The 57,671-nt window shown below is 68.3% G+C and carries 44 protein-coding genes (1 of these 44 running past the window's edge); 28 read left to right on the plus strand and 16 right to left on the minus strand.

Annotated elements, in window-relative coordinates:
• Positions 1-54 precede the first annotated feature (54 nt).
• Positions 55-1,323 (plus strand): phosphatidylserine/phosphatidylglycerophosphate/cardiolipin synthase family protein, encoded by a 1,269-nt coding sequence (locus D7V77_RS01735; RefSeq protein ID WP_120574530.1) that lies wholly within the window; start codon positions 55-57, stop codon positions 1,321-1,323.
• Positions 1,324-1,326: 3 nt separating this feature from the next.
• Here the strand turns inward: D7V77_RS01735 and nth are convergent, their stop codons facing one another.
• The 5 genes from nth to D7V77_RS01755 all read right to left on the minus strand — a co-directional run bounded on the left by nth (position 1,327) and on the right by D7V77_RS01755 (position 6,768).
• Positions 1,327-2,091 carry an endonuclease III gene (gene nth / locus D7V77_RS01740; protein ID WP_233596589.1) on the minus strand — a complete coding sequence of 255 codons (765 nt, stop codon included), beginning with the start codon at positions 2,089-2,091 and terminating at the stop codon, positions 1,327-1,329.
• A 171-nt stretch (positions 2,092-2,262) separates the two neighbouring features.
• Positions 2,263-3,846 (minus strand): DUF262 domain-containing protein, encoded by a 1,584-nt coding sequence (locus tag D7V77_RS01745; RefSeq protein ID WP_120574531.1) that lies wholly within the window; start codon positions 3,844-3,846, stop codon positions 2,263-2,265.
• Positions 3,847-3,848: 2 nt separating this feature from the next.
• Positions 3,849-4,952, minus strand: coding sequence for a hypothetical protein (locus D7V77_RS43145; protein ID WP_147451955.1), 1,104 nt, complete (start codon positions 4,950-4,952; stop codon positions 3,849-3,851).
• A gap of 21 nt (positions 4,953-4,973) precedes the next feature.
• Entirely contained in the window at positions 4,974-6,221 is a 1,248-nt protein-coding gene (locus tag D7V77_RS01750) for an AAA family ATPase (protein ID WP_120574532.1), read from the minus strand.
• Positions 6,222-6,267: 46 nt separating this feature from the next.
• Entirely contained in the window at positions 6,268-6,768 is a 501-nt protein-coding gene (locus tag D7V77_RS01755) for a GNAT family N-acetyltransferase (protein ID WP_120574533.1), read from the minus strand.
• Positions 6,769-6,934: 166 nt separating this feature from the next.
• Here D7V77_RS01755 and D7V77_RS01760 point away from each other — a divergent pair, with 166 nt between their 5' ends.
• From D7V77_RS01760 to D7V77_RS01770, 3 genes are all read left to right on the plus strand, one after another.
• The gene (locus D7V77_RS01760) at positions 6,935-12,616 is read left to right on the plus strand and encodes a hypothetical protein (protein ID WP_120574534.1); all 5,682 of its coding nucleotides are present in this window, start codon (positions 6,935-6,937) and stop codon (positions 12,614-12,616) included.
• A 33-nt stretch (positions 12,617-12,649) separates the two neighbouring features.
• The gene (locus D7V77_RS01765; RefSeq protein WP_233596590.1) at positions 12,650-13,576 is read left to right on the plus strand and encodes a CHAP domain-containing protein; all 927 of its coding nucleotides are present in this window, start codon (positions 12,650-12,652) and stop codon (positions 13,574-13,576) included.
• 72 nt (positions 13,577-13,648) lie between these two features.
• A complete protein-coding gene (locus D7V77_RS01770) occupies positions 13,649-14,047 on the plus strand; it encodes a hypothetical protein (RefSeq protein ID WP_233596591.1) in 399 nt (132 codons plus the stop codon).
• A gap of 13 nt (positions 14,048-14,060) precedes the next feature.
• On the opposite strand, the gene bla is transcribed toward D7V77_RS01770, so the two are convergent.
• Both bla and D7V77_RS01780 read right to left on the minus strand, forming a co-directional pair.
• Complete coding sequence (gene bla, locus D7V77_RS01775) at positions 14,061-14,798, minus strand: subclass B1 metallo-beta-lactamase (RefSeq protein WP_233596593.1); 738 nt, start codon at positions 14,796-14,798, stop codon at positions 14,061-14,063.
• Positions 14,799-14,918: 120 nt separating this feature from the next.
• The gene (locus tag D7V77_RS01780) at positions 14,919-17,369 is read right to left on the minus strand and encodes a protein kinase (protein WP_199733718.1); all 2,451 of its coding nucleotides are present in this window, start codon (positions 17,367-17,369) and stop codon (positions 14,919-14,921) included.
• A 168-nt stretch (positions 17,370-17,537) separates the two neighbouring features.
• Between D7V77_RS01780 and D7V77_RS01785 the strand changes: the two genes are divergently transcribed.
• The 13 genes from D7V77_RS01785 to D7V77_RS01845 all read left to right on the plus strand — a co-directional run bounded on the left by D7V77_RS01785 (position 17,538) and on the right by D7V77_RS01845 (position 39,330).
• A complete protein-coding gene (locus D7V77_RS01785; protein ID WP_120574536.1) occupies positions 17,538-27,077 on the plus strand; it encodes a flagellar hook-length control protein FliK in 9,540 nt (3,179 codons plus the stop codon).
• Between the two features lie 13 nt (positions 27,078-27,090).
• Positions 27,091-27,699 carry a hypothetical protein gene (locus tag D7V77_RS01790; RefSeq protein ID WP_120574537.1) on the plus strand — a complete coding sequence of 203 codons (609 nt, stop codon included), beginning with the start codon at positions 27,091-27,093 and terminating at the stop codon, positions 27,697-27,699.
• Between the two features lie 57 nt (positions 27,700-27,756).
• Positions 27,757-28,452 (plus strand): 7-cyano-7-deazaguanine synthase QueC, encoded by a 696-nt coding sequence (gene queC / locus D7V77_RS01795; protein WP_120574538.1) that lies wholly within the window; start codon positions 27,757-27,759, stop codon positions 28,450-28,452.
• Positions 28,452-29,105: a D-alanyl-D-alanine dipeptidase gene (gene ddpX, locus D7V77_RS01800; RefSeq protein ID WP_120574539.1), complete on the plus strand. Its 654-nt coding sequence runs from the start codon at positions 28,452-28,454 to the stop codon at positions 29,103-29,105. The genes queC and ddpX overlap by 1 nt, the downstream gene beginning before the upstream one ends.
• 98 nt (positions 29,106-29,203) lie before the next feature.
• Positions 29,204-30,442: a serine/threonine-protein kinase gene (locus tag D7V77_RS01805; RefSeq protein WP_120574540.1), complete on the plus strand. Its 1,239-nt coding sequence runs from the start codon at positions 29,204-29,206 to the stop codon at positions 30,440-30,442.
• Between the two features lie 59 nt (positions 30,443-30,501).
• Complete coding sequence (locus D7V77_RS01810) at positions 30,502-31,314, plus strand: alpha/beta hydrolase (RefSeq protein ID WP_120574541.1); 813 nt, start codon at positions 30,502-30,504, stop codon at positions 31,312-31,314.
• Between the two features lie 124 nt (positions 31,315-31,438).
• Complete coding sequence (locus tag D7V77_RS01815) at positions 31,439-32,068, plus strand: methylthioribulose 1-phosphate dehydratase (protein ID WP_120561323.1); 630 nt, start codon at positions 31,439-31,441, stop codon at positions 32,066-32,068.
• Complete coding sequence (locus D7V77_RS01820) at positions 32,065-32,610, plus strand: acireductone dioxygenase (protein WP_120574542.1); 546 nt, start codon at positions 32,065-32,067, stop codon at positions 32,608-32,610. The genes D7V77_RS01815 and D7V77_RS01820 overlap by 4 nt, the downstream gene beginning before the upstream one ends.
• Positions 32,607-33,308 carry an acireductone synthase gene (mtnC, locus tag D7V77_RS01825; protein ID WP_120574543.1) on the plus strand — a complete coding sequence of 234 codons (702 nt, stop codon included), beginning with the start codon at positions 32,607-32,609 and terminating at the stop codon, positions 33,306-33,308. The genes D7V77_RS01820 and mtnC overlap by 4 nt, the downstream gene beginning before the upstream one ends.
• A 43-nt stretch (positions 33,309-33,351) precedes the next feature.
• Entirely contained in the window at positions 33,352-34,236 is an 885-nt protein-coding gene (locus D7V77_RS01830; RefSeq protein WP_120574544.1) for an S-methyl-5'-thioadenosine phosphorylase, read from the plus strand.
• A 25-nt stretch (positions 34,237-34,261) separates the two neighbouring features.
• The gene (gene mtnA / locus D7V77_RS01835; protein ID WP_120574545.1) at positions 34,262-35,377 is read left to right on the plus strand and encodes an S-methyl-5-thioribose-1-phosphate isomerase; all 1,116 of its coding nucleotides are present in this window, start codon (positions 34,262-34,264) and stop codon (positions 35,375-35,377) included.
• On the plus strand, positions 35,374-36,018 hold the full coding sequence (locus tag D7V77_RS01840; RefSeq protein WP_120574546.1) for a class II aldolase/adducin family protein: 645 nt from the start codon (positions 35,374-35,376) through the stop codon (positions 36,016-36,018). The genes mtnA and D7V77_RS01840 overlap by 4 nt, the downstream gene beginning before the upstream one ends.
• A 105-nt stretch (positions 36,019-36,123) precedes the next feature.
• A complete protein-coding gene (locus tag D7V77_RS01845) occupies positions 36,124-39,330 on the plus strand; it encodes a tetratricopeptide repeat protein (protein ID WP_120574547.1) in 3,207 nt (1,068 codons plus the stop codon).
• Positions 39,331-39,338: 8 nt separating this feature from the next.
• Here the strand turns inward: D7V77_RS01845 and D7V77_RS01850 are convergent, their stop codons facing one another.
• Entirely contained in the window at positions 39,339-40,511 is a 1,173-nt protein-coding gene (locus D7V77_RS01850) for a metallophosphoesterase (protein WP_120574548.1), read from the minus strand.
• A 123-nt stretch (positions 40,512-40,634) separates the two neighbouring features.
• On the opposite strand from D7V77_RS01850, the gene D7V77_RS01855 reads away from it, so the two are divergent.
• The 6 genes from D7V77_RS01855 (at position 40,635) to D7V77_RS01880 (ending at position 45,136) form a co-directional block, all read left to right on the plus strand.
• On the plus strand, positions 40,635-41,336 hold the full coding sequence (locus tag D7V77_RS01855) for a TIGR02269 family lipoprotein (protein ID WP_120574549.1): 702 nt from the start codon (positions 40,635-40,637) through the stop codon (positions 41,334-41,336).
• Between the two features lie 3 nt (positions 41,337-41,339).
• The gene (locus D7V77_RS01860; RefSeq protein WP_120574550.1) at positions 41,340-42,056 is read left to right on the plus strand and encodes a double-CXXCG motif protein; all 717 of its coding nucleotides are present in this window, start codon (positions 41,340-41,342) and stop codon (positions 42,054-42,056) included.
• A 129-nt stretch (positions 42,057-42,185) separates the two neighbouring features.
• Positions 42,186-42,869 carry a TIGR02269 family lipoprotein gene (locus tag D7V77_RS01865; protein ID WP_120574551.1) on the plus strand — a complete coding sequence of 228 codons (684 nt, stop codon included), beginning with the start codon at positions 42,186-42,188 and terminating at the stop codon, positions 42,867-42,869.
• A gap of 3 nt (positions 42,870-42,872) precedes the next feature.
• On the plus strand, positions 42,873-43,589 hold the full coding sequence (locus D7V77_RS01870; RefSeq protein WP_120574552.1) for a double-CXXCG motif protein: 717 nt from the start codon (positions 42,873-42,875) through the stop codon (positions 43,587-43,589).
• 131 nt (positions 43,590-43,720) lie between these two features.
• Positions 43,721-44,416: a TIGR02269 family lipoprotein gene (locus D7V77_RS01875; RefSeq protein WP_120574553.1), complete on the plus strand. Its 696-nt coding sequence runs from the start codon at positions 43,721-43,723 to the stop codon at positions 44,414-44,416.
• A 3-nt stretch (positions 44,417-44,419) separates the two neighbouring features.
• Complete coding sequence (locus tag D7V77_RS01880; RefSeq protein ID WP_120574554.1) at positions 44,420-45,136, plus strand: double-CXXCG motif protein; 717 nt, start codon at positions 44,420-44,422, stop codon at positions 45,134-45,136.
• Here the strand turns inward: D7V77_RS01880 and D7V77_RS01885 are convergent, their stop codons facing one another.
• From D7V77_RS01885 to D7V77_RS01915, 5 genes are all read right to left on the minus strand, one after another.
• Positions 45,137-45,673 carry an FHA domain-containing protein gene (locus D7V77_RS01885; protein ID WP_120574555.1) on the minus strand — a complete coding sequence of 179 codons (537 nt, stop codon included), beginning with the start codon at positions 45,671-45,673 and terminating at the stop codon, positions 45,137-45,139.
• Between the two features lie 351 nt (positions 45,674-46,024).
• Complete coding sequence (locus tag D7V77_RS43150) at positions 46,025-46,882, minus strand: hypothetical protein (RefSeq protein ID WP_147451956.1); 858 nt, start codon at positions 46,880-46,882, stop codon at positions 46,025-46,027.
• A gap of 167 nt (positions 46,883-47,049) precedes the next feature.
• Positions 47,050-48,909, minus strand: a complete 1,860-nt coding sequence (locus D7V77_RS43155) for a DUF3696 domain-containing protein (protein WP_147451957.1) — start codon at positions 48,907-48,909, stop codon at positions 47,050-47,052.
• 20 nt (positions 48,910-48,929) lie between these two features.
• On the minus strand, positions 48,930-50,567 hold the full coding sequence (locus D7V77_RS01910) for a long-chain fatty acid--CoA ligase (protein ID WP_120574591.1): 1,638 nt from the start codon (positions 50,565-50,567) through the stop codon (positions 48,930-48,932).
• A gap of 104 nt (positions 50,568-50,671) precedes the next feature.
• Positions 50,672-51,709, minus strand: a complete 1,038-nt coding sequence (locus D7V77_RS01915) for a 6-phosphofructokinase (protein ID WP_120574557.1) — start codon at positions 51,707-51,709, stop codon at positions 50,672-50,674.
• Positions 51,710-51,938: 229 nt separating this feature from the next.
• Here D7V77_RS01915 and D7V77_RS01920 point away from each other — a divergent pair, with 229 nt between their 5' ends.
• The 3 genes from D7V77_RS01920 (at position 51,939) to D7V77_RS01930 (ending at position 54,409) form a co-directional block, all read left to right on the plus strand.
• Positions 51,939-52,697 carry a glucosamine-6-phosphate deaminase gene (locus D7V77_RS01920; protein WP_120574558.1) on the plus strand — a complete coding sequence of 253 codons (759 nt, stop codon included), beginning with the start codon at positions 51,939-51,941 and terminating at the stop codon, positions 52,695-52,697.
• Positions 52,698-52,772: 75 nt separating this feature from the next.
• Positions 52,773-53,891, plus strand: coding sequence for an NAD(P)-dependent alcohol dehydrogenase (locus D7V77_RS01925; RefSeq protein WP_120574559.1), 1,119 nt, complete (start codon positions 52,773-52,775; stop codon positions 53,889-53,891).
• On the plus strand, positions 53,888-54,409 hold the full coding sequence (locus D7V77_RS01930; protein WP_120574560.1) for a DUF4334 domain-containing protein: 522 nt from the start codon (positions 53,888-53,890) through the stop codon (positions 54,407-54,409). The genes D7V77_RS01925 and D7V77_RS01930 overlap by 4 nt, the downstream gene beginning before the upstream one ends.
• Here D7V77_RS01930 and D7V77_RS01935 read toward each other — a convergent pair.
• The 3 genes from D7V77_RS01935 to D7V77_RS01945 all read right to left on the minus strand — a co-directional run bounded on the left by D7V77_RS01935 (position 54,406) and on the right by D7V77_RS01945 (position 56,462).
• The gene (locus tag D7V77_RS01935) at positions 54,406-55,200 is read right to left on the minus strand and encodes a lytic transglycosylase domain-containing protein (protein ID WP_120574561.1); all 795 of its coding nucleotides are present in this window, start codon (positions 55,198-55,200) and stop codon (positions 54,406-54,408) included. The two genes, D7V77_RS01930 and D7V77_RS01935, sit on opposite strands and share 4 nt — an antisense overlap.
• 92 nt (positions 55,201-55,292) lie before the next feature.
• Positions 55,293-55,844, minus strand: a complete 552-nt coding sequence (locus D7V77_RS01940) for a hypothetical protein (RefSeq protein ID WP_120574562.1) — start codon at positions 55,842-55,844, stop codon at positions 55,293-55,295.
• Between the two features lie 18 nt (positions 55,845-55,862).
• Positions 55,863-56,462 carry a hypothetical protein gene (locus D7V77_RS01945; protein WP_233596595.1) on the minus strand — a complete coding sequence of 200 codons (600 nt, stop codon included), beginning with the start codon at positions 56,460-56,462 and terminating at the stop codon, positions 55,863-55,865.
• A gap of 325 nt (positions 56,463-56,787) precedes the next feature.
• On the opposite strand from D7V77_RS01945, the gene D7V77_RS01950 reads away from it, so the two are divergent.
• Together D7V77_RS01950 and D7V77_RS01955 are read left to right on the plus strand one after the other, a co-directional pair.
• Complete coding sequence (locus D7V77_RS01950; RefSeq protein ID WP_120574564.1) at positions 56,788-57,465, plus strand: carboxypeptidase-like regulatory domain-containing protein; 678 nt, start codon at positions 56,788-56,790, stop codon at positions 57,463-57,465.
• 2 nt (positions 57,466-57,467) lie between these two features.
• Positions 57,468-57,671, plus strand: partial view of a hypothetical protein gene (locus D7V77_RS01955; protein WP_120574565.1) — the beginning only. Its footprint extends 522 nt past the window's final position; the window shows 204 of its 726 coding nt (coding positions 1-204); it begins with the start codon at positions 57,468-57,470; its stop codon lies off the right edge, out of view.

Consider the following 57,671-nt stretch of genomic DNA (forward strand, 5'->3'; position numbering starts at 1 on the left):
GGAGGTGGGCGGTGACTCCCGGGGGAGGGCAGGCGTCCCTACGTTGCCGGGACCATGAGCGAGCTGATGGACGAGTTGCTGCCCCAGCCGGGGGCGCATGGGTTCGACGGCGGCGACGAGACGCGCAAGCACGAGATGCAGGGCCCGTTCGAATTGCCACCGGGACCGGAGGGCTTCTCGTTCGCGCTCTATCAGTGCACGGGCGTGGGGCTGTCACCGGGGCACCGGATGCACCTGCTGGAGAACAGCCAGGTCTTCGGCCGGATGTTGGAGGACATCCGCGCGGCGAAGCACAGCGTGCACATGCTCGTCTACATCTGGCGGCCGTGCGAGCTGTCGGACCGGTTCGTGGAGGCGTTGATTGAACGCTCGCGCGCGGGTGTGCAGTGCCGCGTGGTGGTGGATCCGGTGGGCAGCGAGGAGACCACTGGGGACAAGGACTTCGATCAGCAGATCGAGAAGCGCCTGACGGACGCGGGCGTGGAGGTGCACTACTACCGGCTGCTGGCGGGAAAGGTGCTGGGGCGGCTGTTGAGCCGGTCGCACCAGAAGATCGTCGTGGTGGACGGGCGCGTCGCGTACACGGGCGGCTTCGGCATCTGGAAGGTGTGGGAGGGGGACGGGCTGAAGGAGGACAACTGGCGCGACACGCACATCCGGGTGGAGGGGCCGGAGGTGCGGCGCATCCAGGTGACGTTCTCCAAGCACTGGATTGAGTCGGGCGGAGGGTTCCTGCCGCGCGAGTGCTTTCCGGAGTTGAAGGAGGACGGAGGCGGATGCGCGGCGTTCATCGACAGCGCCGGGCGGTTGGGCATCACCGAGGCGGAGCGGATGGTGCGGTTGGTGGTGGCCGCGGCGACGAAGCGGCTGTGGATCGCCAACGCGTACTTCACGCCGCCCAACGACATCCTGGAGCAACTGGAGGTGAAGGTCCGGCAGGGCGTGGACGTGCGGGTGATGGGCCCGGGGCCGAAGCACGACGTGCCGGTGGTGAGAGCGTCGCAGCGGTCCACGTATGAGCGGCTGTTGGCTGCGGGGGTGCGCATCTGGGAGTACCAGCCGGCGATGCTGCACTCGAAGACGATGCTGGTGGATGACTGGCTGTGCGTCGTGGGCTCCACGAATCTGGATTCGCTGTCGCTCAACAAGTTGAGCGAAGGGTCGCTGGTGTTCGACGACCGGGAGATCGCCGCGAAGTTGGAGGCGTGCTGGGAGAAGGACGTGCGGCACTCGAAGGAGATTTCGCTGGAGAACGGCGGCCGGACGAACCCCTGGCGGAGGTTCGCGCGGAGGGCGACGCAGTGGGCGGGGCACGACCGGTAGTCGTCAGCGGTGGGAGGTGACGCCTTCCTGCCGGCAGTAGGGGAGCACGGGGCAGGTGGAGCACTTCGGGCGGGAGCCGGTGCACACGTGTTTGCCGAAGGGGACGAGGAGCCGGTTGAGCTCCACCCAGTAGGGGCGAGGGAGCACGGCTTCGAGCGCGGCGAGGGTGCGTTCCGGAGTGGAGGCCTTCACGTAGCCCCAGCGGTTGGTGACGCGGTGGACGTGGATGTCCACGCTGATGACCTCGTGGCCGCAAGCGATGCCGAGCGCCAGGTGCGCGCACTTGGGGCCCACGCCCTTGAAGGACTGGAGCACGTCCGGATCCGCGGGGAGCTGGCCCTGGAACTCGTCACGCGTGCGCACGGCGATGGCGTGGACCTGGTGGGCCTTGCCCTCGTGGAAGGTGACGGGGCGGATGAGGGCGTCGATTTCCGCCGGGGTGAGGCGCGAGAGGGCTTCGGGCGTGTGCGCGCGGCCGAGGAGCCGGAGGGACGCGGGGAGGCTGACTTCATCGAGCGTGCGGATGGAGAGGATGCACGCGATGAGCTGTTCGAAGAGGGAGCCGTGGCCTTTCGCGGCGAGCTCGAACATGGCGGCGTCCGCGAAGGTGCGGACCTCGTGGCGCACGCGGCGGAGGACCTCTTCGATGTCGAACGGGAGCTTGTCCGTGTCTGACGGAGCGGCGTGCGCGGTGCGGGCGCTCTGGGTGCGCGGTGCCAGCCGTGGACCTGCCGTCGTCGTGGACCGGGACTGCTTCTTGACCGCCATGCGGGCCTCCTGACCTGGGAAGTTGGGTCAGAGGGGCCGGGGCGGCAAAGGAACCAATCTGGCTGCTTGCTGAGCGAAGGGACGGCTACCGGTCGCTCTGAGAAGACGGGCGCATAGTCTTCCATTGCTGGACGGGAGACAGACGAGGCGTGAATCAAAACATGAGATGCATTAGAAATCAGGCTCAAGACCCAGGCTTTCGATAAAGCGCGACTCCAGTGAACTCAGCATGAGCCTTCTTTGATCAAGCACATGATTGATGCTCTGAACTGGAAACAACGAAACCAAGTCAGTGGGTACACTGTAACGCGCAAGTAACTTGGCTTTACCCGCAGACATGGGGACAGGCCGCTCGACAGCCTTCCGTAGGCGGCCCAACTCTTCGGGTGTAGCAACCACTCGGTTGGCAGGGTCATCGCTGGAGCCATCCGAAAAGAGGCGCTCCACTGCCGAGGAACCAGCAAGTCCCAGTAATCGCTGTGTCCGCAATCGAAGAGTCTTTTCCTTGATTTGATTGACGAGGATTAAGGCAAAGGCTTTGCTGCGAGTCGCGTTGAAGTTGAACTGCTTTAGTGGTTGGATTTGTCGCGGCAAATCTTCCGGAATTGGGCTTCGGTTTTTTAAAATTATTGAGGATAGTTCGTCGATGGAGTCCTGGATCCTGTTCGATGTCATGCCCGTGAAATATCCCGCATAGGTTGTGGCCCAAAACCAAGTATGCAGCGAGTTTTTGTGGTGTGCGTCGAGCGGGTGCTCTACTCTTCTTAGTGATTCAATGAGCGCAACTAGTTGATAGGCGTATGGCAATGAACGAGGTCCGCCAACCCCGCATTCTGACAGGAAGTCAACCGCCCGCTTAGTGCTCTTTTCCAATTCTTTGAATACTTCCTCATGATCATATCTTGATAGATGATCGTTGAGTTCTCGAGGCCCCGCTTTGTATATGTCCAATCCCCAGCGGGCTTTGAGTGCATTGACAAAAACTTGGTCTTCCAAGTCGGACCAGCCCAGGGGGGCCAAGCGTTGCCTTATTTGATCTAAGCGATCCTTGAGATCTATTTTTGAGTAGAGTAATGCGCGAGCCATGTGCGTTTCTTGCATGGGCTTGCCTTGGTTGTTTACCCGAACGAAGCTATCCGTGACGACGTCGAGATCTTCGCTTACCAAGGGGACGATGGGGATCTGGTAGTCTTTGAAGGCGTTGGCTAGCGCCTCTGCTTTGTCGGCTTCAGAAAAGAAGCCTTTGTCCATCAGTCCCTTTTGGAAGTCGTACAGCTTCTTGGGCGATAGGAATACTGACAGTGGTGCCCAGGTCGGGGGGGGCGTCAACCGGCCTCGTCGTAGAGTAAAGGCATGCTCGCCTTTCTGCGCTGATAGGTCGTAATAGATAGGCCACCGGACCCCTTGTGTACCAGGAGGTAACGTTGTTTCTGTAAGGGCCGCGAACAGTGTAGTTAGTCGCTGATGCCCATCAAGAAGGTAGGATCGGATTTCACCCTCGGCGGGCTCTTTGAAGAGTTCGAATGGGCCGATGTTCTTATATGATTTAAGCCTATTCTTCCGCGTGCGCCATACGAGGAAACTGCCTATCGGCATTCCTTTGCTTACGCTATCTAGCAAAAGCAGCCTGCGATCATCATCCCACTCGAAAGGTCGCTGGAAGTCCGGAATCAATAGGTTTCCGCTGCGCACTTCGTCAAGGACGGTGAGAAGCCGAGGAACTGTTGGATTGTCAAAAAGGCTTTGGTTTGGCATCGTTACATTCTTGAAAAGAGCGAGAAGAGTAGAGCTGGCCTTGCTGGTTGGTGAGCAGGTCCCTGCTGATACTCTAAATCGAAAGACGTTTCCCAGGAACTTATATGGTGCAGGTATAGACTGGCTATATCTTTTCCGAAGCCTTCCGCGAGCGAGGTTCGCTCCTGCTCGGTGAGCCCTGTGAATAAGGGATCTAGGTCGGTGTCCCTGAGTGATCTGCCTTGCTGTTCAATCTCTTTCACTTGTTCCTTGCGCAAATCCCCAAGAAGTCCAGATTTCATATTGTATTGCCATCGAGCTTGAGGATTCTTCTTACTGAGCGACGCTAAGGCTTCTACTTTCCTTCGCCGCTCAGTATGCGTTGAGCCAGAGGCCTCGTTCTGCCAATATCTTAGTGCTTCAATGGGGATGTAGTTTTCAATGCTCCTGCGCCCCAGTTGGCAAAACTGAAGTGGCCAAGGCTTCTGGTTTGCTATTTCGCTGCAAAGACCCAAGACTTCCTCTGATGCTTTTGAGGGCTTGCTGCGGTCTGCTTGCTCGCTATCCCTGTCGAACATAACCCAGAGTCGAAGCTTGTGGATGAGTGCTGAGATTTCAGCATTTGGGGCGGTGTGTAGGTCGAGCAGGATGTTTTTCATCTCGCCAAGGCCGCCCGCCTGTTCCGTCTCAATCCAGCCCTTCTTGATGGCGTCTTTAAGGTCTTGTCTGTCTGTCGGAGAGGCGAGTCGAAGTAAGAAGTTGAAGTCGTTTCGACTGTTTTCGAGTAGTAGTTTTAATGGGGTCCGCATCAGGCGAACCGCGTCTCTTATATTGATTGTTGCTGTAGCCCAGTCGCTCTGGGCGGTGACGACCCTGATTCTGGATGTCGTTCTGGGGCGACGGAGTGTTAAGGGGATGCTTTGATCTAGTACTTGTACTGCTTCTTTCCTTAGCCCGTCTGTCAGGGTGGTTAACCAAGTGTTGACGGGTTGTTCGGCGGCAGGGTCGAATGGCGGGTTTGTAAGGATGGCGTGCCGCTCGTCCCAGCCTAATGCGAATATCTCGAATAGGGAAAGCGAGTGGATTGGATTGCTTTGAAATATACTATTGTCGAGGATGACGTTCACTTGTTGGACCTCTTGAATAACCTATTCCTTGGCAGCTAGTTGAAGTGCCAATAGCTCTCGAGCCAACTTCTGGTCTTCCGAGAAAGCGCTGGCGGGCCAATTTATGAGCCCACCTGCCTTATCAAACTCAATCTTCGTCACGACGCTACGCCCATCTTCTTCTTGATCCACCCAGTAGGCACATGCCTTGTTAGGGGGCAATGCTCCACTGGCGATCGCCAATTGCACTCCGAGCATAAGCATTCTTGAGTGCGTTTCTATGACGATAGTAGGGGCGTCGGACTCTGATGCGATGCTGGAGAAGTATGTCGCCAACGCCTTCTGTGCATTGGCATGTAGATGCGACTCGGGTTCCTCTACGGCAAGGAATGCAGCGCTTCCCTCTTTTCGGGCCATTGCCGTCGCTACGAGCACAGGGAAAACCTGCACCATTCCTTCGCCAGTATCTGCGATGTCAATGTCTCGGCAGGATCCTTCTGATGGGTTAAGGAAAATTCTGCGCATTGAGCCCGATACATCGGAAATTTCGAGACGTCTTCTGGTTTCACTGCCAGAGTACCATGTCTGTAGTTCGTTTAGAATGTACGGAGACGCCAAGATTGCTTCTGCTGCCCTTCGTCCGTTAGGACTTAGTGTTCGTGGAGTTCCTCCGGTCTTCCGCACGATGCGATCAGGCCCTGTTCTAATTGATTCAAGCCACTGAACGTGGTGCCGCAATGTCCTTAAGCGCTCAGTAAGGTCATGGAATGTGCTGAATTTAGTTGTGGATGTCGGAATCAGGCCGATGAAGTTTACTTCCGCTTCTTGTGGTTGTCCGGACTCGTCTTTGATTGTGTATTTATTGTCTTCGCCAAAGGCAACGGCGTCTGCTTCGAACTCTGTTTTCTCGATGCCTAGGGTTGATTTCTTGTAGCTGCGGACATAGGTGCCGATCTTGTCTGAGTAGTCTAGTGTGTATGTGTCTATTGTTGTCTTGGTTTTTGATTCATCTGACCAATGGAGTTCCAGTGTGAGCTTGCGGCTTGCTGGGATCTGTCCACGCCACAGAATGTCGAGAAAACTTGCTCCTCGCCCTGCAGGGCCGGATAGGTCGAGCGGGGCTTCAGCTCGTTCAGAGACAGAGTCTGCGAGTATTGGAAGAAGCCGGAGTAGTGCGCTTTTGCCTGCATTATTGCGACCGTATATGAGCGTTAAGGGACGTAGTTCGAGAGTTGTTTTGGTTGCGAATGATCGGTATCCAGAGAATTGTATGGTGTGTAGTTTTTCCATTTGCGTGTCCCTGTGTTGAAAAGATAGTGGTGGGTGGTTTGTGGAATTATGTGGGATGGATGAGTGATAGCGCGTACCAGCGGTCGCAGCCGAAGTGGCCGGTGCCGCCCATGGGGGCGCTCAGCGGTTCGAAGCCGACCTTGCGGTAGAGCTTCTGGGCTTGCTCCATGCCCGCCAGCGTCTCCAGGTAGCACTGCCGGAAGCCGGCGCTTCGCGCGAACTCCAGACAGTGTCTCATCAGGCGCTCGCCCATGCCGTGGCCCCGGGCCTTGGGCAGGAAGTACATCTTTCGCAGCTCGCAGACGTCCGGTGCTCCTCCGTCCAGCGGCGCGATGCCCGCGCCTCCCACCACCTGGCCCCCATGCTCCACCACGAGATACACGTGCCGGGGACGGCTGTAGGCTGCGGTCATCGCGTCCACTTCCGGGTCGTGGATCGCGAACCCCGGGCCGTCCGCTCCGAACTCCGGCATCACCGCTCGGATGACCGCCGCCACTGCCGTGTCGTCCCGGGCCTCGATGGGCCTCAACGTCAGTTCCGTGCTCATGACCTCCACGGTCCCATGACTCACGACCGCCGGCCAGCGGCGACGGGTGTGCACCTGTGCAGCGCCCTGCACAACCGCCACGCGCCCGACGCACCCCGGTGGATTTCAATCCTGCGCCTTTCCAGGGCATTCTCCGTGGCACGGTCGTTGTAGAGGGGGAAGTTCCATGTACTGTCCTGCCTGCCGGCAAGAACGCCTGGGAAGCGCGTCCCAGTGCGTCGTCTGTGGCAATCGTCTCGCCGCCCGCGCTCGCTCCGCCATCGAGGCCGAGCTCGCGCATGTCCACTTCCTCCTGGACGAGGTGCGCCGCTGGGATGTCCACGACGTGCCGCCCATGGTCGGCCGCCGCCTCACCGAGCGCTACGAGCGCCAGGCCCGCGTCCTCCTCTCAGTCCTCACCGAGACGCCTATCGACGCGCTGACGTCCGCGCCCGTCGAGCTTCGCAACGAGGCCGTGACGCCTCCGACGATGGGAGAGGGCGCTGTCGCCCTCGGTCCCGTGACGCTTCCTACCGTGGAGGCGGCCGCAGATGAGATCCCCGTCGCGCAGGCCGCGAGCGCGGACTCCCAGGTGGCCGCCACCGCGAATGTCGTCGCGGATGACTCCGCTTCCGTTGTTCACGCTGCTGTCGTCGATGCCTCCGTCGCTCACGTTGCTGCTTCTGATGCCGCTGTCTCTGACACCGCCACTGCTTCTGACGCTGTCCCCGATGCCTCCGCGACTCCGGGTTCCACGGGCGCTTCGTTCCACTTCAACTCGCTCGACCTCATCGCGTGCCTGGGCATCGCCTCCCTGTCGGATGCCTCCGCGGCTCGCCGGTTGAACTCGGGCCGTACCTCCGCCGAGTCCCGCGCGCGGGCCGTCAACGAACAGCGGACTGCTCGCCAGTTGCCTCCGAACCCGGGCGAACCCTTCGTGGATCCGCCCGCTCCGAACAGCCGCACCGCCCGCATCGTCGAGGAGACCTCGACGTGGAGCCGCGTGTGGCGGCCGTTCCTCTACGAGAGCATCGCGTGGTTCATCGGCGCGTTCCTCATCCTCTCCGGCACGCTCTACTTCGTCTTCGAGTCCTGGGACGGGATGACGTCCGTCACCCGCTCGCTCACCGTCTTCCTCATGACCGTGGGCTACTCCGTCGGCTTCTCCGTGTGGGGCGGCTACCTCGCCCGCCGCGAGTCCCTGCGCAAGCCGGGCCGCATCCTCGGCCTCATCGGCTCCGCCGTGGCTCCGCTGGGTGGCGTCGCGCTGGGGCCCCTGGGCTTCGGTGAAGCGCTCCACCTCGACGGCGTGCGCCCCTTGCTGCTCGTGCCGCTCCTCTTCGCCTGGTCCGGCGTCGCCGCGTGGCTCGCCCGCAAGCCCATCGAGTCCTTCGACGCTCCCTCGCGCCCGTTCATCCAACTGGGCCTCGTGGGCGCCACGCTCATCATGGGGCTGGCCCCCGTGGCCGCGCGCGTGGGCGTCCCGGCGGTGTGGCTCAACACCCTGCCGTGCATCCTCTTCTTCCTGCTGTCGAGCAAGGCCACCGAGACCCCTCGCAAGGGCGGTGCGCTCACGTTCGCGCTCGCCGCGCCCCTGTTCCTCACCGCGATGTTCGCCATCCGGTTGCACCTGGCCCTGGGCGTCGCCGGGACCTCCGTTCCTCCTGGCACCTACGCGCCCTTCGCGGCGTTCCTGCTCGCCACCTGCCTGCGCTTCCGCACGCTCGATGAGAAGCGCGCCGCGGATCCGCTCGCGGTCGTCACCATCGCGCTCCAGGTGGCGTGCCTCGCGGGTGCCATCGTCGGCACCAAGCCCGCCTTCTTCTTCACCGCGGCCATCTTCACCGGCACGCTCGTGTCGCTGTCGCGCGGCCCCCTGAACCGCCTGCCGTGGCTCTACCCGGCGTACGCGGGCGCCTACTTCAGCTATGCGTCCAGCGCGCAGTTGATCCCGCACGCGCTCACGCTCCTCATCAATGCCATCAAGACGCGCATGGGCTACCCGCCCGCGGCGCCGCTGCCCATCCAATATGGCGCGCTGACGGCCGTGCCCTTCGTGCTCGCGGGCCTGGTGCTCGCGTTCTTCGCCCAGAGGCGCGGCGAGCGCACCGGTGACGCTCGCTCCCTGGGACTCGCGGACGTGCTCCTGCGCTGCACCACCTGGGCCGCGCCCGCGTTCGTCATCTACTCCCACCTGGGTCCCGACTCGCGGCCCTCCTTCTTCGCCACGCTCGCCCTGGCCGCGATGTCCCTGGGCGCGGGCCTGCTGTTCAAGCGCTTCCCGCTGACCGCCGTGGGCGCGGTGCTCTTCGGCCTGCTGCCCTTCAGCGCCTTCCGCGTCTACGGCGCGGCCCCCGCGGCCGTCGTGTCCGGCGTCCTCGCCCTGGGCCTCGCGGGCCTCACGTGGCGGCTCACGGACGAGCGCACGCGGCGCTTCATCTCCGCCGTGGCCGGTGTCATCGCGACGTGCGGGTTCGCCATCGCGCTGGGCATCACTCCCGTCGCCGCGCCCGTCGTGGGCATGACGCTGGGGGCCGCGGGCGTCCTGCTGGCCGCGTACCGGCTGCGCGACGAGAACTTCCTGGCCTACGGCGCCTTCCTCGCGGGCGCCATCCTGCCGAAGCTGGCCGCGGCCCACTCCACGCAGGCGCTGGTCGCCGCGATGGTGGGCGGCGCGCTGGTGCTGGCGCTCCTGGGCGAGCGCGGCGGCCTGCTCAAGCGGTTCGGCGTGCCGGGCCTCCTGTACGCGGGGCTCGCGGTGGTGTGGGGCCTGACCGAGCAGGTCTTCATGGGCCCCGTGCTCCTCACCGCCGCCGCGACGGTGGCGGTGGCCTCCCGCTCCTTCCCCGGCGTCCGTCCGTTCGCGGTCGTGCTCGTGGGCTTCGCGCTCCTGCCGGACGTGCCGCACGCCTACACCGCGTGGGGGCTGTCGCCGGGGCTCTCGCTGGTGCTGCTCGTCACCGGATCGCTCGTGGGCTCCATCGTCGCCGCGCGCAAGGGCAAGAGCGCGAGCACCACCACCGCGGGCATCCTCGCGCTCATCCTGCCGCTGTTGCCGGTGGCCCTGGGCCGCTCCAGTGATCAGTCCCTGTTCCTGATGGGCGCTGCGCTGGCGGCGCTCTTCACCGCCCGCACGCTGCCCGTGACGTTGGGGCTGATGCTGGCCTCCATCGAGGCCGTCTTCGCGCTGCACTCGTCCGGCCCGCTGGCCCTGTTGGGGCTCGCCACTTTCCTCAGCGTCCTGGCCCTCCTGGAGGACGTGCCCGCGGTGCGGCGCATCGCCGCGGGTGGCGAGTCCTTCCGCATCGTCGCCACACTGGGCGCGATGGTGGTGCTGGCGGACGCCTCCTTGTCGTGGGACGGGCACGCGCTGTCGCAGATGCGCGGCGCCACGCAGCTCGCGCTCATGGGTCCGGCGCTGCTGCCGCTGTTGTGGACGCGCTCGCTGCACCGGCCCTTCGCCGCGGCGCTGATGGTGCCCTACGGTGTGGTGACCCTGATGGCCTGGCACCCTCCCTTCGCGTGGACCGCGCTGCTGCCGCTGTTCCCGCTGCTGGTGGTGCGCGTCGTGGAGCACGTGCCGGCCGTCTCCTCGCTGCTCCTGCGCTCGCGGGAAGAGGGCCCGCGCCACGAGCTGTCGATGTGCATGCAGGTGGCGCTCGCGTGCCTGGGCGGACTGGCGCTGCTGGTTCCGGAACAGGAAATGAGCCAGCGCACGGCCCTCTTCTGCGCCATCGCGCTGGTGCCCATGACGGGCCCGCTGCCTTCTGTCCGCGTCATCGCCGCGTCCCTGCTGCTGATGTTCATTCCGGAGGCGCGGCCCTGGGCCACGGGCCTGCTGTTGGCCCTGGCGCTGGCGGACCACCACGCGCCCCAGGCCCTGGTCTCCTTCTTCCGCGTCCCGCGTGACACGGCGCTGCGTGCTTCCGCCACGGGCTCGGCCCTGGCGATCGCGGCGATGTCCACGCTGGTGTCGCCGACCCCTGGCTCTCTGTCGGTGCTGGGGGCGGTGGTGCTGCTGTCCGCGTTCCTGCTGTCGCAGCGCTGGTTGCTCACGGCGGCGGTGGCGGTGTTCGCGCTCGCGCCGCTGGGCCAGACGGACGTCTTCTCGCTGGGCCAGTGGCGTCCGGAAGGCGGCCTGCTCGTCGCGGCCGTGGGTCTGGCCTCCGCGCTGCTGTCCGCGCTGTGCCAGTCCGGCGCCGTGCAGCGCACGCTGACGAACGTCACCGCGCGCCTGACCCCCGGAATCGAGGGCACCTGGAGCGAGCCGCTGTGGGCCGGCGGCGCCGGCACCGTGGCGCTGCTCGTGGGCCTGCGGCTGCTGGACGCTGGTCCGGGCGAGCTGCCCCTGTCCGTGGCGCTGGTCGCGGGCGTCGCGTCGCTGACGCTGATGGTGACGCGCGAGCGGCTGATGATGAACGCCGCCACGGCGCTGCTGGGCCTGGTGCTGGTCGCCGCCGTGCCGCCGCTGTGGGCGCCCGCGGTGGTGGCGGGCACGGGCCTGCTGCTGGCCGTCGTCGGCTTCGCGCTGGACAAGCGCGGCGTGGCGGTGGGCGCGGCGCTGCACAACGGTGGCGCGGTGCTGGCGCTGCTGTCACTCGCGGGCCTGCGTTCGCTTACGCACCCGGGCATGCCGCTGTGCGTGTTCTTCGCGTGGGCCACGGCGTGGGTGGTGGTGCTGCGCCGCCGCGACCGCGAGTGGGTGGGGTGGCTGGCGTCCCTCTTCGCCGTGCACGCCTTCCTCCTGAACTACGGCGCGACGCACTCCACTGGCCGGGGCGCGCAGTTCCTCCTCCCGTACTTCGGCGCGGCGACGTCGCTGCTCGCCACGCTGGTGCTGTCCGTGGCGGGCAAGGCGGTGCGCGGGCGCATGGGACGGGCGTTCTCCATCATCGCGCTCACGGAGGTGCTGTTCGCGGTGCTGGCGGTGCGCCTGCCGGGCGGCGCGGCGCGCGAGGCGTGGGTGGCGTGCGGCGGGCTGGTGTTCCTGCTGTTCGCCCTGGTGCGCCACGCGGCGCGCGAGGAGGACGAAGGCGCGGCGTGGCTCGCGCAGGCGGCGGTGGCGATGGGCTACTTCTGCGTGCGCTTCATCGGCCTGAACGCGCGCCCCGACGCCGCGGACAGCCTGGTGTCCATCATGGGCGGCGCGGCCTTCATCGGCCTGTACCTCTTCGTGCGGCGCGAGGGCTCGGGCCTCAAGGCCTTCCGCCGTCCCGCAGTGGCGGGCGCGTGGCTCTTCCCGCTGGCGGGCCTGTTGACGGTGCCGTGGAGCCAGCCGTTCATCGCGGTGGCGCTGCTCGTGGGCTACGCGGCGCACTTCGCGGCGCTCGGGGCGTTCACGAAGCAGAGGGGCCTCGCGTCGACGATGTCCGTCGCCGCCTTCAACACGGCGCTGTACCTCGTGTGGCTGGGCACCGGTTCCGGCGAGCCGCAGTACTACGTCATCCCCGCGGGCCTCTCCCTGCTCCTGCTCCTGCGCGTCTTCCGCAAGAGCCTGTCGCGGGACGCCTACGCGCAGCTGCGCGCCATGGCAGTGACGGGCATCTACGTGGCCGGCGCGTGGAAGCCGCTGCTCTTCAACGACGGCGGGGCGATGCTCCTGTGCGTGTTCCTCTGCCTGGTGGGCGTGGGGGCGGGCATCGCGCTGCGGATCCGCTCCTACGTGTACCTGGGCTCGGCGTTCCTGGTGACAGCGGTGGCCGCCAACCTGGTGCGCTTCGGCATGCGCGACCACCGCATCGGCGCCCTGTTCCTGTCGATGCTGGGCCTGCTCGTGGTGGGTTTCATGGTGGTGCTCAGCGCCCACCGCGCCACCCTGCTCCAGAAGTACGGGCGGGTGCGCGACCTGCTCGCGACCTGGGAGGGATGATCGCTGTTTGACGTAAAACGATTCCGGGGTTGAATGCGCCCGCTTTCACCCCCGGAGGACTTGTTGCTGCTGCGCCGTTCGTCGCTCGTCATCCTGATGTCGCTGGGCTGCCTGGTGGGTTGTGCGCACGTCCCGGACGCCGCGCCTCGCATGGCGGTGGAACTTCCGGTCTCGGCCGTCACCCGCTCCCCCGTAGTTGAAGCGCCAAGGGGTACAGCGGTGGGCGCGGAGGGCGCACTGGGCGTGAAGGCCGAAGCGCCTCCGCCGCTGGCCTTCGTGACGCCGGAGGGCAGCGCGGGACTGGCTGCGCTGCTGGAGGCGGATCCGCACCCGGTGCCGGAGGAGGCGGGCGTCATCGCGGCGGCGCTGGAGGCCGCGGCGCTCTTCACCGGTCCCACGCAGGGGCCGGGCGGCTTCTGGGACGAGTTGCTGCCGCCGCCGTCGAAGCTGGCGCGCGGCATCGTGGCGCGCGCGGCGCAGCTGGTGGGCGCGCGGCGGTTGGACCGCTCGGTGCCCAATGATTGTTCGGGGCTGGTGCGGTTGGCGTACCTGCAGGCCGGCATCGACCTGGTGGCGCACGGCTTCCTCGCGGGCGAGAACGCGGTGACGGGCATCTTCCGTCGCGCGCAGGCGGCGGGCGCGGTGCACCGGCTGAACCCGCGTCCGGGCGACCTGGCGTTCTTCAAGGAGACGTACGACCGCAACCGCGACGGCAAGCGCAACGACGGCATGACGCACATCGCGGTCGTGGAGAGCGTGGCGCCGGACGGCACCGTGACGTTCATCCACCGCGGGGGCAAGGGCGTGGCGCGCAGCCACATGAACCTGGCGCGCCCCACGGTGCACAAGCTGAACTCCGGTGCGCTGCTTAACGACTTCATCCGACCGGCGAGCAAGGGGATGCGCGCGTACCTCGCGGGTGAGCTGTTCGTCGCGTTCGCTTCACCTGGAGGTTTGTAGTCTCACGGCAGTCGCAGGGGACGCACGGCGCGCACGTTTGAATTGATGCGCGGGTGTGGCGTCATCCCTCGCATGAGACTGCCCCTGCTCCTGGGAAGCCTGTTGCTGTCGTCCGGCTGCATCGTGGCGGAGACGCGTCCTTCGCGTCCGCATCCGAGGCCGCCACCGCCCTCACGCCCCGTGGCGATGAACTACGACGAAGCCGTGCGGCGCGGGTTCGACCAGTGCCGCTCGCGCGGCTACCGCTGCGACCTGCAGGAGGCGCACCTCACCGGCAACAACGTGTGGAAGGTGAAGTTCCGCGTGGATGGCCGGGGCGAGAAGGGCCACCTGCACCTGGACTACGACGCGTACTCGCGCAACCTCATCAAGGTGAACGACAAGGTGAAGGGCAAGGGCCGCGATTGGGATGACGACTGGGACGGCCCGGGGCGTGGCAAGAAGAAGGGCCACGCGCACCGGGACGACTGAAGCACCGCGTGTTTCAGCGCTTCAGCAGGGCTTCGGTGTGGTCGAGCAGCTCCGGTCCGCCGGGCTGCTCATGGCCGGGGATGATGACGCGAGCGTTGGGGAAGTGCTCACGCTCGCGCTGGAGACTCGACGGCCACGCGGCGACGTCCGCGTCCTCCAGGTTGCCCAGGCTCTTGGCGTGGGCGTCCTTGATGAAGCAGCCGCCATAGAGGATGCCTGACGCCGGGTGCATGACGACGAGGTTGTCGGGCGAGTGGCCCGCGCCGGGGAAGAACACCGACAGCGGTCCGAAGTCCTGCGCATCCGCCAGCCGCCGCGAGGGAACGGGGTTGCCCTGCTTGCCCGCACGGAGCGCGGTGTCCTCGCGAGCGTGGACGGGGATGCCCTGCGCGTCGAGCGTGGGGATGCCGCCAGTCCGGTCGAGGTGGAAGTGCGTCACCACCGCGGCGCGCACCGGATGGTGGAGCGTGTCGCGGGCCCAGGTGAGCAGCGCTTGTGAGTGCTCGGGCGTCCAGCCGGTGTCGACGAGGATGGACGCGTCACCGTCCTCCACGAGGAGCCCGTTCGCGGTCACACCCGCCCAGTCCCCGCTCGCTTCCGTGACATGCATCCACACGCCAGGCGCCATGCGCCGCACACGCACGTCCTTCGCGAGCACGAACTCCTCCTGGGAATGGGGAGGAGGCACGGAGGGCGTGGAGGCACAGGCCGTGAGGAGGAGCAGGAGAGGGCCGCAGCGCAGTGGATTCATGAGGCTCCAGAAAGGGGAACGCATGGGAGGCCCGCCGCGAGTGCAAGATGGATGCACAGCGGATTCGCGGGGATCGCGTGGCCCGCGTGCCACACGCGCGTCCGCGGAGCCACGCCGGGCTCAGGGCGCGGACTTCTTCTTCAGGTCTTCAATGGCCCGATTGAACGTCTGCGGGTTGCAGGCCTTGCCGCCGGGAGGGTTTCCCGCCGCGCGCGTGAGGGCGGGCAGGGCGGCCGCGTTGCCCAGGCTCGCCAGTCGCAACGCTGCTTTCGTGCGCACGCCGCAGTCGCTGGACTCCAACGACGTGGAGTAGAGCCCCACCAGGTCCAGGCCCGAGTTGTCCTTCGAGTCCAGATAGCGCAGCGCTCCCCACTGCTTCGTCGAGGGAGTCCCTTTGGCCAGGGACTCGAGCTGGGAACGCACCGTCGTGGCGGGCAACGCCTCCAGGGCCCTGCGCGCGGAGAGGTCCTTCTCGTTGTCCCCGAAGTCCTCGGCCAGTCCGTCCAGGAGCTGCATCTCCGGAGCCTCCCGGCCTGCCTTGTCCAGGCCCAGGATGAGGGCGTGCTCCTCGTTGTGCGCGCCCACCGCGTGCTTAGCCAACGCGCGCAGCCGCGCCGTCGCCGCGTCCTTTGGCACGCCTGGCGCGTCCAGACGCTGGAGTGCTTCCTTGGGCTTGCCGTCCTTCAGCAACCCACGCGCCTGCACCAGCGGATCATTCGCGTGCACCGTCCAGGCCGCACCCGCCAGGACCAGCACCAGCGCTCCCGCGACGCCAGCTTGCACGAGCGGACGTTGCCGCAAGAGGGCCGCACCCTCGCGTGCCTTCGAGACCAGCCCAGCCAGTGGTGACACTTTCGCCCCGGAGCCGGGGATGCCCAGCGCCACGCCGAACGGCGAGCCCTCCGTCGCGCGCGTCACCCGGTACAGCTGCACCTTCTCATCGCGTCCGGGCAGGGGAATGGTGCCGCAGGGCTCGGCGGCGGCCTCGGCGCGGTTTCGCACCATGTTCACGGCTTCGGTGAAGGTCACCTCGTCCGCGGCGGCCACGTGCTCCACCGCCTTCACGACCTCCATCGGCTCGCCGAGCACCGAGTCGTTCGTCACCAGCACCTCGCCCGCGTGCAGGCACACGCGGACGTGGAGCTGGTGCTCTTGCGGCACCGTCTGGTTGTAGCGCCACAGCGCCTGCTGCATCGCCATGCCGCAGCGGATGGAGGCGCTGGGGGCCCGGAAGATCGCGACCAGTGCGTCTCCGCGCTTCTGCACCAGCTTTCCGTCGTGCTCGCGCACCAGCGGCGTCAGCAGCCGGTCGTGCGTGTCCAGCATCCGCGCGTTCTCCTCGTGCGTCTGCCGGCTCATCCGGTCGGTGAAGCCCTGGATGTCGGTGAGCATCACCGTCACGTTCTGCGCCTTCGTCACCACCGCGCCGCCCGTCACCGCTCCCAGCGGGCCCGTCAGCCGGCCCGTCATGCCGAACGCCGCCGTGCCCGTGCGCGGCGCGGTCTGCACCGGGGGCGCCGTGACCGGAGGCGCAGCCTGCGCCACGCCGAACGCCGACGTGCCGGAGCCCGGGCCCGCGGGCGCGGGATTCACGCCGAACGCCGCCGTGCCCGAACTCGGGCCGGCCGGTGCCGCCGGGTTCAATCCGAAGGCGGACGTGCCGGCGGAGGGCGTCGCGTTCGCGTGGACGATGGGCGTGCCCTGGCTGGGGGTGAACGCCATCAGCGCCGCGTGCGCCAGGCCCAGCGCTTCCGCCAGCTCGTTCGCCGTCTGCGGGCGCTTCGCCGGGTCCTTGTCCAACAGCCGCATCACCAGCGACAGCAGCCCCACGTAGCGCGACAGCTGCGGCGCCGCGCGATCCAGCTGCAGCGGCGCGTGCGAGGCGTGCTGCGACAGGAAGTGGCGCGGTGAAGGTCCGTCGAACGGCAGCCGCCCGGACAGCACGCGGTAGGCCAGCACCCCGAAGGAGTACAGGTCGCTGCGCGTGTCCACCTTCGCGCCCACGGCCTGCTCCGGAGACAGGTACTCCGGCGTGCCCAGCACCACGCCCACCTGGCTGAGCGCGCTGCCCGCCTCCGGCTCCACCAGCCGAGCGATGCCGAAGTCCAGCAGCCGCGCCTGTTCCCCGCGCGCGGACGGGGAGATGAGGACGTTCTCCGGCTTCAGGTCGCGGTGGATGATGCCCTTGTCGTGGATGGCGGCCAGCCCTTCCGCCAACTGCTGGAGCAGCGCCAGCGCGCGGGGGGCGAGCAGCGGGCCGCCCTGGAGCGCGTCGTAGAGGCTCTGCCCCTCCACGAACTCCATGACGAGGCACGCGGCGTCGCCGGACTGGCCGAAGTCCACGATGCGCACCACCGCCGGGTGCTCCACGGCGGAGAGCAGGCGCGCTTCGCGTTTGAAGCGCTCGGCCATGCCGGCCTGGGCGTGCAAGTCGTGGTGCAGGACCTTGATGGCGACCTTGCGGCCCAGGGAGACCTGCTCACCCAGGTACACCTCACCCATGCCCCCGGAGCCCAGGGGCTTGAGAACCCGGAATCGACCGTCGAGGACCAGTGCGTCGGGGGCCAGCACGGCGCGGCATATTGCACGGCTTCCGCTTTGGGCGCATGACGTTCCTCCTGGACGGAATCACCTGGGAAACGCCTGGGTACGCCATGCCCCGCCGCCTGCCGCCCTACCGAGGGTTTGCCTAAAAATTCCAGGGCTTAGGGGTCATGGTAGCCTCCCCAGCCTCCTCCGATGGCCACCGATAGCGAGTCCCCCAAGCCCGTAGCGCCTGCTTCAGGCGCCGCCCCCGAGCTTCGCCTGTTGGATCGGCGTGCGTTCGTGGGCTTTCCGGCATTGGAGGTCCAGCCCGGGCTGCGCATCGCCGACTTCGCGCTCCAGATTCCGGACGTCAGCTTCCCGTTCAACGTCAGCGCGGGCGCCACGCGCTACCAGCGCAAGAAGCTGCTCTTCGGCTTCCTGGAGCTGACGGTCGACGCGGACCTGGTCACGCGCAAGGTGGCGGAGCTGGCCGGGCGGCTCGTGGGCATCGAGGAGCTGCGGCTGCACTTCCGCCCCGGCTACCTGGAGGGCCAGGGCCGGCTGCCGGCGCCGGAGCGCACGCCGTTCACGTTCAAGATCGCCTTCGACGCGGACGGGGACCGGCTGGCCGTCTACGTCTACGACGTGCGGCTGTATGGCTTCTCCGCCACGCCGTCGGTGCAGCTGCCGGGCCTGTTGTCGGAGGCCGTGGGCGCGCTGGGTCTGCTGCCGGACGTGGAGGTTCGAGGCGCCACCGGCTTCTCCACTCGCGTGCTGCCCTCGCTGTGCGAGCTGGCCTCGCTGAGCCGGGGCTACAAGGTGCCCACGCTGGACACCGCTCGCCTGTCCGCGGCGGAGGTCTCCAGCACCGGTCTGCGCCTGCGCTTCGCCGCCGGAGGGCTGCCGCCGCCCGCCGCTCCGGACGAGGAGCTGATGCTGGCGCTGGAGGGCGCTCGGGCTTTCGCGGACGCGGAAGGTCTGGTCGCGCAGGGGCGGCTCGCGGAGGCTCGGCAGGCGTACCTCCAGGCCGGTGACGCGCAGGACGCGCACCCGTTCGCGGCGGAGCGGTTGCTGGCGCTGCTCGTCGCGGATCCGCAGGCGCATGACCTGGCCCTGGACGTGGCGGCCACGCTGTCTCGCCGACGCGACCGCAGCCCCGCGGCGCTGTGGGGCGAGGCCGTGGTGCGCGAGCGCCGGGGCGAGGGTGCCCGCGCGGCGGAGCGCTACCTGGCGCTGTGCGCGCTGGCCCGTCGTACTTCGGAAGAGGCCGCTGCGTTCTTCGCCGCCGAGGCCGCCGCGCGCTCCTCGCGCGACACCGCGCCGCAGGTGGCGGTGAAGGCACTGCATGAGCTGTTGGGCCTCAAGCCGGACCACCTGCCGTCGTTGAAGGCACTGGCTCGCGCGTCGGATCAGGCGCGCGACCGGGCTGGCGCGGTGCGGGCGTACCGGCGGCTCGCGGCCCTGGCTCGCGATCCGTTGGAGGCCGCGGACGCGCACGTGCATCTGGCGCGGCTGTGCGCTCAGACGGAGGACGACATCGCGGGGGCCCGGCTGCACTGCGAGGCCGCGCTGCGTTTGTCGCCGGACCAGCCGGACGCGCTGCTGCTGTTGGGCGAGCTGTGCCACCGCGGCGGTGAGCACCTGCGCGCGCTGAAGGCGCTGGACCGGCTGCGCGAAGTGTCCATGGCGCGCCATGAGCTGGACCGCGTGGGACAGGCGGACCTGCTCGCGGGCCGGGTGTGGGAAGAGGGCCTGAAGCAGCCGGAGAACGCGCTGCTGCGCTACCGCGAGGCCGTGTCGCTGCTGCCCGGTGAGCCGGAGCCGCTGTTCGCCTCCGCGCGCGTAGCCGAAGGACTGGGCCGGTTGCAGGAGGCCCTGAGCGGCTACCAGCAGGCGCTGGAGCTGGCAGGGCCGGCTCCGCGTTCGGAGAGCGTGCGTCATGCAGCGCACGAGAGTCACCACGCGCTGGCGCGCCTGTCGCGCACGAAGCTGGGCGACCCTGCGCGGGCGCGTGAGCACCTGGAAGCGGCGCTCGCGTTGGATCCTCGCGACGCGGTCGCGCTGGAAGAACTGATTCCGTACTTCCGCGTCACCGGCCGCTCGCAGGAGCTGGCCGAGGCGCTGGAGAAGGCTGCCGCGCTGAAGGAAGAGCCGAAGGCCCGCGCCGCGCTGTGGGCCGAAGCGGGCGAGCTGTACCGGGGCAAGCTCCAGCTGGCGGACAAGGCCGACAAGCTTCTCACGCTCGCGCTGGAGGCGGACGGCGACCACCGGCCCGCGCTGGAGTCGCTGCTCGCGCTGGCCGAGGCCCGCCGCGACGGCGCGCAGCTCACCCGCTGCCTCGCGGCGCTGGCGCGGCTGACGACGGAGCCGAAGGAGCGGGCGCAGAAGTACCGACGCCTCGCGGTGGCCGCGCGCGACCTGGCGTTCGATCTGGATCTCGCCGTTCACGCGTTGCAGGAGGTGCTGCGCGCGGAGCCGGACGACCTGCCGGCGCTGGGCGAGCTGTGCGCGTTGCAGCGCAAGCGCTCCGACCTGGCGGGGCTCGCCACCGCGCTGGAGGACCGCGCGCGGGTGGCGGAAGCGCAGGGTGACAAGCGGCTGGCGGCGGCGGCGCTGCGCGAACTGGCTGGCGTGCTGGAGGCGCGGCTGGGTCGCGTGGGCGACGCGCTGGTGGCGCTGGAGAAGGCCGCGCGGCTCGCTCCGGACGCGGCGGTGCTGCTGGACCTGGCGGACCTGAGCCTGCGCTGCGAGCGGCCCGAGCACGCCCGGCGCGCGCTGGAGTCGCTGCTGGCCACGCTGCCGCGCACCGCGGCGCCGGAGAAGCTGGCGGACGTGCGCGCTCGGCTGGGTCGTGCGTGCGAGCTGCTGGGTGACCGCGAGGGCGCCATCGCCGCGTACGCGCAGGCGTTCCCGCTGCGGCGGCTGGACGACGTGCTCGCCACTCGGCTGGAGGCCCTCTACACGGAGGCCGGTGAGACGCAGGCGCTGGCCGAGCTGTGGGCCACGCGCGCGCAGGCGCTGGCGGGCGCGGACCGGGCGGAGGAGGCGGCGCCGCTGTTCCTCCAGAGCGCTCGTGCCCTGTTGGAGCGTGGAGAGAAGGCCGCCGCGCTGATGCGCCTGGCCTCCGCGTTGGAAGCGAGCCCCGAGGGGCCGCTCGCCGCGGAGGTACTGGAGGCCCTGGCCGAGCTGGAGCTGGAGCGCGGCGAGAAGCTGGAGGCGGCGCGGCTGTACGCGCGGCGGGCTACGCTGGTGCCGGATGCCCGGGCGGGCTCGAAGCTGCTCTTCCGTGCGTCGCTGCTGGCCGCCGGCACGAGCCGCGAAGAGGCCTTCCTCGCCGAGGCGCTGGAGCGCGACGCGACGTTCGCGCCCGCGCGCATCCGCCGGGGCGAGCTGCGGCTGGCCACGGATGCTCGCGCCGCGCTGGAGGACTTCGAGGCGGTGCTGGCGCTTCCTCCCGCGGACGTGGATGCCCCGCGTGAAGCGGAGCGCGTGGCCCTCACGCGCAAGGCCGCCACCGCCGCCGTGCGCGCGAACCGCACGGACGCGGCGAGGCGCCTGCTCGCGGAATTCTGCGCGCGCACGCCGGAGGACCTGGACGCGCGGCTGGAGCTGGCCGCGCTGCACCGCAAGGCCGGTGCCCGCGAGGCCCTGGCGGACCTGCTGGTGGAGCTGTGGCCGCGCCTCTCCGGAGACGCCCGTCGTCAGGCCCGCCGTGAGCTGGCCGAGCTGTGCCTCGCCCTGGGCCGCGCGAGCGCCTCGGCGGATTCGCTGCGCAGCCTGTTGGCGGAGGAGCCGCAGGACGCGTGGGCGGCGCAGGCGCTGCTGGAGCTGCTGCCTCCGCCCGGTACGGGCACGCTGGAAGAAGAGTCCGAGCGGCTGGAGCTGCTGGGCACGCTGGTGTCCGCGGCGTCGGGTGAAGCCCGCGCCGAACTGCTCGCGCGCCGGGCCATGCTGCACCGGAGCGCCGGCCGCACGGGTCCCGCGCGCGACGACTGCGCTCAGGCCGCGAAGCTGTCGCGCCGGCCCGCGCCGCTGCTGCTGATGCTGGCGGAGCTGGCGCGCGAAGCGTCGGACGCGCCCGCCGAGCTGGATGCGTGGCGCCGCGCCGTGGCCGCCGATGCCACCCTGGGCGCTCGTGCCCGGGAGCGGCTGCTGGCCCTGGCCACGGTGCTGCTGGAGAAGGACGAGCGCGCCTCCGCTGGAGACGCGCTCCGTGCCGCCATCTCGCTGGAGCCGCCCGCCGACGCGCGGTGCGATGCCTTCTTCCAGCTCGCCGAGCTGGCCCGCCGCGACGGCAATCCCGCGGACGAAGCCGCCGCGCTGGCCGAGGCCGCGCGCCAGGGGCCCATCGCCCGCCGCGTGGAAGCGCTCCTGATGCGCGCCGCGCTGCTCGAAGGCCAGGGAGACCGCGAGGCCTCCGCGCGCGACCTGGAAGCCGCGCTCGGCCTGGCACCGCGCCACGAGGAGGCCACGCTCGCGTTGCAGCGCGTGCTGCGCGACCTGGAGGACTGGGCCCGGCTCGCGGAGTTGCTCGCCGCCGAGGCGCCCCATGCTCCGCCCGCCGCCGCCGCGTCCCTGTACTCGGAGCTCGCGAGCCTCTACCTCGACCGTTTGGGACAGAGCGCGCCCGCCGAGGCCGCGCTGCGCCAGGCGCTGCGGCTGACCCCTGCGGACGCGGCGGTGCGCCGCCGGCTGGTGTCGCTGGTCGCCGGTCGCGGCGAGCTGCTGGAGGCCGCGGGCTTGCTGGAGGCCGCGGCGGAGGACGCCGACGCCGCCGAGGCCGCGGCGCTGCTGCGCGAGGGTGTCACCTACGCGCGGCAGGCCCAGGAGCTGGACCGGGCGCTGGCCCTGGCGCGTCGCGCGCATGCGCGGGTGCCCGCGAAGGGCGAGGACCTGGCCACGCTGGCGGACCTGCTCTACCTGCGCGGCGCGGTGCGCGAAGCCCTGCCGTTGCAGGAGTCCCTGGTCCAGGCGGCGGACTTCCGCGCGGCCCCGGAGGCGGCGGAGGCCACGAGCCTGCGCCTGGGAGACCTGGCCGAGCAGTCCGGCGATGTGAAGCGCGCGGTGACCGCGTACCGGTACCTGCTCACGGAGCGTCCGCTGTGCGAGCGCGCCGTGGAGCGGCTCTCCGCGCTGCTGGAGCGCGACGACCCGCGCGGTGCCTTCGAGGTGCGCGTCGCCCACGCGCGCGTGCTGGCGCCGTCCGAGGACACCGTCGCGCGGCTGGTGTCGCTGGCGGAGCGGGCGCGCGAGGCGCTGGCGGACGCGGGCATCGCCGCATCGCTGCTGTCCCACGCGGCGCAGATGGCGAAGGAGCCGCTGCCGCTGCGCCGCCGGCTCGTCACCCTCTACCGCGAGACGGGCCGCACGTCGGAACTCCTCGCGGAGCTCCAGCCGGTGGCCGCGCTCAGCCTCCAGGCAGGGGACGTGGACGCCGCGCTCGCGGCCTACGACGAGGAGGCCCGGCTCGCGGAGTCGATGGGCCGCGCGGACGAAGCGCTGCGCTCGCTCGCCAACGCCCGTGACCTGCTCGCCGCTGGTGAACGCAACGCCGAAGCCGCCGCCTGCGAGCGCCGCCGCGCGGAGTTGCTGCGCGACGTGAAGCTGGACCTGAACGCGGCGGAGGCCTCGCTGGAGCGTGCCTTCGGTCTGGCCGCGGAGCTGGACACCGCGCGCATGGGCGCGGCCCTGGCCGAGCGCCGCGACGACGCGGCCGCCGAGGCGCGCTGGTGGGAGCGCGGGCTGCCCCGGATGACGGGCACGCGCGAGGGCGCGGCGGTGCTGCTGCGCCTGGCCCGCCTGAACCTGGGCGAGCTCTCGGACACGCCGAAGGCAGAGGGCTTCCTGCGCCAGGCCCTGCGCCAGGATCGCTGGCTCACGGAAGCCGAAGGTCTGCTCGCGGAGTTGCTGGAGCGCGACGGCCGGCTCGCGGAGCTGGCCGCCTGGTACGAGGAGTGCGCGGAGTCGGAGCTCGACGCCGACCGTCACGCGGCGCTGCTGTACCAGGCCGCGGTCCTCTACCGCGACCGCGCGAACAAGCCGGAGGCCGCCGCCGCCGCGCTCATCGCCGCACGCGCCGCGAAGCCGGACGACCTGAACCTGACCGCGCAGGCCGCGGAGCTGCTGCACCAGGTGCGCCGCCCCGCGGACGCCGCCGAGTTCGACGCCATCCTCCTGGAGGCGGATCCGTTCCGGGAGCCCGTCTTCACGCGCCACCGCGCCTTCCTGGAAGAGAGCGGCGAGCGTCAGGCCCTGGCCGAGCTGATGCTCCGCCGCGCCGAGCGCCAGACGCCCGCCGAGGCCGCCGCGAGCTACCTCGCCGCCGCGAGCGCCTTCCGCGAAGAAGGTGCCCGCGAGCGCGCCATCCTCTGCGAGGACCGCGCCTTCGAGCTGGATCCCGCCAACGCGGAGGCCTTCCAGCACGTGCGCGAGCGCGCCGCCGGAGACGTGCGCCGGCTGGCGGACCTGCTGGGCCAGCGCGCGGAGGCCGTGAACCCCGAGGACGCGCTGCCCCTGTTGCGTGAGCGGGCCCAGCGCCTGCTGGACGCGGGCGAAGCGCTCAAGGCCGCGGAGGCCTTCGACGATTACCTGGGCCGCGCGGGCGGTGACGTGGACGCCCTCTGCGCGCGCGCCGAGCTGGCCGCCCAGGGTGGAGGCCCCGCCGCCGCGCAGCCGTATGACCGCCGGGTGTTGGCGCTGGGCGGGGACTCGCTGCCGGTGCCGGTGCGCGTGCGCACGTGGCTGCGCCTGGGCCATGCGTCGCTCGCGTCGGGCGCGTTCCACGACGCGGCGGATGCCTTCGAAGCGGTGGTATCGCTGGAGCCGGAGGGCGCGCGCGGCGGTGAGGCGCTGTCGCTGCTCGCGGAGGTGCACTCGCGCACGGGCAACGGCCCCGGGCTGTACCGGGCGTCGTTGCAGCTGGCGCGCAGGGCCCAGGACGCGGCGACGGAAGAGGTGCTGCTGCGCCGCGCGGCCGACCTCTTCGACGACCCGCGCGAGGCCATCGACGCGCTGGTGCCCCTGGCCCGGCTGCGTCCGGCGGACGCGGGCGTCATCGACCGTGCGGTGGAGGGCCTGCGCGCCCTGGGCCGCCACGGCGACCTGCTGGGCATCTACGAAGCGGGCGCGGAGGCCGCGGGAGGCTCGCGCGCCGCGGAGCTGCTGCTCGCCGCCGCGTCCGTGGCGAACGAGTCGCTGTCGGACGCGGACACGGCCTGGGCCCTCACGCGCCGCGCGGCGGAGGCGGATCCGGAGAACCCGGCCGCCCTGCGCGCGCTGGTGGACGGCCTGCGTGCGCGCAAGGAGTCCACGGAGCTGCTCGCCGCGCTGGAGCGGCTGATTCCGCTCACGGATGACGCGGACGAGTCCGCGGTGCTCCGGCTGGAGTTCGCGGGGCTGGCGAAGGACGCGGCCCGCGAGGCAGCCGCTCGCGACGCGCTGGAGGTCGTGGTGGCGCGAGGCGCTTCCGGTGCCGGCTACGCCGACGCGCTGGAGGCCCTGGAGCCGCTGCTCGGTGATGCGCACGCGCGCCGCGCCGAGGTGCGCGTGGCCCGCGCGGAGCTCTCGTCGGGCGAGCAGCGCGTGTCGCTGCTGGTGGCCGCCGCCCGCGCCTTCGAGAAGGCGGGGCTGCTGGAAGACGCGCTGAAGGCCGCGAAGGCCGCCGTCGCCACGGAGCCGGACCTGCGCGCCGCGCTGCTCGTCGCGCACCTGCACCGCGCCTCCGGAGACGCGCCCCGAGCGGCCCGCGCGCTGTTGCAGGCGGCCCGGCTCGCCGCCCCGGAGGAGCGTCCCCCGCTGCTGCTGGAGGCCGCCGGCCTCTGGGAGAAGGCGGGCGAGATGGGCGAGGCGCTGGAGGTCGTCGAGCGCATCGCCACCGACGCGCCGGACATGCTGTCCGCGACGGAGCTGGCCGAGCGCTTCGCACGCCTGGGCGCCTTCGCGCGCGCCCTGGACGTGGGCTTCGCGCCCGCCATGGCCGCGGGCGAGTACACCGACGCGCTGGCCATGGCCGCGCAGGCGGGCGACGTGCCCCGCACGCGCGTGGCCCTCTGGGCCCTGGTCGCGATGCCGGACGCGGACCCCGCCCACGCCTCCGCGCTGGCGGACGGACTGCGCGAGGATTCGGAGTGGGAAGGCCTGCTGGAGCTGGCGGCCCTGTCCTACGAACGTGACGCCGCCTTCGCCGTGGCGCTGCGAGACGAGGTGCTGCGCGCCCGTCCGGCCCCGGTGTTCGCGCGCCTGCGCGCCCTGGAGGAACTGGGCGGAGAGCCCGGACTCGGCGCGCGCCTGATGCTCCTGTTGCCGGAGCTGGGCCTGGAGCCGGAAGCCCTGGCCGAAGCGGTGCTCGCCCGCGTGCGCGCGCTGCCAGAGTCCGCGCGGCTGGAGTCCCTGGCCTTCGCCGCTGACGGTTGGCCCGCGCGCCGCGAGGAGCTGCTGCGCGAGCGCTACGCCCTGGAGCGCGAGCTGGGCCGCCTGGAGTCCGCGGAGCGCACGCTGGCGCTCATCGCCCAGGACACGAAGGACGCGAAGTCGCGCGCGCTGCTGCACCTGGAGCGCGGTGAGCTGCTGCAAGGCCCGCTGGCCCAGCCCGCCGAGGCGCGCGAGGCCTTCGAGGCCGCCCTCACCGACGACGCGGACAGCCTCGCTGCCGTGCAGGCGCTGCTCGCGCTGGTGGACGAGGCGCGCGAGTCGACGGTGTTCCTCACGCTGGCGGACACCCTCGCGAAGCTCGCGGGCTCCGACGCGTGGACGCCGTACCGCGAGCGCCTGGCGGACGCCTACGAAGCGCAGCAGCGCTGGGCCGAAGCGGCCTCGCAGCTGGAGCAGCTCCCGGACACGGACGAGCGGCTGTCCCGCCGCGTGAAGTTCGCGGAAGCGCGCGGCCTGGTGGGCGAAGCGCTGCGGCTGCGCGAGCGCCTCACGCAGGACCCCGCGGAGCTGGAGGTCATCCTCCGTGGCTACCTGGACGCGCAGCTCGTGGGCCCGGCGGTGCGCCTGGCGGAGCGGCTCGCGGACGCGAATCAGCTCACGCCCGCGCTGACGCGGTGGGTGACCGAGCGCTTCTCTCCGTCCCCGGACGGCGCGGTGCTCGCGGTGCGCTTCTGGCCCGCGCTCCTGCGTGAGAAGTGGCCGGACGTGGACGGCTGGACGTTGTACGCGGAAGCGCTGCACGCCCTGGGACGTCCGGAGGCGGAGCGCACGGACGGCATCGGCGCCGCGCTCGTGAGCAGCGACGCCCCCGCGCCGCGCGCGCCCGTGTCCAGGCTGGAGCGTCCCGCGCAGGACTTCCAGCACCCGGAGCCGGACGGCCTGGTGCCGGTGACGGAGTCGAGCCTCGCGCGGCTGCACGTCGCGCTGAAGCCGGTGCTCGAGTCGCTGGGCGCGGAAGCCGTCCGCGTGTCCGTGGACCCTCGCGGCGGCGTGGAGGCGTACCTCACGTCGCCGGACGCGCTGGTGCTGGGCGCGGGCGCGCTGGGCTGCTTCGGCGCGGTGGAGCTGGGCTGGTTGTGCGCGCTGGCGCTGGCGCTGGGCTCGGAGGGCGTGGAGCTCACCCGTCCCGGCGCGGTGCTGACGTGGGAGGACGCGGCGGTGGCGGCCTGGCGTGCGATGCCCGCGACGCTGGCGGCGGGGCGCGTGCTGGCGCGGCTGGACTCGGACGTGCGTGGCGGTGACCCGGCCAGCGTGGATGTGGGTGCGGTGCTGTCCCGCAGCGAAGCCTTCCGCCAATTGGCCCTGGCGTCGCTGGACGCCTAACCTGGAGCGCCTCATGCACCTGAAGCGACTGGCAGTGGCGCTCTTCCCCGCGGCGGTCCTGGCCGTGGCGGTGGGCTGTTTCTCCGACCCCGTCTACCCGGGAAACCAGGTGATGGGGACGTTCCGCTTCCAGGCGAAGCTGGACGCGGCGCGCACCACGTGTGACGCGGGCGCGCGAGACTTCGCGCAGCTGGACGACGCGGGCAGCTTCTACTTCGAGGGCACCTTCTCCCGCGACACGGACGCGGGCACGGGCTTCTTCACCGTGCAGGGGTTCTCGCGCGACGCGGGCTACACCGGCCAGAGCGTGTCCTCCACCCACCGCGCCGTCGCGCGCCGCGACTCGTGCGGCACCGGCTGCGAGGACTCCGAAATCGAGGAGGCCATGAACGTCATGCTCCTGAGCGACAGCCAGGCGCGCAACGTGGCCCGCGACTGCAAGCGCCTGGACGGCGGCGTGCCGGAGGGCGACCTCCCCGCGCCCACGGAGAACGGCTACGACGTGTCGCTCGCGTGCGGCTCGCTCACGGACATCTTCCTGCCGGGCAAGGGAGCGAGCTGCAAATGCAACCCGGTCACCTGCACCACCGTGTACACGGTGAGCGGCGACCGCATCGACTGAAACACCCGGGGCCTGTCCCCGTCGTGTAACGTGCGCCGCCCCGAAGTGGAGGATGGAATGGCGAAGCGTGCGGTGGTGCTCCTGTCCGGAGGCCTGGACTCAACGACGTGCCTGGCGATGGCGAAGGCGGACGGCTTCGAGCCGGTGTGCCTGTCCATCGCCTACGGACAGCGCCACTCGGTGGAGCTGGAGCGGGCGAAGAAGGTCGCGGCCATCATGGGCGTGCGCGACGTACGCGTGGTGACGGTGGACCTGCGGCAGGTGGGCGGCTCCGCCCTCACGGACGACATCCCGGTGCCCAAGGACCGCTCGGAGGACGACATGTCCCACGACGTGCCCGTCACCTATGTGCCCGCTCGCAACGCGCTGTTCCTCTCCATGGCGCTGGGCCTGGCGGAGGTGGTGGGCGCCACGGACCTCTACATCGGCGTCAACGCGGTGGACTACAGCGGCTATCCGGACTGCCGCCCGGAGTTCATCCGCTCCTTCGAGACCATGGCCCAGCTGGCCACCAAGGCGGGCGTGGAGGGCGCGACCTTCAAGGTGCACGCGCCGCTCTCCGGCCTCACCAAGGCGCAGATCATCCAGGCCGGCGTGAAGCTGGGCGTGGACTACGGGATGACGCACTCCTGCTACGACCCGGACGCCCAGGGGCGCGCGTGTGGCCGCTGCGACAGCTGCCTCCTGCGCGCCAAGGGCTTCCAGGAAGCGGGAGTGCCGGACCCCACCGTGTACACGGACGGGGTGCGCTGATGCGCGCCGCGGCGGGCCTCACGCTGTCCCTGGCGCTGCTCGGAAGCTCCCCTGTTCTCGCAGAGGATGCGAAGGCCGCGAAGCCGAAGCCCGCCGCGCCGAAGGTGGAGCTGGTGGACGCGACCACCGTCATCCCGGACCTGGTGCTGGACCTGCGCTACGCGACGAAGGACAACTTCCTCAAGCGGCAGGTGTATCCGGATGGCGCGCGGTGTCTGTTGTTGCCGGACTCGGTGAAGCGCCTGACGCAGGCCGCGGACGCGCTGCGCCCCCTGGGCTACCGGCTGAAGGTGTTCGACTGCTACCGGCCGCGCGCGGTGCAGTACGAGATGTGGAAGATTTTGCCGAAGCCCGGCTACGTGGCGGACCCGCGCAAGGGCTCCAACCACAACCGGGGTGGGGCGGTGGACCTGACCCTGGTGACGAAGGACGGGGCGGAGGTGGAGATGCCCACCCCCTTCGACGACTTCACCCCCGCGGCGCACCACGGCTACACCGGCGGCACCCCCGCCTCACGCGAACACCGCGAGGTGCTGCGCAAGGCCATGGAGGGCGCCGGCTTCCAGCGCAACCGGATGGAGTGGTGGCATTACGACCTGCCCGGCGCTACGAAATTGCCGGTGCTGGACGTGCCTTTCACCCCCGCGGGGTGACGCCTGGCCGCCTGCTGGCCTTGTAGTTTCGCGCGTTTGCATCATGGACTGCGCGTATGTGGGCGCGCGCGGGGAGTGCCTGCTATTCCTGGCGTCCCATGAGTCAAACGCTCGCGGTCGGCCTGGAAAACACGCTCATTTCTCCGAACTCGGGAGCCGCCGCGCTGGCGCCCACGCTGGCGCCCGGTGGGTCCACGACCCAGCGACGCAACACGGTGCTGCCGCGCGTGGAGTGGAAGGGCCAGCAGCCCAGCGTGGTGCCGCTGCAGCGCGAACGCTTTGAAGAAGTGCGCCCGCTGGGGCAGGGCGGCATGGGCGAGGTGGTGCTCATCCGCGACCACGACATCGAGCGGGAGGTCGCGCTCAAGCGGCTGCCTCCGGGCGCGGACCTGGACCGCGTGCTGCGCTTCGTGGAGGAGATCCGCACGGTGGGCATGCTGGACCACCCGAACATCGCGCCCGTGCACGACGTGGGCGTGGATGAGCAGGGCCGGTACTACTTCCTGATGAAGCACCTGAAGGGCGAGACGCTGGAGTCCATCATCGCCCGGCTGCGCCACTCGGAGCTGGACGCGCTGGTGCGCTATCCGTTCCAGGTGCGGGTGCAGATCTTCCTGGGCGTGCTGCACGCGGTGTCGTACGCGCACGGCAAGGGCTTCATCCACCGCGACATCAAGCCCGCGAACATCATGGTGGGCCCCTTTGGCGAGGTGACGGTGCTGGACTGGGGCCTCGCGCGCCGCGTGGGTGCGGCCTCCGACAGGGCCCTCCCGGAGGGCACGCCGACGGACCTGCACTCGGCCCGGCCGCTGCACACGGAGCTGGGCTCCGTGGTGGGCACGCCGCTCTACATGTCCCCGGAGCAGGCGCGCGGCGAGCACGACACGATGGACGCGCGCAGCGACGTCTACAGCCTGTCGGTCCTCTTCCACGAGCTCTTGTCGCTGTCGCACTACCTGGATGGCATCCAGTCGGTGCCGGACATCATGACGGCGGTGCAGAAGCGCACGCTGGACATGGGGTCCATGCACAAGAACAGCGCGCAGGGCCCGGTGCCCGCGGAGCTGATGTGGTTCGTGAAGAAGGGGATGAGCAAGGACCCCAAGGAGCGCTTCGAGTCCGTGGACGACATGGTGGCGCAGCTGCAGGCCGCGCTGGAGGGCCGCATCCACGTGCACTGCCAGCGCACGATGCTGAAGAAGACCCTGCACAAGGGCCTGCGCGCCGCGGACCGCAACCCCATGGCCCTCACGGTGGCGGGCCTGGTGGGCGCGGGCCTGGTCATCGCGTCGGCGGTGAACCTGGGCATGTCGCTCTTCGGCGCGATGCTGCACTGAGACGGACGGGCGCATCACGGGTGTCGCCTCGGACGCGCACGGTGTGATGGACTGGCGGCGTGCAACGCTTTCGCCGCCTCCTCATGGCCTTCGTCCTCGTCACTGGCATGCTGTACCTCGCGCTGTGCGCCCTCGCCTTCGCCGCGCAGCGTTCCCTCATCTACCCCGCGCCCCACACGGAGCCCGCGAACCTGCGCGACCAGCCGGGCTTCGGCGTGGTACCGCTGGCCTCGGGCCTCAACGTGGACCGCTTCTATCTGCCCGCGCCTCCGGGAGCCCGCACCGTGGTGCACTTCCACGGCAACGGCGAGCAGCTCCTGTGGCAGCAGGGCCTGGGCCAGGCGCTCGGGGACGTGGGGTTGGGCTTCCTCGCGGTCGAGTACCCCGGCTACGGCGCGTCGCCGGGCAGTCCGTCCGAGGCGGGTCTGTACGCGTCCGCGGAGGCCGCGCTCCAGTTCCTCCGTGAGCAGGGCGTGAAGCCAGAGGACATCGTGCTCAGCGGACGCAGCCTGGGCACCGGCGTCGCCGTGGAGATGGCCCGGCGCGGTTACGGTGCACGCATGGTGCTGGTGTCCCCGTACACGTCCATGGTCGCCATGGGCCAGCGCACCATGCCCTTCCTGCCCGTGTCGCTGCTGATGCGCGACCGCTACCAGTCGCTCGACAAGGCCAAGGACATCCCCATCCCCGTCCTCATCATCCATGGCGAGCAGGACGAAGTGGTCCCCGTGGACATGGGCCGCACGCTGGGCCAGCGCTTCCCGCACGCCCTCGTGGTGACCGTGCCAGGCGCGGGCCACAACGACGTGCTGGAGCGGGAGGGTCAGCAGGATCTCGCGCGGTTGGCGAAGTTCGCGCTCGACGGGACCTGAGCGGCCCGGCAGGACGCATGACGTCCTGCGTTGCGTTCCCTTGCGCCTACCGGTGAGCGCCGGATTATGCTCGGTGTCATCAACGCGATGTTTCATCGCGTCCTCAAGCTCCCCCGAGGGATGGATGAGCATCGACCCGGCCCCCGCCGCGACCCTGTCCGAAGCGGCCCGTGAAATCGTCGAAGTGGGCCGCTTCCTCAGCGTGCGCAACTTCGTGCCCGCCACCAGTGGCAACTTCTCCCGCAGGCTGGATGCCCGCACCGCCGCCGTCACCCGCTCCGGCGTGGACAAGGGCGAGCTGGTGGAGGCGGACATCCTGGTCGCGGACATCCACGCGCCGCCGCCCAAGGGCTCGTCCGCGGAGACGCCCCTTCACCTGCAGCTGTACAGAGACCGGCCGGAGGCGCAGGCCGTGCTGCACACGCACTCCGTGGTGGCCGCGCTCCTGTCGAACCTGCGACTGCCGGAGGGCGAGCTGGTGCTCCAGGACTTCGAGTTGCTCAAGGCCCTGGGCGACACGCGCACGCACGAGGCGGCGGTGTCCATCCCCATCTTCCCCAACGACCAGGACATCCCCCGGCTCGCGGACAAGGTGACCGCGATGCTCGCGAAACGCACGGACCTGGTCGCGTATCTCATTGCCGGCCACGGGCTTTACACCTGGGGCCGGAGCATGGCCGAGGCCCGCCGCCATGTGGTGGCGCTGGAACACCTGCTGACGTACGAACTCGAGAAGATGAAGGTGCGGCGATGAGCAAGCTGATTGTCTACAACGACCACCAGCCGGAGGCGCCGCTGGGCGTCTTCACCGAACCCGAGGACATCCGTCGCGAGCTGAAGCCCGCGGGCGTGCGCTTCGAGCGCGTGGACGCGTCCGTGGACCTGCCGGACGGCGCGGGCCAGGAAGAGGTCCTCGCGGCCTACAAGCACGTGGTGGACGCGGAGATGAAGGCCCACGGCTACAACACCGTGGACGTGGCGCGCATCAAGCCGGACGCGCCCAACGTGGAGGCCGCCCGCGCGAAGTTCCTCTCCGAGCACGCCCACACGGAGGACGAGTCGCGCATCATGGTGGAGGGCAGCGGCTGCTTCTACCTGCACGCGGGCGACAAGGTCTTCCAGGTGGAGTGCACGCGGGGCGACCTCATCAGCGTGCCGGAAGGCATGAAGCACTGGTTCGACATGGGCGCCGCGCCCCGGTTCGCCGCCATCCGCTTCTTCATCCGCCCGGATGGCTGGGTGGGCCACTTCACCGGCGAGACCATCGCCGAGCGCTTCCCCAAGTACGCGCCGTGAGTGCCCCCAAGGCGGTCGTCACGGACATCGAAGGCACCACCAGCTCCATCGCCTTCGTGAAGGACGTCCTCTTCCCCTTCGCCCGGAAGCACCTGGCGGAGTACATCGCCACGCACGGGCAGCAGGCCGCCGTGCGCCAGTGCCTGTCCGACGCCCGCACGCTCGCGGGCGAGCCCGGCCTGGACGAGGTGGGCACCGTCGCGCTGCTCCAGCGCTGGCTGGACGAGGACCGCAAGGCCACGCCGCTCAAGACGCTCCAGGGGCTCATCTGGGCGGACGGCTACGCGCGCGGCGAAATCAAGGGCCACGTCCACTCGGACGCGGCCCGGGCCCTGCGTGAATGGCACAGCAAGGGCCTGCGCCTGTATGTCTATTCCTCCGGCAGCATCGCCGCGCAGAGGCTCATCTTCGGCTACAGCGTGGAAGGGGACCTGACGCCGGTGTTCTCCGGCTACTTCGACACCACCACCGGACCCAAGGTGGAGGCGCCGTCGTACACGAAGATTGCCCAGGCGCTGGAGCTGCCTCCCGGCGACATCCTGTTCCTCTCCGACAACACGGCGGAGCTGGACGCGGCGAAGCAGGCGGGCTTCCGCACCGCGGCCCTGGACCGGGGCGAGGTGGCCCTGCCGCCGGGCCACGGGCACCCGGTGTTCCACGACTTCACGTCGCTCGACCCGTTCGCGCACGTGTCTTGAATTGATTCCTCATCCCGAGCTTTCCCGGAGCGGAGCCTCCCCCATGTCGAGTTCCAACAAGCCCGTGCTGGGCATCATCGGCGGCAGCGGCCTGTATCAGATTGATGGCCTGACGGATGTCTCGTGGCGCCGGGTGTCGTCGCCGTTCGGTGAGACGTCGGACGAGTTCTGCTTCGGGCGCATCGGCGACCAGCCGGTGGTGTTCCTGCCGCGCCACGGTCGCGGGCACAAGATTCCGCCGTCGGAGCTGAACTTCCGCGCGAACATCGACGCGCTCAAGCGCAGCGGCGTGACGGACATCCTCTCCGTCTCCGCGGTGGGCAGCCTGCGGGAGGATTTGCCGCCGGGCACCTTCGTGGTGGTGGACCAGTTCGTGGACCGCACCTTCGCGCGCGTGAAGAGCTTCTTCTCGCAGGGGCTGGTGGCGCACGTGTCCATGGCGAAGCCCACGTGCTCGCGCCTGGGTGACGCGGTGATGGCCGCGTGCGAGGGCCTGGACATCAAGGTCGTGCGCGGTGGCACGTACCTGGTGATGGAGGGCCCGCAGTTCTCCACGCTGGCGGAGAGCAAGATGTACCGGCAGTGGGGCTGCGATGTGATTGGCATGACCAACATGCCGGAGGCCAAGCTCGCCCGTGAGGCGGAGATCTGCTACGCGAGCGTGTCGATGGTCACGGATTTCGACTGCTGGCATCCGGACCACGACGCGGTGACGGTGGATCAGGTGATCGCGGTGCTGCTGGGCAACGCGGGCAAGGCGCGCGGGGTGGTGAAGAACATCGCGCCGCTCGTGAGCCAGCACTCCACCCCGTGCCACGCCGGCTGCCAGACGGCGCTGGAGCACGCCATCATGACGTCGCCCGACGCGCGCGACCCGGCCATGGTGGAGAAGCTCTCCGCGGTGGCGGGCCGCGTCCTCAAGCGCTGAACGGCCGGACAAGGAAGACACGGCGATGAAAGTCCAAGGCGTTCCGATGCGCTCCATCTGGGTCGAGTCCGACGGCTGGAGCGTCGGCGTCATCGACCAGACGCGCCTGCCGCACGCGTTCGTGAAGGTGAAGCTGTCCACGGCGGACGAAGCGGGCCATGCCATCCGCAGCATGCTGGTGCGCGGCGCGCCACTCATCGGCGCCACGGCGGCGTACGGCGTGTGTCTGGCCATGCGCCAGGACGCGTCCGACGGCGCGCTGGAGAAGGCGCTGACCATGCTCCGGGCCACGCGGCCCACGGCGGTGAACCTGCACTGGGCGCTGGACGGGATGCGCCAGGTGCTCGCGCCGCTGAAGCCGTCGGAGCGCGTGGAGGCGGCGTACCGGCACGCGGCGGCGCTGTGCGACGAGGACGTGGCCATCAACCGCGCCATCGGCGAGCACGCGCTGAAGCTGTTCCAGGAGGCGTGGGACAAGAAGGGCCGCAAGGGGCGGCTCAACGTGCTCACGCACTGCAACGCCGGCTGGCTCGCCACGGTGGACTGGGGCACGGCGCTGGCTCCCATGTACCTGGCGCACGACGCGGGCCTGCCCCTGCACGTCTGGGTGGATGAAACCCGCCCGCGCAACCAGGGCGCGGTGCTGACGGCGTGGGAGCTGGGACAGCACGGCGTCCCGCACACGGTCATCGCCGACAACGTCGGTGGGCACCTGATGCAGCACGGGGAAGTGGACCTGTGCATCGTCGGCACGGACCGCACGACCGCGCGCGGGGACGTGGCGAACAAGATCGGCACGTACCTGAAGGCGCTGGCCGCGAAGGACAACGGCGTGCCGTTCTACGTGGCGCTGCCGTCGCCCACCATCGACTGGACCATCCAGGACGGCGTGAAGGAGATCCCCATCGAGCAGCGTGACGGCACGGAGCTCAGTGACGTCACGGGCCGGCTGCCTTCGGGAGACATCGCCACGGTGCGGATTACGCCTCCGGGGAGCCCCGCCGCGAACTACGCGTTCGACGTGACGCCCGCGCGGCTGGTGACGGCGCTCGTCACGGAGCGCGGCGTGTGTCCCGCGACGGAGGAGGGGATGCTGTCCCTCTTCCCGGAGCGGCGCGCTCAGCGGAGCCCCGCGAAGTGAGCGGGGCGGGGGGCCACCAGGCACTGCGCGAGGCGATGGTGGCCACCTCGCGGCGGATGAACACCTCCGGGCTGAACCAGGGCACGTCCGGCAACCTGAGCCAGCGGGTGGAGGGCGGCTTCCTCCTCACGCCGTCCGGGATGAACTACGAGACGATGACGCCGGAGGACCTGGTCCTCATGCGCTTCGACGGCTCGCACGAGGGCCACCGCAAGCCGTCCACCGAGTGGCAACTGCACCGGGACATCTTCCAGGCGCGGCCGGAGGTGGGCGCGGTGCTGCACACGCACAGCATGTTCAGCACCACGCTGGCCTGCCTGCGCCGGGGCATCCCCGCCTTCCACTACATGGTGTCCGCGGCGGGCGGCACGGACATCCGGTGCGCCGAGTACGCCACCTTCGGCACGCCGGAGCTGGCGAGGCACATGATGGTGGCCCTGGAGGGCCGCAAGGCGTGTCTGCTGGCCAACCACGGCATGGTCGCCGTGGGCATGGACCTGGCCGCGGCCTGGAAGCTGGCGGTGGAGGTGGAGACGCTGGCGGCCATGTATTGGCGCGCGCTCCAACTGGGCGAGCCCGTGGTGCTGGACGACGCGGAAATGGAGCGCGTGTTCCAGCAATTCCGGGGGTATGGCCAGTAGGCGTCGCTCCGCGCACATGTTCCTGCATGATTCCTGGGGTCCCTGCCTCTAAGTCGGACAGGGGGGAGGCGGCTGGGTCAGCCTCGGTCTCCAGGAGGAGTCGGCATGCGGTGGGTTCTCGGGTGCATGGTGATGATGGCACTGGGGTGTGCCTCGCTCATGCCGGTGGGGCGGGAACCCTCGGATCCGCGGCTGAAGGACGCGCTCCAGGCCTACGAGCAGTCCGCGACGCTCTACGAGGAGGGTCGGTACGCGGAGGCCGTGGCGCCCGGTGCGCACGCCCTGGCGCTGCGGGAGGCCGTGCTCGGGGACTCGCATCCGGACGTCGCCTACTGCCTGAGCCTGCTGGGGGAGGTGTACCGCCTCCAGGGAGACTTCGCCCGGGCGGGCGTCGTTCACGAGCGCGCGCTGGCCATCCGGGAAGCGGTGGTGAACGACGACGCGGTGAAGGCCGTCACGGTGGCCAGGCTGCTCGGCTTCGCCGCCTCGCCCGCCATGGAGACGGACCGTCAGGCCGGGGGCTTCTACGACCATGGGCACGCGATGTCCCGGCGGACGAACAACCTGTTCAGCCTGGACAAGCGTCGCCGCATGGGGGCGTTCGCCAGCCAGGAGGTGACCCTCAGCGAGAACCAGTCCGCCTTCGCCGAGTCCCTCAACAACCTGGCCAACCTCTACCAGCAGCAGGGGCTCTACAGCCGCGCGGAGCCGCTCTACTCGCGCGCGTTGGACTTGAGGGAGACCGTGCTCGGCAAGCATCACCTCACCGTCTCGGACTCGCTCAACAACCTGGCGCTGCTCTACCGGGAGCAGGGGCTGTATGGCCGGGCAGAGCCGCTCTACGTGCGGGCGCTCGCCCTGCGCGAGTCGGCGCTGGGCAAGGAGGATCCGCTGGTCGCGGACTCGCTCGACACGCTGGCCACGCTCTACCAGGACCAGGGCCAGTACGGCCGGGCGGAGCCGCTGGGCCTGCGCGCACTCTCCATCCGGGAGGAGGCGCTGGGCAAGAAGCATCCGTTGGTCGCGGACTCGCTCAACAACCTGGCCAATCTCTATCAGGACCAGGGGCTGTATGACCGGGCGGAGCCGCTCTACGCGCGGGCGCTGGCCATCCGCGAGGCGGCGACGGACGGCAGCCCTTCGGACCTGGCCGCCGCGCTCAACAACCTGGCCACGCTCTACCAGGCGCAAGGGAAGTACAGCCAGGCGGAGCCGCTCTACGCGCGGGCGCTGGCCCTCTGGGAGAAGGCGTTCGGAACGCACCATCCGCACGTCGCGGCGTCGCTCAACAACCTGGCCACGCTGTATCGGAAGCAGGGGAAGTACAGCCAGGCGGAGCCGCTCTACGCGCGGGCGCTGGCCATCTGGGAGGAGGTTCTCGGCAAGAGGCATCCGGACGTCGCGGGGTCGCTCAACAACCTGGCCACGCTCTACCGGGACCAGGGGAAGTACAGCCAGGCGGAGCCGCTCTACGAGCGCGCGCTGGCGATTCGTGAAGCCGTGCTGGGCCGGAATCATCCGGACCTCGCTGCGTCGCTCAACAACCTGGCGCTCCTGCGTCTGGCGCAGCACCGCCTGGACGACGCGGTGCCCTTGTTCACGCGCGCCTTCGGAGTCTCCGAGCAGCGCCTGCGTCGCGAGGCGCTCGAGTTCTCCGAGGCCCGGTTGGCCAGCTTCCTCCAGCACCTGCGCGCGGACGAGGAGCAGCTCTACGCGCTCGTGCGAGCGCACCCGGACTCCGCCAACGTCCGGCGTCTGGCATTGAGCGCCGCGTTGCTGCTCAAGGGCCGCTCCGTGGAGGAGACGGCGGACATCTCCCGAGCGGTCTACCGGAGCCTGGGCGCGGAGGAGCGCGGCACCTTCGAGCAGCTGCGCAAGCTGCGCACCCAGCTGGCCAGTCTCTCGCTCCACGGGCCCGGAGCGCTCACGCCGTCCTCCTATCAGCGACAGCTCACGGCGCTGACCGAGCAGGGCGATGCGTTGGAGGCGACGCTCGCCAGCCGTTCCGCGCCGCTGCGCGCGTTGGCCGCGCTGCCCGCGCCGGATGACATCGTCGACCGCGTCGCGGGAGCCCTGCCGGACGATGGTGCCCTCGTGGAGTTCATCACCTATGAGGACCGTCCCCTCGTGTTGGGAAGGGGCACGGCCCAGCTCCGCTGTCTGGCATTGGTGCTGCTGCCCGACGGGAACATCCGCGCGTTGGACCTGGGGCCCGCGGCGCCCATCGAAGCCGCGGCCTCCAGCCTGCGTGACGCGCTGGCCCGCCGGGACGCCGCCTTCGAGGACTCCGCGCACGCGCTCTACCGGCTCGCGTTCCAACCGCTGCTCCCGCTGTTGGGGAAGGCCCGCCGCCTCTTCCTCTCACCGGATGGTCAGCTGGCGCTGGTGCCCTTCGCGGCGCTGCACGACGGCCGGCGGTACCTGGTGGACAGCTACGACTTCACCTACGTCACCTCCGGGAAGGATCTGCTGCCCCGGCCCCAGCAGCGGAGGCCGGCGTCCTCGGTGGTGGTGCTGGCGGATCCCGCGTTCAACACGGGGCTCCAGACGTCCCCGCTCCCCGCGGGAGGCGCGTCCGTGGTGGCGGAGCGTTCGCCTTCGCTGAGGCGCGAGGACCTGGTGGCGCGTGACTGGGCGCCGGTTCCGTTGCCGGGCTCGCGGGAGGAGGCGGAGGCCATCCAGCGCCTGTTCCCGCAGGCTCAGCTGTTCCTGGGACCGAAGGCGACCAAGGAGCGGCTGCTGCACCTGAGCACGCCGGGCATCCTCCACCTGGCGACCCACGGCTTCTTCCTGGAGGACGCCGCCGCGCCCGAGAACGCGCGAGCCGTCGCGACCTTCGGAGCGCTGGGCGAGGATCCGCAGGCCGCGCGCCCGCCGGATCCGCTGCTGCGCTCCGGCTTGTTGCTCGCGGGAGAGACGGAGAAGAGTGCTTCCGACAGCGCGCTGGTGACGGCGCTGGAGCTGGCGGGCCTGGACCTGTGGGGCACGCAGCTGGTGGTCCTGTCCGCGTGTGACACCGGCCGGGGCGCGGTCCGGCGTGGCCAGGGCGTCTACGGCCTGCGCCGGGCCTTCCTGGTGGCGGGCGCGGAGACGGTGGTGATGAGTCTCTGGAAGGTGGACGACGCGACGACGCGTACGTTGATGGAGACCTACTATCGCCACCTGCTCGGCGGCGAGGGCCTGGCCACGGCGCTGCGTGAAGCGATGCGGGAGCTGCGAAGGGCGCAGCCCCATCCGCACTACTGGGCGCCCTTCATCGCCATGGGACGGGATACGCCGCTGCGGCTGCTCGACGCAGGCGCGCGGCAGTAGTCCGCGCTTCAGGCGCTGCGCAGCGTGAGCAGCGTCACCTCGGGAGGGACGCCGATGCGGAAGGGGAGCCAGTGCCCCGTGCCGCCGGAGACGTAGAGGTGGCTGTCCTTGAAGCGGTAGCGGCCCAGCATGTGCTTGAAGGCGAAGCCGAACAGGGGAATCCCCAGGAAGGCCACCTGTCCGCCGTGCGTGTGGCCCGCGAGCGTGAGGCGGGCGCCGCGCTCGGCGGCGTAGGGGAAGAAGTCCGGGTGGTGGGAGAGGCAGAGCACCACGTCGTCCGGGTTCCCGTCCTTGAAGGCTGTCTCCGCTGAGCGCTGCCAGCGGCGCTCTTTCCCGGTGCGGCTGGCGCCGGACATGGGGAAGTCCACGCCCACCACGCGCACGCGCTGGCCGCCGTGCTCCAGCACGTGGGCTTCATCCACCAGCAGCCGGACTGGCGCGCCACGCTGGGCCAACTGCTCATAGCCGCCCAGGACTTCATCGAGCCCGCGCCAGTGCTCATGGTTGCCGAGCACCGCGAGCATGCCGTGGCGGGCCGTCGTGGAGGCGAGGGCGGCCATCGTCTCGTCGACCTGGTTCACGTCGTCGATGAGGTCGCCGGTCATCACCTGGAGGTCCACGCCCGCGGTGTTCATCACCTCCACGGCGCCGCGCAGGTACTCGGGCGAGATGAAGGGTCCCACGTGCACGTCGGTGATCTGCCCGATGCGGAAGCCGTCGAGCGCTGCGGGGAGGCCGCGCAACTTCACCTCCACCTCACGAACGGTGAAGCCCAGGCTGCCGCTCACGACGCCCACGCCACTGGCTCCAATGGCGAGGACGGGCATGGCCTGACCGGCCTTCACCAGGAGGTTGCGGCGCTCCAGGTTCACGCCGGGAGGCGCGGCCTGCTGGCGGCGTTCGGCGCGCAGCTTGAGGATGAGGAACGGCGGGCCCATCAGCATCACCAGCAGCGCGGCGATGCTCCACACCACGGCGAACAGCTTCACCGGCACGAGGGCCGGAGGCGTGTGGTGCAGGCCGTAGCCCGTGACAGCGGGCACGGTCCACGCCGCGAACGCGAAGACAGAGAGGCCCAACAGCACGCCATGGCGCCAGCCTCGGGTGACGACGGGCAACAGCCTGCGCAGCACGAGGTACGCGCCCAGGTAGACGAACAGCAGGACCAACAGCCTTCCCATGGTGTGCGCGCTCTCGGTGTGAGGAACCCCGAGGATAACGGCTCGCCTGACAGCGCGCTGTGCCCCGTGACCGGATTGCTCGCCTCCCGGGCTCCACGAGAGTGAACGTGGAATAACAGGAAAATGAGAAGAATCTCCGGGGCCGGCGCCCGTGTCGGGTGGCTGTGGCTGGTGATGCTGCTGGGGTGTGCATCCGCACCCGGGCCCTTACCCTCGAACGAGTCGTCACGGGAGTGCGAGGCCAGCGACGAGGATCAGTGCCTCACGCAAGTCTGCGAGGACGACGTCTGCGCGCTGTTCCGGTGCGAGGACCTGGCACCAAAGCGCATCGTGCGGACGCGGGGAGCCATGCCGGTGGCACCCATCTTCGTGGCGCCCGGAAGCGGGCCGCAGCGAACATGGGGAAGTGCGCAGGGCCTGCCGGGCGACGCGGTGCCCGTCATGGTCTTCCGCTGGCGTCCCCGAGAGAAGCTCCCCAGCGAGCTTCGCCGCGAGAAGGCGCAACAGGAGTGGGCGAAGCGACCGAAGGAGCGGCACCACATCTTCCCGCAGGCGTTCAAGGATCACTTCGAGGAAAAAGGGATCAACATCCACCAATACGTCATCGCCATCGATGCGGAAGTGCATGCACGCATCCATCGGGGCGAGCGAGGGGGGCCATGGAACCGGGATTGGGATGCGTTCATCCAGCGGCGGCGCGACGGAGCCCAGATACCCGAATACTTTGAGCATGCCTCCCTGATGATTCAGAAGTACGGACTCTTTGGACTGACGATGACGTACTGGCAGCAGGTGGATCTCCTGCCGCTTCCAGCCGAGGACTGAGCCATGCGCTACTTTTCGGTCGAGAGCCTGAAGGGCGATGAAGCAGGGCACTGGACGGGTTCGTACCGGGCTCGCCACCGATGGCACATCTCCGGGGTCGAGTGTCCCAGGTTCGGTCCGTGGGCGGGGATGGATGCCTTCCCCTCGGTGGATTTGTCCGAGGTCGCGGAGCCCGCGCTCTCTGAGTGGAAGGGACCCATGTCCCTCCCTGAATACAAACGATTGACTGCGCTCGTGCGCCCCTTCGTTCCCCCCGAGCTTCCCCTCTACGCGGGTTGTACGTTCGGGCCCATGGTCGGAACCGCCCAAGGCAAGTTCGGCCCTGTGACCTGCTGGCCTTCGTGGGTGGTGGTCCTCCGCGAGGACGCGGTCGAGTTGCTCAAGGCTGAAGGCCTGAAAGGCGTCATCGCGGTCCGGATGGAGCTCAAGTCCCGTCGGAGCACGATGCCCGCGCTCTACGAGTTGGAAGCCCGGCCCCTCGCCCGGCTGCATCCCGACTGCATTGGCGAATGGAAGACGCCCGCCTGCGACCTCTGCGGCAAGCCCGAGTCATTCTCCCTGCCGCCAAAGCGTTGGCTCCTGCGCTCCTCCGTGCCCGAAGGGCTCGACGTCTTCGGGGTCGAAGGCGCGAACCTGCACGTCGTCAGCGAACGCTTCGTTGAAACCGTGCAGCGCCTGGGCCCCAGCGACGTGCGCTACCAGGAACTGCCCGTCGGCTGAGCCGCCGTCACCTCCCTCCACCCGGGCTCGCGAGCCGCAGGTGCGAGTGCAGTGTCTCCGTCCCTCTGGGCCTCCAGCGGAAGAACGTGGAATGACTGGGAAGGAGCAGGGGCGAGGACCGGAGGCGACATGCGCGCGTGGTTGTGGGTTGTCTTGCTGCTGGGGTGTGCGTCGGCACCGGTGTCCTCACCCCAAGAGGCCTGGGCAGAGGCGTCGCGGGAGTGCGAGGCCAGCGATGAGGATCAGTGCCTCACGCACGTCTGCGAGGAGGACGTCTGCGCGCTGTTCCGGTGCGAGGACCTGGCACCGAAGCGCATCGTGCGGATGCGAGGGGCCATGCCGGTCGCGCCCATCTTCGTGGCGCCCGGAAGCGGGCCGCAGCGGACGTGGGGAAGCGCGCAGGGCCTGCCGGGCGACGCGGTGCCGGTCATGGTCTTCGGCTGGCATCCCCGAGAGAGGTTGCCCAGCGAGCTTCGCCGCGAGAAGGCGCAACAGGAGTGGGCGAAGCGGCCGAAAGAGCGGCACCACATCTTCCCGCAGGCGTTCAAGGACGAGTTCGTGCGGAAGGGCATCGACATCCACCAGTATGTGATAGCGATCGACGCGGAGCTGCATGCCCGGATCCATAAGGGAGAGAGAGGGGCGCCATGGAATGCAGACTGGCGTATCTTCATCAACCGGCAGGAGGACACTGCACCCATGTCCGTCTACTTTGAGCATGCCTCCTGGATGATCCAGAAGTACGGACTCTTCGGCTTGACGATGACGTACTGGCAGCAGGTGGATCTTGCCCCTGTATCCGTCGAGGACTGATTCATGCGCTACTTCTCGGTGGACAGCCTGAACTTCGACGAGTCAGGCATGTGGAGCGGGGAGTATCGGGCACGCCATCGGTGGCATCTGCCGGGCGTCGAGTGCCCCCGTTGCGGAACCTGGTCGGGGAGTGGGGCATATCCTTCCGTGGACCTCTCAAGCCTCTCAGAGCCCGCACTCGATGAAGTCCGAGGCCCCACGAACTTCGAGGAGTACATGCGACTGGTGGCACTGGTGCGGCCGCTTCTGCCTCCAGACGTTCCAGTGAAGGGAGGAACCTCTTTCGGTCCCATGAGCGGGACGGCGCAAGGCAGGTTCGGCCCGGTGACTTGCTACCCTCCTTGGGAGATGGTCCTCCGGGAGGACGCGGTCGAACTGCTCAAGTCCAAAGGGCTGCAAGGCATCATCGCGGTCCGCATGGAACTCAGGTCGCGTCGGAGCACCATGCCCGCGCTCTATGAAGTGGATGCACGGCCCCTGGCAAAGCTGCATCCCGACTGCATCGGCGAATTCAAGACGCCCCCATGCTCGGTATGTGGTCGGCCCGAGTCGTACTCCCTGCCACCGAAGCGCTGGCTGTTGCGCTCCGCCGTTCCAGAAGGACTCGACGTCTTCGGTATCGCGGGGGCCCGCCTGCGCGTCGTCAGCGAACGCTTCGTCGAAACCGTGCAGCGCCTGGGCCCCAGCGACGTGCACTACCAGGAACTGCCCGTCGGCTGAGCCGCCGTCACATCCCTCGCACTGGGCTCGCGAGCCGCAGGTGCGAGTGCACCGTCTCGACCCCCTGGGCTTTCAGCTGAAGAGCGTCGAGTGAGAGCGAACGTAGTAGAGGGGCGAGGACCGGAGGCGGAATGCGTGCGGGGTTGTGGCTTTGGGTTACCTTGCTGTCGGGGTGTGCATCGGCACCGGTATCTTCGCCCCAAGAGGCATGGGCGAGAGCAGAGGAGTCGCGCGAGTGCGAAGCCAGCGACGAGGACCAGTGCCTCACGCACGTCTGCGAGGACGACGTCTGCGCGCTGTTCCGGTGCGAGGACCTGTTACCGAACCGCATTGTGCGGACGCGAGGGGCCATGCCGGTGGCGCCCATCTTCGTGGCGCCCGGCAGCGGGCCGCAGCGGACGTGGGGAAGTGCCCAGGGGCTACCGCGAGACGCGGTGCCCGTCATGGTCTTCCGCTGGCATCCCCGAGAGAAGCTCCCCAGCGAGCTTCGCCGGGAGAAGGCTCAACAGGAGTGGGCGAAGCGGCCGAAGGAGCGGCACCACATCTTCCCTCAGGCGTTCAAGGATCACTTCGATGACAAGCGCATCGACATCCATAAGTACGTCATCGCGATTGATGCGGAAGTTCATGCGCGCATCCATCGGGGCAAGGACGGTGGGCCCTGGAACCAGGATTGGTATGCGTTCATCCTCCGGGCGCGGGGTGACACACAGATACCGGCGTACTTTGAACATGCCTCCTCGATGATTCAGAAGTACGGACTCTTTGGGCTGACGATGACGTACTGGCAGCAGGTAGAACTCGCGCCTGTACCCGTCGAGGACTAAGCCATGCGCTACTTCTCTATCGAGAGCCCGAGCTTCGACGAGCCGCGACAGTGGAGCGGAAAATACCGGGCACGCCACCGATGGCACCTGTCAGGCGTTGACTGTCCCAGGTTCGGCCCCTGGGCATGGATGGATGCTTTTCCCTCCGTGGACCTCTCAGCCGTGGAAGAGCCCGTGCTGGCTGAGCCCAAGGGGCCCATGTCCGTCGCGGAATACGATCGGCTGGTAGCGCTCATTCGTCCCTTTGTTCCTTCCGTGCTTCCCATCAGGGCGGGAGGCTCGTTCGGACCCATGATCGGAACCGCACAAGGCCGGTTTGGTCCGGTGACTTGCTACCCTTCATGGGAGCTGGTCCTTCGCGAGGACGCGGTGGATCTGCTCCAGGCCGAAGGGCTGCGGGGCATCATCGCGGTCCGGATGGAGCTCCGGTCGCGCCGAAGCACGATGCCCGCGCTCTACGAGCTGGAAGCTCGGCCCCTCGCCCGGCTGCATCCCGACTGCATCGGTGAATGGAAGACGCCCGCCTGCGACATCTGCGGCAAGCCCGAGTCGTTCGACCTGCCGCCGAAGCGCTGGCTGCTGCGCTCCTCCATTCCGGAAGGGCTCGACGTCTTCGGCATCGAAGGGGCCAACCCTCGCGTCGTCAGCGAGCGCTTCGTCGAAGTCCTACAGCGCCTGGGCCCCAGCGACGTGCACTACCGCGAACTTCCCGCCGAGTAGTCACATCCCTCCACCCGGGCTCGCGAGCCGCAGGTGCGAGTGCAGCGTCTCCGCGCGCAGGTACAGGAACTGCGCATCCCCGAAGGCCAGCGCGTCCCCGTCCGTGAGCATCCGCTCCTCGCCTTCGCCCAGCTCCGCGGCGTTCAGCCAGGTGCCGTTCATGGACGCCAGGTCCTTCACCGAGCACGTCCCCTGCGTCGCGTGCCAGCGCAGCACCGCGTGCTGCTTCGACACGGACGGGTCGTGCACCATCAGCGTGCACCCCTCCATCCGCCCCACCCGCAGCTCCTGCCCGTCCTGCTCCGGCCCCAGGAAGTGGACCTCCAGCGAGTCGAACGCCTGGAGCATCACCAGCAGCCGGTCCACCAGCCGTGATCGGTGCGCCATCCCCACCGTGCGCGCCTCCGCCAACCGCAACGCCACCTGCTGGAACACCGGCTCCGGTGGCTGTTGGATCAGCACCACCGGTCCGGAGGCTTGCAGGAACGCCTGGACGGGCGCGTAGGCGAACGGGCGGAGCTGTTGGACGGAAGGCATCACGTCTCCACGATACCTCTAGTACCGCAGTGATGCGAGTCGACACTGCCGCGCTGTTGGCGGCACGGCAGTTCCCTGCGTAGTCTCAAACATTGGCTGGCTCCATGCTCGAAACTCAGCGTTCCTCCCTGTTGGGATTTCAGACCTGAGCAATCCCCTCATTTGAAGTTTCCCCTCGGAGAACCCGTGAGCGGCCGAGCAGGCGGGCTCAGAGAGAGAAATGAGAATGAGGGGATGCTTCAGATTTCAGACGACATGTTTAGCGATGAGAGTGACAAGCCCGATATGTGCTTCAAGGTCTGCGGGCGACATTTAAGACTTGGCGCAGAACGGTCGGAATCGCCTGAAGTTTTACTCGGAAATGGATACAGGGTCTGATTCCCTGAGTATTGAGACGAACTCAACGGTCTCTTTCTTGTCTCCTGCTTTCGGTATTATCCAGTAGTGGAGTCTCCACCCTGCGCCATTTTTCGTTATTGTTGTGCGCCAAGCGGCGGCATCGTCGTGAGTTCTTTTGACTTGTTTGGCATCCCCGGCAGCCGACACTCTTATGGCTCTTGTTGATAAGTTCAGTGAGAGTTCCTCCTGACAGATTATTGCCGAAGAGGCGCGCATGAGCCGGGTGAGTGTCAGGTTCTCCGTTAGCAGCGTGGACGAGACCAAGCTATCGATAAACTTATCGTGAAGGATGAAGTCCCGACGTGGGGAGATTTCAGGCAGCAGGCTGCGCAGTGTTGCAGTGAACGATGCCTCTGGGTTGTTGATGAAGTCTTCTTGGGAGATTGTTGTTGAGAAGTCTTTTGGGGTGCTGATGTGATGGAAGTTCGCTTGAATGTCTAGGGGGCCGTGGATGGAACCGTCGCCCATTTCGACGAGGTCTGGATTAGAGGCTAGAGAGACTTTGTTCTGGCCTTGGTCGAGTTCAAGACCCACAATGTACGGTAGGTCTGTATTGTTGAGTTCTTCGTTGCATCCAAGTGCGCTCAGGGCTTCTGCTAGGTGTGGTGCGCAGTCCTTGTTTCGCAAGTCGAAGACTTCAGGGCTGATCGCTGGAGGATGGCTGTGGGTTATGTCTGATATTTGAGTTGTATTTGCTATGTCGAGCTCTTCGTTTTGAAAGAATGAATTGAAGTTCTGTGAAAGTGTTCTTATGTTTATGTCAATCTTGTATTTCTGGGAGAGGCGCCGAAACTCTTGAAAGGAGGCCACTTTGTCTTTCTCGTAAAGAGAGTTGGTGCATTTGGTGACATGACACCAGTTTTGTGGCGCACGTTGTGCTTCGTCTAGCCATCGTGACAGTGCAGAAAACCAGTGGCGTACGCTCTGCTCGTCATCGTTGGGTAGTGATATTAGGTGTGGCTCAATCAAGTATGTAGTCACGGCCGCCCTCGCTCCTCGGCGCGCCTTTTTACGGATGCCTTGGTGATTTTGTCCTCTTGCGATAGGGACTCATCAAAAAAACCCTCCGGCCAATTGGTGATGTTGCCGGCAGGCGAAATTTCGATGGGTTCCAAAGAGGCAGAACCGTCGGCGTCTTGGCTCATGAAGTATATTGATGTTTGCTTCCTGACGTCATCTGCTTCGACTATGCGTAGCCGTAGTTGACTTACGAGTGATTCGCTGTGTGTTTCGAGTATGCACTGCTTTTTTGTGTGGTGCAGACCAAGGAAGAAGTCGCCAAGCCTAGCTTGCGCTCTGGAGTGCAAGTGTAGTTCTGGCTGCTCAATCAGAATCGCCGCCCCTTCCGGTGCGAGTAGCCCTGTCACAAGGATGGGTAGGATTTGGCTGACGCCTACTCCAACGGATTGCAGAGGTAGATCGTGGGAGGTTGGGCGTGGCTGAATATACCAGTTGACGCCGGATACACCTGCTTCTCGCGTTGAAATATGGTGTGCGATACCGATGTATTGCGCCCAGGCGTCAATGGCTCTTTCTAGAGTGGTTGTGATGACGGTCTTGTTTCGTGGGTCCCACGACCGCACAGCACGCCGTTTGTTTGCATCAAATACGGCTGCTGCGAACTCCCCTCGAGTTCCTACATCGTCAGCCTCGCTTGAAGGAGAGAACCCTTGGGCTGCATTAGGATCGGCACGTAGCGGACCAAGATACCGTACTAATGTATTGAAAAATCTTGTTGTTTCGCTCCCGGTGTAGTCAAGCGCTTCGAACAAGGGGTTGTCAGTGATGGCTTCCATGCCAAACTGATGCTTGTTTTCCTTGAAGAGGCGTGGCTCCGTGTCGACTGCGATGTGTTCCTTGATGGTGCTTATGAATTTTGACTTTGCCCTCGTCTTGAGGGGGACCGACTGTGACCAAGTGATTATGTCGCCGACGGTATCGCCAGCGAATGTGGGGATTTGCTTTTTCTGGATTGTGCTGAGAAATGAAATGCTCTCCCTTAGCTCGGAAGAGGCGGGGAGTTGGCTTATGTTACTTGCGATGGATTGGCGGGCGGGCGAGAAGGCGATTTTGAAGTAGTCGCCGAATAGTCCGTCGATTGCGGCAGTAAGTTCCTGGACGCTTCGCTCTCTTATGTTGAATTTCTCGATGAATCGACTTGGTAGGAAATGGTTGACTCGAGCTGCCAGTTTCCTGAGTGAAGTTTCTCCGCTGGTGGATACTTCTGCGTCAAAGAGATTAATGAGGCTGTATGATGTTATTTTTATGAACTCGGCATCGGCTGTTAGGTTTGCCGTGAAGCTTGCCTTGGCTTCAGCTGAGAAGGGGCGGATCTTGGCTTTGATTGTTTTTGGCGGCTGCGCAGAGTGTTCGGCTTCTGTGTTTGTTGGGGCTTCAATCGAAATTAGAGTCTCTGCTAGGGAGACTTTGACGGCTTCAATTCCGGATGAGTCTTGGCTTGATGTTCCGGCATTGAAGGATGCCGTGACCTGGACTGACGACGCCGGTGCTGGGTCTCTTTGTGCTGGGCGGCCAATGAGGAAAGAGGGGGTCCTTCGAGGAGGAAGGTTTAGTGTGAAGCCGATGCGGATGTGTTTTCGGGGTGCTTTATTGTTGATGGTGTTTTCGAAGGTGCCGAGGCGTACTATGTGTCCGTTTAGAATTAGCGGCTTTTCGCTGTTGGGGTTTCCGAGTGTTTGAGCTATCAGTAGAATTGATTGGATGATGGAGCTTTTTCCGGCGCTATTTAGGCCTGCTAGTATTGTTATTGGTGAGAAGGTTAGTGAGATTTCTCGTTGAATTGGTTTGAAGTTTTCGAGGGTCCACTGAGTAATCATTTGGGTTTTCTTTGTGGCTGTTAACGGGTTGTGCTCAACGCCTTCATCAGGTGGTCGCCGTAATCCTCCCGCAACTTCATCTTCAGGAACTTCCCCGTCGACGTGCGCGGAATCTGGGTCACGAAGAGGATGTCATCCGGCAGCCACCACTTCGCGAACTGCTTCTCCAGGTGCGCCGTCAGCTCCGCCTTCGTCGCCTCCTGCCCCGGCTTGAACACCACCGCCGCCAGCGGACGCTCGTCCCACTTCGGATGCCGCCCCGCGAACACCGCCGCCTCCAGCACGGACGGATGCGCCATCAGCGCGTTCTCCAGCGCCACGGAGCTGATCCACTCGCCGCCGGACTTGATGACGTCCTTGCTGCGGTCGGTGATGTGCAGGTAGCCCGCCGGGTCGATGGTCACCACGTCGCCCGTCTTGAACCACCCGTCCTTCGTGAACCGGTCCTTGCCCTCGTCCCCGTAGTACGACGCCGCCACCATGGGCCCGCGCACCTCCAGCTCGCCCATGGCCTTGCCGTCCCAGGGGAGGATCTCCCCCGTGTCGCTCACGTGGCGCGTCTCCACGAACGGCACGGAGTAGCCCTGCGACGCGTACGCATCCAGCTGCGTCTCCGGCGACGCCGTGTGCAGGTCCCCCTTGAGCCGCGCGAGCGTGCCCACCGGGTTCATCTCCGTCATGCCCCACGCGTGCAGCACGTTCTGCCCGTGGCGCTTGCGGAACCCGTCAATCAGCGCCGGCGGCGCCGCGGAGCCGCCAATCACCATGTGCCGCATCCGGCCCAGGTCCCACTTGCCCGGCTCGCGGTCCAGCTGCGCCAGGATGCCCAGCCAGATGGTGGGCACGCCGCCCGCCACCGTGACCTTCTCGTTCTGCATCAGCTCCAGGAGCGACTGGGGGTCGAGGTGCGGCCCGGGCAGCACCTGCTTCGCTCCCGTGAGCAGCGCGTCGAACGGCAAGCCCCACGCCGCCGCGTGGAACATGGGCACCACCGCCAGCACCGTGTCGGACTCCCTCAGCCCCAGCACCTCCGGCATGCAGCACACCAGCGAGTGCAACACGATGGAGCGGTGGCTGAAGAGCACGCCCTTCGGGTTGCCCGTCGTGCCGGACGTGTAGCAGAGCATCGCCGCGCTGTTCTCATCCAGGCGCGGGAACTCGAACGTGGGCGACTCCGCCGCGAGCAGCTTCTCGTAGTCCAGCCGCCCCTCCGGCACCGGCCCGTCATCCGGAATGACGATGACGTGCTTGATGCTGCCGGCGGCCTTCTCGAACTTCTCCACCAGCGGCAGCAGCGAACGGTCCACCACCACCACCGTGTCCTCGGCGTGGCGCGCGATGTAGCCCAGGTCGTTGGGGTGCAGCCGCAGGTTGAGCGTGTGCATCACCGCGCCCATCGCCGGCACCCCGAAGTACACCTCCAGGTGCTGGTGGTGGTTCCAGCTCAGCGACGCCACGCGGTCCCCAGGCTTCACTCCCAGCCGCGTGAGCGCGTTCGCCAATTGGCAGACACGCCGGTGGAAGTCCGCGTACGTGTAGCGGTGCAGGGACTTGTCCGGCCTGCGGCTGACGATCTCCTGCGCGGCGTAATAGGAGCGAGCCCGCTCCAGGAAGTGCGTCAGGGTGAGCGGGAAGTCCATCATGCGACCGGTGAGCATCGGCACCATCCCTTCGGGAGAGGGGGAAGGGCCGGATGCTACCGGATGCGCGGCGTCATGCCTGCCACTCCCGGTGGGGGCAGGCATGGCGCATGACGTCAATGTCAGCCGAAGAAAACCTGCGCGACTTCGAAGAACTCCTTGGGCACGCGCTTGAGCTCGCGGGTGGCTTCGGCCAGTTGCTCGCTGACGATTTCGTTGCCGCGCAGGGCGGCCATCTTGCCGAACTCGCCCCGGGCCACCATGTCGCACGCATGCACGCCGAACCGGGTGGCGAGCACCCGGTCGTGCGCCGTGGGGGCGCCGCCGCGCTGGATGTGGCCCAGCACGGAGACGCGCGTCTCGAAGCCGGTGCGCCGCTCAATCTCCGCCGCGACGATGTTGCCCACGCCGCCCAGGCGCGGACGGCCTGCTTCGTCCAGGGAGCCGGTCGTGACGAGCTGCTCGTTCTGCTCCGCGGACATCTTGATGCGCGTGCCTTCCGCCACCACCACGATGGAGAAGGTGCGCCCGCCCGCGTGACGGCGCTGGAGGTGCTGCGCGACGGCCTCCAGGTCCGCGGGAATCTCCGGGACGAGGATGACGTCCGCGCCGCCGGCGATGCCCGCGTAGGTGGCGATCCACCCGACGTGACGGCCCATCACCTCGCAGACGATGACGCGCTTGTGCGACTCCGCGGTGGAGTGCAGCCGGTCCACGGCCTCCGTCGCGATGTGGACCGCGGTGTCGAAGCCGAACGTGAAGTCCGTGCCGTTGAGGTCGTTGTCGATGGTTTTCGGCACGCCGACGATGCGCAGGCCCTCCTGGGACATGCGCGTGGCGGCGGACAGGGTGCCCTCGCCGCCAATGGCGATGACGGCGTGGATGCCATTGCGCTCCATGGAGCGCTTCACGCGCTCCAGGCCGTTCTCCACCTTGAACGGGTTGACGCGCGAGGTGCCCAGGATGGTGCCACCCCGGTGGAGGATGCCGGAGGTGGTCTCCCGCGTGAGGCGGAAGTGGTTGTCGTCCAGCAGGCCCTTCCATCCATCACGCAGGCCCATCATCTCGAAGCCGTGCTCGCTGGCACGGCGGACAATGGCGCGGATGACCGCATTGAGGCCGGGGCAATCACCCCCGCCGGTGAGCACGGCGACTTTCATGGATCCGGTTCTAGCGCGACCCGGCCTCCGCGCGTGAGGACGGATTGCACGGAGTGCCCGTGGGAAACCTTCCCCGGTCCCCGGGCGTGCGGGGGACCGGGCTTGTCAATCGTCCGCGGCGCTCATGTGTCATTCCCGGAAGCGTGTGGCCTTGCCGCGCGGCGCCACGCACCGGGCGGCTGAGGGGCCGGCGACCGGGGCGGGGAGGCCGGCATATGCTGGCCAACACATGGACCTACGGGTGTTCCAGACGGAGCAGGAGGCGGCTACCACCTGCGCGGCGCGGATCGCCGAGGCGGTGCGCCACACGCCGGAGCTGGTGCTGGGGCTCGTCACGGGGCGCTCGCCGCTCAACGTGTACCGGAACCTGGTGGAGCTGGCGGCCCAGGAGGCGCTGGACCTGTCGCGAGCGACGACGTTCAACGTGGACGAGTTCCTGGGGCTGCCACCCGAGGACGCAGGCAGCTTCCGCGCGTACATGGACCGGCACCTGTTCCGGCATGTGAATCTGTCAACGGAGCGGATCCACTTCCTCGACGGGTGCGCGCCGGACGCGGAGGCGGAATGCGCGCGCTATGACGCGGCGCTCGCGGCGGCCGGGGGGCTGGACCTGTTGCTGCTGGGCGTGGGACCCAACGGGCACATCGCGTTCAACGAACCCGGGGAAGTGCTGACGGCGACGAGCCACCGCGCGCGCCTGTCGCGGGAGACGCGGCTGTCTCACGTGATGGCGTTCGGGGATGATCCGTCGAAGGTGCCCATGGCGGCGCTGACGCTGGGCATGGCGGCGGTGCTCCAGGCGCGCAAGGTGGTGGTGCTCGCGTTCGGCGTGAACAAGGCCGCGGCGGTGACGGCGATGGTGCACGGCCCGCTCACGCCCCGGTGGCCCGCGTCGTTCCTCCAGCTCCACCGTGACGTGGAGCTGTGGCTGGACACGGGCGCGGCCAGCGGCCTGCACGGGCGCAAGCTGGAAGCAGCCCGGACCTGACCCGGAAAGGCACGTGCGGCCCCGAAAGGCCGGGGGGATGTGACTTTATTGGCGAAGTGCCAATAGTATGCGGCCATGGGTCTTCCAGTGCGAGCCGCGCTGCTGCGGGAAGTGGGTGGTCCCTTCGTCATCGACGAGGTCGAACTCGATGCGCCTCGGGAGGGCGAGCTGCGCGTGCGGGTGGCGGCGAGCGGCATCTGCCACACCGACCTCACGTACCGGGCGGGAGCGGGCCGCTTCCCGTTGCCCGCGGTGCTGGGCCACGAGGGCGCGGGCGTGGTGGAGGCGGTGGGGGAGGGCGTGACGGGCTTCCAGCCTGGCGACGCGGTGGTGCTCAGCTACTTCTCGTGCCGTGGCTGCCGCACGTGCGCGGGCGGACACTTCCCGTACTGCGAGCGGGGCTACGCGGGGAACTTCTCCGGCTCGCGGCCGGATGGCTCATTCCCCATGCGGTGGCGCGGCGAGCCCGTCCGCTCGAGCTTCTTCCATCAGTCGTCGTTCGCCACGCACGTGCTGGCGCATCAGCACAACGCGGTGAAGGTGGACGCCTCGGTGCCGCTCGAGCGGATTGCCCCGCTGGGCTGTGGGTTCCAGACGGGGGCGGGGGCGGTGCTGGAGGCGTTCCGGCTCCAGCGGGGGCAGCAGTTCGCCGTCTTCGGGGCGGGCTCCGTCGGCCTCGCGGCCATCATGGCGGCGCGGGTCGCGGGCGCATCTCGCATCCTCGCGGTGGACCTCAGCGCGGAGCGACTGGAGCTCGCGCGTGAACTGGGGGCCACGGACACGTTCCTGGCGGACGAGCCCGGACTCACGAAGACGCTGGTGACGCTCACCCGCGGAGGCGTGGACTTCGCGCTGGAGTGCGTCGGGTCGCCCCAGGTGTTGCGGCAGGCGTTCGACGTGACACGTCCGCTGGGCACGTGCGGGTTGCTCGGGCTTCCTGGCCGGGACGCGGAGGTCTCGCTCTCCATGACGGCGCTGCTCATGGGCCGGAGGCTGGTGGGCATCCTGGAAGGCAATGTGGATCCCAAGGCCTTCGTCCCCAGGCTGGTCGCGCTGAACGCGGAGGGGCGCTTCCCGTTGGAGAAGCTGAGCCGCTCGTATCCCTTCGAAGCCATCAACGACGCGGTCCACGACATGGAGGCGCGCGTGGCGGTCAAACCGGTGCTGTGCATGCCAGGAGGCGGAACGACATGACGTTCGATGAAGCAGTGAAGGCCGGGCGTGTCCATGTGGAGGATGCGCTCGCGTTGTTCGACAGTCTGCCCGCGGTGGACATCGGGTTCATGCGCGGCACGTGGCAGGGGCGCGAGTTCCAGACGGGACACCCGTTGGACGGACTGCTCGCTTCGACCGGCTGGTACGGCAAGCAGTTCATCGACGCGGAGAGCGTGCACCCGTTGCTCTTCTTCACGGAGGACCGCAAGGCGGTGTTCCCGGTGGATCCGCGCAAGTGGCCGTCGCCGGAGCTCCCAGGTCCCGTGGCGCCGCACCGGGCCGTGGTGGAGACCGGGCAGTTCAAGGCGCGGCTGCGCGTGATGGAGTACCGCGGACGGCTCAGCGCGACGATGGTCTACGACGACCGACCCAGCCTCGATGTGTTCCGGAAGGTGGACGGGGACACGCTGCTGGGGCTGATGGATGCACGGGAGATGGCGCCCTACTTCTTCGTGCTGCGCCGTGACCCGGAGGCCCCACCCAGGCTTCGCCCCTAACGCGTCGCGGAGGCGAGCTTCGCGGCAGGCTTGCTGCCCGAGGCTGGACGGGACGCGGGCTTCACGGGGGCCGTCCGCTTCGGTGCGACGGCCGGCTTCGCGGACGCATCCGGCGGACGGGCCTTCCGCGCGACGGGGGCCTTCACCGCGACCGCCTTGACCGGAGTCGCGGAGACAGCCGGGCGCTTCACCACGACGGGGGCCTTCGGCCGCGTGTGCTCATAGGCCGCGAGCACCTTGGCCACGTAGAACTCCGTCTCCCCGTTGTGCGGCACGCGCCCGTTCACCGACCCCGGGCCCGCGTTGTACGCGGCCACCGCCAGCCGCACGTCGCGGAACCTGCGCAGCTGTTCGGCCAGATAGCGCCCGCTCGCGTCGACGGATGGCGCCGGGTCGAAGGGGTCCTCCACCCGCATCAGCGCCGCCGTGTCCGGCATGAGCTGCCCGGGCCCCATGGCCCCCGCGGGCGAGATGCGGTGCACCCGCGTCTCCGACTCCACCTGGATGAGCGCCTTCAAGAGCCCTGGCGGAATCCCGTGGCGGCGCTCCGTGTCCTCGATGAGCGGCTCCAGCGGCGGATGTCCGTCCAGCACGCACTCGGGCCGGTGCGCCACGTAGGCTCCCAGCGCGCGCGCCTTTGTCTGGAGGAAGGAGAAGGACAGGGGCGACACCTGCGTCCCGCCCAGCCACGCCACGCCCAGGTTGAGCAGCACCACGGGCACCAGCGCGCACGGCACCAGCCACGCCCATTTCGGAATCTCGATGCCGCCCACGGCCCGCTTGCGTCCCACCCTCCCCACTTAAGGGCGTCAGGTGTTCCCGTCCAGCTTCCGGCCGACTCGCCGCCCCGGCCGCGTCCTGCGCCGGGGCGGGAGTGGAGGCTTCAGAACAGCAGGCCGAAGTAGTTGGCGCTCGCCTTGGCGCCCACGCAGACCTCGACGTCCGCGGTCCACGACTGCGTGGGGGGCGACCCCGTGGCCTGGAAGCGGAACTCCAGCTCCTCCTGCTTGGCCAGGTCCAGCACGTCCACCGCGCCGCTGCTGGTGAGCTCGAGCTTGTTCGTGGAGCCCCCGGTGCCGGTGCGCCGGAACTCGCCCAGCTGCACGTACTCCGCGGAGCCCGGCTTGCGCACGGCGAGGCTGGCGCGCTCGATGCCGCTGATGTCCGTGCTGGCGGTGGCGTCGAAGAGCTTCAGCCGAAGCTCCGTCTCCACGTCGGCGTCCTCGGGCAGCGCGCTGGCGAAGTCACCCAGCGGAATCGTGAAGGACTGCTCCACGGAGCCGGCGATGGGCGGGGAGGCGGGGAAGGACAGGTCGTTCTCGGTCTTGCAGATGCGCTCGGCCTCCACCTCGATGGTGAAGAGCGAATCACAGCCCGTGCCCAACAGGGTCACGGCGCCAGCGAGCAGGAGGGTGCGGAAGGATTTCGTTCGCATGGTGAGAGGTCTCCTGGCTCAGAAGAAGTAGACGATGAAGCCCAGCTTCACCGACGGGATGGTGGCGCGCAGGTGCAGCGGTCCGGACGTGACGCTGTCGTCGCCGGAGGCGTCCTGGATGAGCGGCGTGGGTTCCGGCACGGTGAGCGCCACGTAGCTCAGGCCCACGTTCAGGAAGAAGTTGAAGCGGCTCTTCGTGCCCACCTCCAGGCCCACGCTGCCCGTCACGTAGTTGTAGGTGACGTCGCGGATGGCCTCCGACGTGGAGCTCGGCTCGCGGCCCAGCCAGTCCAGCACCTCGCTGTACTCCGAACCGAAGTAGTGCCCGGCCTCCACGTTGAGGGTCGGCGCGATGAAGGTGTCTATCGGCAGGAGGGTCACACCGCCGCGCACGCCGATGCTGAGCGTGTTCGTGGTGGGGCCCGCTTGCAGCCGCAGCCAGTTCGTGGGGCGCACCACCGCGGACAGACCGATGCCGTGCGGAGCGCCCGCGTCCAGCAGCAGGCCCACCCTGTGGGGCGCGTCGTCCTGGGCGAGCGCCGGGGTGGCGGTGCCCAACACCGCCAGGCACCCCAGGGCGATGCCGGAGGAGAGAAGGGAAGGGTGTCGTCGTCTCAAGGAAGAAGAGTCCATCGTCATGACGAAAGTTCCACGGTGAATGCCGGCCCAGCGGCCATTCTTCGCGGAAGGCGAGCAGGAAATGAAGTGCTTCACGCGAAACCCGTACGGGCTTTCCGGGATGCCCCGACCCGCGGTGGCGGGACTGCCCGGTTCCCGACACGCTGCGCTGTACCCCAGGACCTGGGAATGCGTGCAATGCCTGTCAAATCAAGGACGTCCTGTTCAATCCCCTGGGTGATGTCCAGCAAAACCTCTCGATGCGAGCGTATGATGAGAGGAAACGGTGACGTGGCATTCAGGGCCGGAAACCGGGGGGCCAAGGATGATCGACGAAGTCGATCTGCGCATGAGAGCGTGGGTGGGACGCATTGCCACGGACGCGCCGGTGCACCTGGGCGTGCCCGACCGCGAGGCCCTGGACCGGGGTGTCTGTCTTTACCTCCTGGAGCTGGGGCCGGCGCCCCTGACCCGGGCTGGGAAGCAGGGCGCCCTGCAGTTCACCGTCTGCTATCTGGTGACGGTGGGCGCGGAGACGCCCGAGCGCGCGCACCGGCTGCTGGGTGACCTGGTCTTCGCGGCCATGGGCGACAAGGAATTGGAGGTGGACCTGAGCCCGGTGCCGGCGGCGCTGTGGGCGGGTTTGCGCTCCGTGCCGCGTCCCTCCTTCCGCCTGCGGGTGCAGGTGCGCAAGGAGCAACCCCTGGCGGAGGTGCGATGTCTGTCATTGGTGGGCGGGGCGTCCGCGCAGGCCCCCCTGCTGGGTCGGGTGGTGGGGCCCGGTGACGTGCCCATCCGGGACGCGTGGGTGGCGCTGCCCTCGCTGCAGTTGAGCACGCGCACGGATGCGGAGGGGCACTTCCACTTTCCCCGCCCGCCGCGGGGGGAGTCGCTGGGCCGGCTGGAGGTGCGCGCGGAAGGGGAGCTGCTGTCGGTGGAGTCGGAGGGGCTGGCCACCGGGACGTCGCCGTGGATCATCCGGATGCCGGTGAAGGAGGAGTGACGATGCACGCGGCTCCGCCAGTCGAGGCCCTGGTGGCGCGGCCTCGCGCGCGGCGGCACCTTGCCTGGGTGCTGTCCCTGGCGCGGTGGTTGAAGACCTGGGCGGAGCGGGTGCTCGCGGAGCACGCCGCCGCGGTGACGAAGGCGGCGGTGGAGTTGGGAGGCGCGCGCGTGCGCTCGCTGCCCCTGCGCGAGCCGGCCGTGGTG

The sequence above is a fragment of the Corallococcus sp. CA041A genome (assembly GCF_003612075.1).
GTDB classification, from domain to species: domain Bacteria; phylum Myxococcota; class Myxococcia; order Myxococcales; family Myxococcaceae; genus Corallococcus; species Corallococcus exiguus.

Excerpts from the sequence above, each read along its gene's own strand:
- D7V77_RS01735 (WP_120574530.1), top strand. The coding sequence starts at position 55 with ATGAGCGAGCTGATGGACGAGTTGCTGCCCCAGCCGGGGGCGCATGGG.
- nth (WP_233596589.1), bottom strand. The coding sequence starts at position 2,091 with ATGGCGGTCAAGAAGCAGTCCCGGTCCACGACGACGGCAGGTCCACGG.
- D7V77_RS01745 (WP_120574531.1), bottom strand. The coding sequence starts at position 3,846 with ATGCCAAACCAAAGCCTTTTTGACAATCCAACAGTTCCTCGGCTTCTC.
- D7V77_RS01750 (WP_120574532.1), bottom strand. The coding sequence starts at position 6,221 with ATGGAAAAACTACACACCATACAATTCTCTGGATACCGATCATTCGCA.
- D7V77_RS01755 (WP_120574533.1), bottom strand. The coding sequence starts at position 6,768 with ATGAGCACGGAACTGACGTTGAGGCCCATCGAGGCCCGGGACGACACG.
- D7V77_RS01760 (WP_120574534.1), top strand. The coding sequence starts at position 6,935 with ATGTACTGTCCTGCCTGCCGGCAAGAACGCCTGGGAAGCGCGTCCCAG.
- D7V77_RS01765 (WP_233596590.1), top strand. The coding sequence starts at position 12,650 with ATGCGCCCGCTTTCACCCCCGGAGGACTTGTTGCTGCTGCGCCGTTCG.
- D7V77_RS01770 (WP_233596591.1), top strand. The coding sequence starts at position 13,649 with ATGAGACTGCCCCTGCTCCTGGGAAGCCTGTTGCTGTCGTCCGGCTGC.
- bla (WP_233596593.1), bottom strand. The coding sequence starts at position 14,798 with ATGAATCCACTGCGCTGCGGCCCTCTCCTGCTCCTCCTCACGGCCTGT.
- D7V77_RS01785 (WP_120574536.1), top strand. The coding sequence starts at position 17,538 with ATGGCCACCGATAGCGAGTCCCCCAAGCCCGTAGCGCCTGCTTCAGGC.
- D7V77_RS01790 (WP_120574537.1), top strand. The coding sequence starts at position 27,091 with ATGCACCTGAAGCGACTGGCAGTGGCGCTCTTCCCCGCGGCGGTCCTG.
- queC (WP_120574538.1), top strand. The coding sequence starts at position 27,757 with ATGGCGAAGCGTGCGGTGGTGCTCCTGTCCGGAGGCCTGGACTCAACG.
- ddpX (WP_120574539.1), top strand. The coding sequence starts at position 28,452 with ATGCGCGCCGCGGCGGGCCTCACGCTGTCCCTGGCGCTGCTCGGAAGC.
- D7V77_RS01805 (WP_120574540.1), top strand. The coding sequence starts at position 29,204 with ATGAGTCAAACGCTCGCGGTCGGCCTGGAAAACACGCTCATTTCTCCG.
- D7V77_RS01815 (WP_120561323.1), top strand. The coding sequence starts at position 31,439 with ATGAGCATCGACCCGGCCCCCGCCGCGACCCTGTCCGAAGCGGCCCGT.
- D7V77_RS01820 (WP_120574542.1), top strand. The coding sequence starts at position 32,065 with ATGAGCAAGCTGATTGTCTACAACGACCACCAGCCGGAGGCGCCGCTG.
- D7V77_RS01830 (WP_120574544.1), top strand. The coding sequence starts at position 33,352 with ATGTCGAGTTCCAACAAGCCCGTGCTGGGCATCATCGGCGGCAGCGGC.
- mtnA (WP_120574545.1), top strand. The coding sequence starts at position 34,262 with ATGAAAGTCCAAGGCGTTCCGATGCGCTCCATCTGGGTCGAGTCCGAC.
- D7V77_RS01845 (WP_120574547.1), top strand. The coding sequence starts at position 36,124 with ATGCGGTGGGTTCTCGGGTGCATGGTGATGATGGCACTGGGGTGTGCC.
- D7V77_RS01850 (WP_120574548.1), bottom strand. The coding sequence starts at position 40,511 with ATGGGAAGGCTGTTGGTCCTGCTGTTCGTCTACCTGGGCGCGTACCTC.
- D7V77_RS01855 (WP_120574549.1), top strand. The coding sequence starts at position 40,635 with ATGAGAAGAATCTCCGGGGCCGGCGCCCGTGTCGGGTGGCTGTGGCTG.
- D7V77_RS01860 (WP_120574550.1), top strand. The coding sequence starts at position 41,340 with ATGCGCTACTTTTCGGTCGAGAGCCTGAAGGGCGATGAAGCAGGGCAC.
- D7V77_RS01865 (WP_120574551.1), top strand. The coding sequence starts at position 42,186 with ATGCGCGCGTGGTTGTGGGTTGTCTTGCTGCTGGGGTGTGCGTCGGCA.
- D7V77_RS01870 (WP_120574552.1), top strand. The coding sequence starts at position 42,873 with ATGCGCTACTTCTCGGTGGACAGCCTGAACTTCGACGAGTCAGGCATG.
- D7V77_RS01875 (WP_120574553.1), top strand. The coding sequence starts at position 43,721 with ATGCGTGCGGGGTTGTGGCTTTGGGTTACCTTGCTGTCGGGGTGTGCA.
- D7V77_RS01880 (WP_120574554.1), top strand. The coding sequence starts at position 44,420 with ATGCGCTACTTCTCTATCGAGAGCCCGAGCTTCGACGAGCCGCGACAG.
- D7V77_RS01885 (WP_120574555.1), bottom strand. The coding sequence starts at position 45,673 with ATGCCTTCCGTCCAACAGCTCCGCCCGTTCGCCTACGCGCCCGTCCAG.
- D7V77_RS43155 (WP_147451957.1), bottom strand. The coding sequence starts at position 48,909 with ATGATTACTCAGTGGACCCTCGAAAACTTCAAACCAATTCAACGAGAA.
- D7V77_RS01910 (WP_120574591.1), bottom strand. The coding sequence starts at position 50,567 with ATGCTCACCGGTCGCATGATGGACTTCCCGCTCACCCTGACGCACTTC.
- D7V77_RS01915 (WP_120574557.1), bottom strand. The coding sequence starts at position 51,709 with ATGAAAGTCGCCGTGCTCACCGGCGGGGGTGATTGCCCCGGCCTCAAT.
- D7V77_RS01920 (WP_120574558.1), top strand. The coding sequence starts at position 51,939 with ATGGACCTACGGGTGTTCCAGACGGAGCAGGAGGCGGCTACCACCTGC.
- D7V77_RS01925 (WP_120574559.1), top strand. The coding sequence starts at position 52,773 with ATGGGTCTTCCAGTGCGAGCCGCGCTGCTGCGGGAAGTGGGTGGTCCC.
- D7V77_RS01930 (WP_120574560.1), top strand. The coding sequence starts at position 53,888 with ATGACGTTCGATGAAGCAGTGAAGGCCGGGCGTGTCCATGTGGAGGAT.
- D7V77_RS01940 (WP_120574562.1), bottom strand. The coding sequence starts at position 55,844 with ATGCGAACGAAATCCTTCCGCACCCTCCTGCTCGCTGGCGCCGTGACC.
- D7V77_RS01950 (WP_120574564.1), top strand. The coding sequence starts at position 56,788 with ATGATCGACGAAGTCGATCTGCGCATGAGAGCGTGGGTGGGACGCATT.